Raw genomic sequence first — 56271 nt, forward strand, 5'->3', positions numbered from 1 at the left:
GCAGCCGCCGCCGTCGGTCACGAACGCCAGGTTGTAGTTCTTCACCCCGGTCGCGTCGGCCGCGGCGACCAGGTCGAAGGCCGGGTAGAGGGACGTGTCGACGTACGGGGAGAAGCCGGCGCTCGTGGTGGATCCGGTGCCGGTGCCGCCTCCGGTGGGCTGCGTGGCGGTGGGCGACGGAGCGGCGGTCGAAGGCGGGGTCGGCACCGGGGTGGGGGACTGGGTCGGACGGCCGCTCGGCTGCGGGGTCGCGCCGTCGTCGGCGGAACACTTCGCGCCGTCGACGAGACAGCCCGTCGGGTCGCCGGAGCCGCTCACGACGAAGCCGACGGTCACCGACTCGCCCGCCGCGAGGCCGTCCTTGTCCCAGGACGGCGGCTTGACGGTGACGTGCCGTCCGCTCACCGTCGGCGTGCCGTCCCACAGCGAGCTGAGCTGCGCACCCGAGGGCAGGTCGAACTGCAGCGTCCAGTCGGCCTTGGCCTGACCGCTGTCGTTCGTGATCACGTACTGCGCGGTGTAGCCCGACGACCAGGTGCTGGTCTTCGTGTACGCCGCGCCGACACCGGCGGCGTGCGCCGTGCCGGTGACCACCAGGGCGCCACCGCCGACCACGACGGCGGCGACCGTGCCGCCGATCGCCTTGCTTCTGCCGCTGATCCCGCGCCGGTGCGCCTTGCTCATCGCGTGCCTGCCTTCGCTGGTACGGGGGGTGGATGCGGCAGCACGCTAGCGAGCCGGCAGGGGGCAAAACGCCTGATCCGGGCGGGCGTTGAGGATCTTAGGGTGCGCTTAAGGAAGGGATCGGGGGCGGTTAAAGGTAGAGACCAATATGCGGCGGCGTCCACGGCGTACGCGGTGCCCCCGCCGGATCGGGGCGAGTCCGTCCAGCTGGAACCAGATCCGCACCTCCGTGCCGCCCAGCACCGAGGAGCCGATCCGTACGTCGCCGCCGGTCGACTCGGCGAGCCGGCGCACGATGTCCAGGCCGAGGCCCGTCGAGCCGTCGCTGCCCGAGCCGCGGCCGCGGGCCATCGCCGCCTGCGGGTCCGGTATGCCGGGCCCGGCGTCGGACACCAGCACGATCACCGCGCCCTCGGCGTTGTGCACGTCGACCGCGAACGCCGTGCCCTCCGGGGTGTGCCGGAAGACGTTGCCGAGCAGGGCGTCCAGCGCGGCGGCGAGGTCGGAGCGGGCGACGGGTACGCGGACCGGACGGTCGGCCCCGGCCACCCGCCACTTGCGGCCCTCGTCCTCGGCGAGCGCCGACCAGAACTCCATGCGCTCGCGCACCACCTCCGCCGCGTCGCACCCGGCGCCCGGTCCGGCCGCCGCGGTCTGCGGCTTGGCCTCGCGGGCCGTACGGATGATCGCGTCCACCTCGCGCTCCAGCTGCGCCACCGCCTGACGGGTCTGCTCGGCGGCCGGCCCGTCACCGAGCGAGGCCGCGTTCAGCCGCAGCACGGTCAGCGGTGTCCGCAGGCGGTGGGACAGGTCGGCCGCCAGCTCCCGCTCGTTCGTGAGGAGTTGTACGACCTGGTCGGCCATCGAGTTGAACGCAACCGCCGCCGCGCGCAGTTCGGCCGGCCCGTCCTCGGGGACACGCGCCCCGAGCTTCCCCTCCCCCAGATCGTGCGCGCCCTCGGCCAGGCGCCGCGCGGGCCGCACCATCCGCACGCCGAGCCGGTCGGCGACCGCCACCGAGCCGATGATCAGCGCGACGCCGACCGCCGCGAGTACCGCCCAGGCCGTGCCGACGCCGTGCGTCACCTCGGACTCGGGCACGTAGACCTCGATGACGGCGATCGCCCCGGAGCTGAGCGCGGTGGGCTGGAGCAGCGTGGAGCCGCCCGGGACCTCGGCGGTGGAGGCACGTCCGAGCCGGCGGGTGGCCGCGATGTCCTTGGCGGCGGCGCGCCGGCGGCCGATGTCGACCGCCTTCGTGCCCTCCCCCGCGGGGATGTGCACCGCCATCCCGTCGTCCGAGCCCGCCGAGGCGACGACCCGCTCCAGCTGGTCCCGGTCGGTGGTGATGGACAGCGCGGGCGCGATCGCGGCGGCCTGCCGCTCGGCGCTGGAGAAGGCTCGGTCGCGTGCCATCTCCTTGACGACCAGCCCGAGCGGGACCGCGAAGGCGACCACCACCATCGTGGTCACCGCCAGACACACCTTGACCAGTGCCCACCTCATGGCAGCGGCTCCGTCCGAGGCGGCTCCAGCTTCACGCCGACTCCGCGCAGGGTGTGCAGATAGCGCGGCCTGGCCGCAGTCTCACCCAACTTCCGCCTGAGCCAGGAGAGATGGACGTCAATGGTCTGGTCGTCACCGTACGACTGCCGCCAGACCTCGGCGAGCAGTTCCCTGCGCGGTACGACGACGCCGGGCCGGCCGGCAAGGAAGGCGAGCAGGTCGAACTCACGGCGGGTCAGGTCCAGTGGCACGCCGTCCAGTTCGACGTGGCGGCGCAACGGGTCGATGGCGAGGCCACCGACCCGGATGACGGTCGGGGACCCGGCGTCGGTGGCGGCCGTGCGGACTCGGCGCAGCACCGCCGCGATCCGGGCCGAGAGGTGCTCGACCGAGAACGGCTTGGTCAGATAGTCGTCCGCGCCCGCGTTGAGCAGGCGGACGATCTCCGTCTCGTCGTCGCGTGCCGTGGCGATGATGACCGGGACGTCCGTGATGCCGCGCAGCATCTTCAGCGCCTCGGAGCCGTCCAGGTCGGGCAGCCCGAGGTCGAGGATGACGACGTCGAAGGGGACGTGCGCGACCTCGCGCAGCGCCTCCAGCGCGGTGCCGACGCTGCGCACGGTGTGTCCGGCCTCCGTCAGATGCCTGATGAGCGCCGAGCGTACGAACTGGTCGTCCTCGACCACGAGCACACTTGCCATGGGCGGCACCGTACGCCATGCGGGCCGGGCCGTTCGGGGGCTGTGGACAACTCCCCACGCCGCAAGGGAAGAAACGGAACTGTGTGCGACCCGTGAGACACCCGTGGGGCTGGTGAGGCAGTATGGCCGGGATGTTGAGAGGTCTCCTGCACGTACTGGCGTGGACTCTGGCCACCGGAGCGGCGGCCACGTTGTCGTGGTGGGGTGTCCACACGGTGCTGGCGGGCACCGCGTACGACCCGCCGCGCGCCCTGCCCGTCACCGCGGGCGGCGCGACCACGCAGGAGTCGAGGCCGCCGGCTCCCTCGACGCGGCGGCCGGCCCCGTCGAAGAGCCCGGCGCCGACGCCGAGCACGACGGGCCCGCGACCGACGCCCTCCAAGTCCCGGGCCACGAAGCCCGGCCCGTCCACCACCACCTCAGGTCAGGTCAAGAGCTACGACACCGCCGGCGGTCGGGCGGTCTTCGACCTCGGCACCACCTCGGCGACGCTCGTGTCGGCCACCCCCGGCACCGGCTGGTCGATGCAGGTCTGGAAGACGGAGACCTGGATCCGCGTGGAGTTCGCGTCCGGTGCCGACCGGGTGTCGGTGTTCTGCACCTGGCACGACGGTCCGCCCCATGTGGAGATCGGGAACTACTAGGGCCGGTCTTTCGCCGGGCGGCGGGCTCGGTGTGTCTCAGTGGAGGAGCTCGGTCGGTTTCAGCGGAAGACCGACGGCGGGGGCGCCGGGGACGCCACGGCCGCCGCGTCCGTGACCGCCGCCGCACCGCCCGTGAAGTCGGTCAGCGCCTTGCCGTGCTCCACGCGCGCGGGATGCGGGTCCGAGGCGGCGCGCCGGGTCAGTTCGGCGACCGGGAGCGGGTGGGCACAGGCAGCCAGGACCGCGTTGCCGAAGCGCTTGCCGCGCAGGACGGCCGGATCCGCGATCAGTGCGAGCTCGGGGAAGACGGCCGCCGCCGTCGAGATCTGGCCGCGCAGATGGGCGAGCGGAGGTCCGTCGGCGAGATTGGCCGCGTACACACCGCCGTCCTTCAGCGCCCGGCGGACCTCGGTGAGGAACTCGACCGACGTCAGGTGCGCCGGGGTGCGCGCCCCGCTGAACACGTCCACGATGATCAGGTCCGCCCAGCCGTCCGGCACCTTGGCGAGCCCTTCCCGGGCGTCCGTGGAGCGCACCCGGATCCGGGCGTTCGGGTCCAACGGCAGGGCCCGGCGCACGAGTTGGACGAGCGCCGCGTCACGCTCCACGATCTGCTGGGTGGAGCGGGGGCGGGTGGCGGCGGTGTAGCGGGCGAGGGTGAACGCGCCGCCGCCGAGGTGCACGGCGTGCGCGGGACGGCCGGGCGGGGCGGCCAGGTCGATGACGTGGCCGAGCCGGCGCTGGTACTCGAAGGACAGGTGCCGCGGGTCGTCGAGGTCGACATGCGACTGCGGGGCGCCGTCGATGAGAAGGGTCCAGGCGCGCGCCCGGTCCGGGTCGGGTATCAGCTGGGCGAGTCCGCCGTCGACCGTCTCGACGACGGCCTCGGCTCCCTGCCCGCGCCGCGCGTTCCGTGACCTGCCCATCCCGCCATTATCGGGGGCGGCGCGGAGGGCGGCTCACCGAGGGCGGGGCCCTGCTCGGCAACCCGGGCACGCCCCTCGCCCGATCGGACGGGGTTCGACTCGAGGTGTGGACGAAGGCTCACCGACGGTTGCCGGGGCGGTCCGGCCAGGCGGGCGGTCATCGACAGTTGTCGGCGGCCTCGATCATGCGGGCCGCCTCCCCGAGGGCCGCACGCAGGACCGCCGGGTCCGTGGCCGGCTCCGCCTCGCCGGGCGGCAGGAGCCAGCCCGTGCCCTCCACCGGGGGCAGCGGGGCGACCAGGCTCATGCCGCGCCCGTCGGTCTTCGTGCACGTGCTGCCGGGGACGTCCCACCCGTCCGCCGTGCCGGGCGGTACCAGGAAGCCGAGGGTGTCGCAGTCGTCGTCGTGCAGGACGGGCCCGACGCAGTCGCCGACGCCGCGGCGGAGGATGTCGACCGCCTCCAGCCCCTGCCGCGTGGGCACGGTCACGAGGTCGGGGGCCCGGTGCGGCGGTGCGGCGCACTCGGGGGCCGGCAGGGTCTGGGCGGCCTGCGGCCGTGTACGGAACTCGGTGTTGTGCGGGGTCTGCGTCCCGGCATCCACAACGGAACCCTCCTCGACGGTGAGTTGGGTCGGGAGTTCGGGCGGCTCCCGGTCCACAGGGTTCAACGCTCGGGAGCGTCAACGGCAACGGCGCAACACTGCCGCCAAGGATGGCAGTTCATGGCAGATCTCGCATGAGATATCCGGTTTGTAGCTAAACCTCGCATGACCACACCTGCGAGGAAGGTACGTTCTTGCACCGCCGGACGCAGGGAACCAACTGGCACCACGCGGACAAGCCACCCCAATCCGGCATGGTTCGACGGTTCGCACGAGAGGGCCCGGCCATGACCTCGTCCCAGACCCCCCGGCCACCACGGCCGAATCTCGCCTTCCGGCAGTTGCGCGGATCACGCTCGCCGGGTGAGTTCGCCGCGGCGGTACGGCGTGCCGCACGCGAGATCGGCGAGCGGGTCAGCTGTGACGCGCGGTACATCGGACGCGTCGAGGCGGGCGAGATCCGTTGTCCCAACTACGCCTACGAACGAGTGTTCCTGCACATGTTCCCCGGGCGCACGCTCGCGGACCTGGGGTTCGCGCCCCGCTCGGCGGTGCGCGGCCGAGGGGCGCGCACCGTCGGCGAGGCGCCCCCCGCACACACCAACCGCCGTCCGTATGCCTCCGATGAGCACCGGAAGGCGTACGAGACGTATGACCGATCAGACACCTACGAGTCGCACGAGTCGTACGGCACACACGCGTACGACGCACAGAACCACGAGGAGAGCGACGTGCAGCGTCGCGCATTCATGACCGGCGGCACCGTGACGGTGGCCGCCGCCTCCCTGGGCCCCATCGGGCTCACCCTCGGCGGCCCCGCAGCGGCCGCCGAACGCCCCGTCCACCGTGCGGGCTCGTCCGAGGCGAGCGCGCTCGAGGAGGCCGTACGCAAGATCCGCCTGCTCGACGACCGGCACGGCGCGGACGGCCTGTACCGGCGCGCGGCGGCCCCGCTGCGCGCCGCGTACGCGCTGCTCGACGCGGGTACGACCCGGCAGACGGTCGCCGACCGGCTGTACTCGGGCGCGGGTGAACTGGCCATCTCGGTGGGATGGTTGGCGCACGACTCCGGGCGTTACGACGACGCCCGCTCGCACTACGCGGAGGCGCTGGCGACGGCCCGGATGTCCGGGGACCCGGGCCTGGAGGCACACGCGTTCTGCAACACGGCGTTCCTCGCGCGCGACGCGGGCCGGCCGCGGGAGGCCGTACGGGCGGCGCAGGCGGCCCAGCGCGTCGCGCGCCCGCTCGGCTCCCACCGGCTGATGTCGCTGCTCGCCCTCAGGGAGGCGGGCGGCTGGGCGGGACTCGCGGACCGGGCCGGCTGCGAACAGGCGCTCGCACGGGCGCAGGCGCTCTTCGAACGGGGGCCGTCGGACTCGGACCCCGAGTGGATGACCTTCTACGGCGAGGCCGAACTGGAGGGCCTGGAGGCACAGTGCTGGTCGACGCTGGGCGACTGGGCGCGGGCGGCCCGGCACGCACACCGCGCGGCGCAGCTCCAGGATCCGCACTTCACCCGGAACATCGCCCTGTACACGGCCGAACTGGCCGACGACCTGGCCCGCGGCGGCCGTCCCGACGAGGCGGCGCAGGCCGGTCACCGCGTACTGGACCTCCTGGACCAGGTCCAGTCCTCGCGCGTCCTGACGATGCTGGCGGGCACGGCGAGGGTATTGCTGCCGCACCGGCGGGCGTCGGGGGTGTCGGCGTTCCTGGAGCGGCACGCTTCGCTGCCGCGCAGTGCGTGAGCGGCCGTGGCCACGGGCGCCCGGGGGGGGTCGCGCAACCCGGCGCTACGGGCACGCCCCCCCAAGTTCTTCGAGCAGGGGGACCCCCAACGTCCACCCGTGCCGCCCTGGGTCCCCCCGGGCCGTCAAGGCTCTGGGGGAGGCACGACTGCCCGCAGCTACGCCAAGTGCCCCAAGTCGTTCCACGACTCGATCGCCGGCTCCCCGTAAGCCCACCCCAGCACCGAAAGCGACGTCGGGTTCAGCCGTATCCGCGCCGCGAACTCCAGCGGCAAGCCCAGCCACCGTGCCCCGATGGACCGCAGGATGTGCCCGTGTGCGAACACCAGCACGTCCCGGTCCTCCGACCGTGCCCAGGCCACGACCTCGTCCGCGCGCGCGGAGACCTCCGCCAGGGCCTCCCCGCCGGGCACGCCGTCGCGCCAGATGAACCAGCCCGGCCGGATCTGCTGGATCTCGGCCGGCGTCATCCCCTCGTACGCCCCGTAGTCCCACTCCATGAGCGTGTCCCAGACGCTCGCCCGCTCGCCGAAGCCGGCGAGTTCGCAGGTCTCACGCGCGCGTGCCAGCGGACTGGTGCGCACCTCGGCCCCGGGCAGCCCGCCGAACGGCGCCCGGTGCAGCCGCTCCCCGAGCAGCTTGGCGCCCCGCCGACCCTCCTCCAGCAGCGGCACATCGGTCCTGCCGGTGTGCTTGCCGGACAGCGACCATTCCGTCTGTCCGTGCCGGGCCAGCAGGATGCGCGGTGCCATGAGAGACCTTTCCGGGAGAAATGAGCGACGACGTCACTCCATCATCGCCCACCCCGTCCCGGGGCAACCCGGCGGGCGATCTCTGCGTCTTTGAGGTCCGGGGCGCCCCACGAAGGCGGACGCCCGCACCGTAAGGTGGCACGACCGGACCGCCGGGAGCCGCGACCAGGAGCAGAAGGGGGAGGGCGAATCGGATGCCGCAGGCCGAGACACCAGGCATCGGGGTGGGCCCGCTGACCCGGCTGCGCTGGTGGACCGAACTGCCCCTGATCCTGGTGGTGTACGCCTCCTACTCCGCGGGCCGACTGCTCGCGCGGGGCGATGTCGGGGGCGCCGTCGACCACGGTCTGGCGATACTGCGTCTGGAGAAGCTGCTCCACATCAACGCCGAGCATCCGCTGAACCGTCTCTTCACCCGCGAGGCATGGCTCGGCGTGCCCGCGGACTTCTGGTACGCGTCGCTGCACTACCTGGTCACCCCCGTGATCCTGGTGTGGATCTTCAGGCGCCGTGCGGAGCACTACCGGGCGGCCCGCACCTGGCTGCTGACGTCCACGTTCTTCGGTCTGATCGGCTTCTCCCTGATGCCGACCTGCCCGCCGCGCCTGCTCTCCGCGGGCCATGGGTTCGTCGACACGATGGCGCAGTACAGCTCCTACGGCTGGTGGGGCGCCGAGGCGAGCGCGCCACGGGGCCTGGGCGGCATGACGAACCAGTACGCGGCGATGCCGAGCCTGCACGTCGGCTGGGCGCTGTGGTGCGGGGTGCTGCTGTGGCGGCACGGCCGCTCGCGCTGGGCCAGGGCGGCGGCGGTCGTGTACCCGCTCGGGACCACGTTCGTCGTGATGGGCACCGCGAACCACTACCTCCTCGACGCGGTCGCCGGGGTCGCCGTCATGGGCGTCGGCTTCCTGCTGAGCCGGCCGGTGATGCGGGCGGCGGACGCGGTCAGGGCCCGGCTGCGGGCGCGGTTTGCGCCGGTCGCGGAGCCCTCGTCAGCCGCAGGTTCCCCAATTGTCAGTGCCGGATGCCAGACTTCGGCGGGTGAGCGAATTCCCCGACAGCCCCTCTCCCGCCCCGGGCCGGGAGCCGGGCCGGGTGCCGCTCCCGCGGACGCGGGGGACGGCGCTGCGGCAGCGGCTCGCTGAGCTGCGCGGGCCGTCCGTACAGCCCAGGGCGCTGGACGCACGCGCCCTCGCCGCGCTCGCGGCGAACCCCGGGTGCCGGCGGCGCGCGCTCCTGGACGGCGCCGGGGTGGACAAGGCGGCGCTGGCGGGCGCGCTGGGCGCGCCGTCGGCGTTCGGCCAGTCGCAGTTCGCCTTCATGCGGGGCAACGCGTTCGAGGCCCGGGTGAAGGCGGACGGCGGTGCGGAGTTGCTGCGTCTGGTGCACGAGAAGCTGGACCCGACCGCCGACGCCCCGGAGGGGGCCCTCGTTCCGGACCTGGCCGCGGTCGGCCCGGAGGGGCGCGCGGCGCGTACGGCTCTGGCGTTGCGCGAGGCCACCGAGGCGCGCCGCTGGGCGCTGCTCGACCACCCCATGCTCGCCCTGGACGTGGCGGGATCGCCCGCGTTCCTGGAGCCGGACGCGGTGGTGGTGCACCCGGACGGCAGCTGGACGGTCGTGGAGATCAAGTCCTTCCCGCTGCTCGACGGTTCGGCGGACCCGGCGAAGGTGGGGGCGGCCGCGCGGCAGTCCGCGGTGTACGTGCTGGCGCTGGAGGAGGTCGCCGAGCGCCTCACCCCCGCACCCGTCGTACGCCACCGGATCCTGCTGGTGTGCCCGAAGGACTTCTCGAACCTGCCCACCGCGTCGCCCGTCGACGTCCGCAAGCAGCGCGCGGTCACCCGGCGCCAGCTGGCCCGTCTCACCCGCATCGAGGAGATCGCCGACGCCCTCCCGGAGGGCACCTGCTTCGCGCCGGACCTTCCGCAGGAAGAGCTTCAGGCCGCGGTGGAGTCGGTCCCGGCGACGTACGCGCCGGAGTGCCTGGCCGCCTGCGAGTTGGCCTTCCACTGCCGTGACCGCGCCCGGGCGCAGGGTGCGGTGGCGGCCCTGGGCCGGTCGCTGCGTGCCGAGCTGGGCGGCCTGAGCACGGTGGACGACATCCTGGCCGCCGCCCACGGCACGGCCGGGGACCCGGACGACCCGGCGGTGGCGGCCCTGCGCCGGGCGGCGCGGCTACGGGCGGAGGCGCTCGCCGGACGGGAGGGCGCCGTATGTCCCTGATCACCGCCCTCGCCCGCCTGGAGGCCGTGCGGACCGGCCGCGCCCAGCCCGCCGCCACCGTCCGGCACCGTCATCTGTCCGAGCGGCCCCTCGTCTTCGTCCCGCTCATCACCGCCGGCGAGGCCGGGGCACCGCTCGGCGCGCTCGTCGGCACCGACCGGGACGCCCCCCGGCTGCTCGTGGTGCCGCAGCCCCGCGACCGCGACCTCAGGTTCGCGTTCCTCGCCGAACTCGCCGACATCGTCCTGCCCTACATCGACGCCCACGCGGACACCGTGGAGCCCGCCGAGCGCACCGAGACCGACCCGGAGACCGGTAAGCGGGTCAAGATGGAGGTCGAGCTGTGCGCCGACGCCCCGCAGCTGATCGTGCCGAGCCGGGCGGGCATCGACTTCGTACGGCTGCTGGGCCGCTCCATGCGGTTCCGCCGCACCGCCGAGCAGGACCCGGAGACCCCGCACCCGGCGCCCCCGCGCGTGCCGCTGCTCGGCCGCTGGCTCACGCACTTCGGCGAGCGTGCCCGCGTCCCCGGCTCCTCCCTGCTGCTCGCGCTGACCGATCTGCTCGGGCGGCACTGGGCGACCGGGCAGTCGACCCTGGAGGACCAGCAGCTGGGCGCGCTGCTCGCCTGGATCGCCCCGCCCGAGGGCACCTCGGGCGCGGACGCCGCGCTCCACGCCGAGCTGGCCCGGGACGCGGACGGCCAGCTGCTGTGCCCGCCGGCCGGACCGGCCACCGACCCGGCGTTCGACAACAAACTGCTCGCCCCCGCGATCGAGCGCTACGACCGCGCCCGCACCCGGCTCGCCGCCGCCGAGGACGGCGTGGAGGCGGACGACCGCTTCGGTGAACTCACCGCCGCCGAGCGGGAGATCCGCGCCCTGGTGGAGAGCCGTACGCGGCCGACCTGGGAGGCGGTGTGGCAGGGTCTGGATCTGCTGCGTGCGCTGCCGGAGGGCGCGCATGTCGCGGACCGGTGGACGCGCGACCGCTGGTCGTTCACCGGGCACCGGGACCGGGTGGCCGCCGGGGAGCCGCCGCAACCGCGCCACGACGACGCGGTCACCGCGGCGAACAAGCTCGCCACGCGCGAGCGTGAACAGGCCCGCCTGGACGCCCAGGAGGCACTCGACGACCCGCTCGTGATGGCCGGGCGGCGGCTCGCCGGGGAGGCGTTCGCGGGCGAGGTCACGGAGGTCGTGATGGCGTACAGCGAGGGCAAGCGCCCCAGCCCGCGCCCGCTGGTGACCGTACGGACCGAGGACCGGCCGCACCTGGGTGAGCGCACGAAGGTGTACCGGTCGCTGGGCGGGAAGCCACAGGCGGCGGAGTTCGTGGGCCACGAGGGGGACGGCCTGCTGGTGCTGCGCATCGTCGACAAGATGGGCCGCGGCAAGGAGCCGGAGGCCGGGTCGGTCCCCGAGAAGGGGGACCACGTGTGCTTCACGCTCTTCGAACACGAGCAGCGCGGCGGGGCCAAGCTGCCCGACCCGGAGGACACCCCGTGGACACACGGCGGGCCGCCGGGTGAGGGCGAGGCGCTGCCGCAGCCGGATCCGGTGACCGAGGAGGACGTGCTGTGACCGTGTTCGCCCCGCCGGGCAGGGACTTCGATCCGGGGGCCGCGGCCGCCCGGGCCACCGAGGCCATCCTGCGCGACACGCTGCACGGCGCGCACAGAGGAGTCGTGGTGGACTCGCCGCCCGGCGCGGGGAAATCGACGCTGGTCGTCCGGGCCGCACTCGAACTCGCCTCCGCCGGGCGTCCGTTGATGGTGATCGCGCAGACGAACGCGCAGGTCGACGACCTGGTGCTGCGGCTGGCCGAGAAGGAACCGGGCCTCCCCGTCGGGCGGCTGCACAGCAGCGACCCGGACCCGTACGACAAGGCGCTCGACGACCTGCCCAACGTGCGCAAGTCGGCCAAGGCGGGCGACCTTGCGGGCCTGGACGTGGTGATCTCCACCGCCGCCAAGTGGGCGCACGTCAAGGACGTCGAGCCGTGGCGGCACGCGATCGTGGACGAGGCCTACCAGATGCGCTCGGACGCGCTGCTGGCGGTGGCGGGCCTGTTCGAGCGGGCGCTGTTCGTCGGCGACCCGGGGCAGCTGGATCCGTTCGCGATCGTCGGCGCGGAGCAGTGGGCGGGGCTGTCGTACGACCCGTCGGCGTCCGCGGTGACGACGCTGCTGGCCCACAACCCGGAGCTGCCGCAGCACCGGCTGCCGGTGTCGTGGCGGCTGCCGGCGTCGGCGGCGCCCCTGGTGTCGCAGGCGTTCTACCCGTACACGCCGTTCCGCAGCGGTACCGACCACGGGGACCGGCGGCTGACCTTCGCGGTCGGGTCGGACGGCTCGGGTCCCGACCGGGTGATCGACGAGGCGGCCGAGACCGGCTGGGGGCTGCTGGAGCTGCCCGCCCGGCACACCCCGCGGACGGACCCGGAGGCGGTGCGGGCGGTCGCCTCGGTCGTGCGGCGACTCCTCGACCGGGGCGGGGCGGCGGTGTCGGAGCGGGCGGAGGAGCCGGTGCCGCTGACCGCGGACCGGATCGCCGTCGGCACCGCGCACCGGGATCAGGCGGCGGCGGTGCGCTCCGCGCTGGCGGACCTCGGGGTGCCGGACGTCACGGTGGACACGGCCAACCGGCTGCAGGGCCGGGAGTTCGATGTGACGGTGGTGCTGCATCCGCTGTCGGGCCGCCCGGACGCGACGGCGTTCCACCTGGAGACCGGCCGCCTGTGCGTGCTGGCGTCCCGGCACCGGCACGCGTGCATCGTGGTGTGCCGCGCGGGGGTGACGGAACTGCTGGACGACCATCCGTCGACGGAGCCGGTGCAGCTGGGGGTGACGGTGAAGTTCCCGGACGGGTGGGAGGCAATGATGTCCACATGGGACCAGTGGTCCGAGCACCGGGTGGTCTGGCGCGCCTGACCAATGGCCCCGGTGCCTGCCCGGCGGACGTGCGCTGCCGCGTCCCACTCGCCGGACGGAGTCCGGCTCGCCGCGGGAGGCGGCCGATGGTTACAGCCCCGGACGGCTGGGAGGCGAATCATGCGGTGCTCGCGCATCTGGCGGAGCACCGCGTGGTCTTGCGGCCGTGACCTGCGAGAACGTCGCGGGGGCGGCGGGCGCTGGGCCGCGGGGAACATCGCGGGCGGCGGTGGCCTTGAGACTCCGGGGGCGCGCGGTGAGGGGAGCGCGCTCAGGCGTGCCCCGCTCACGTCCCGGCGCCCTTGCGTCGGCGCGCGACAATGGACGGTGGCCCACCCGAAAAGGGCGGCACCCGAACCGTACGAGGAGGACAAGACATGGCGGAGCCCACGCCGCGTCGGAACGAGCCGCGGCTACGCCCCGCGCCCTTGCTCTTCGAGCCCGCGGAGGCGGCCTCCGACCCGGAACACTTCTTCGACCTGGAGTCGATCGACGACCCGCGGGCGCTGCTGGCGCGGGCCACGGAGCTGACGCAGGCGTTTCGCGCGGCCGCGGACCGGGCGGTGGAGTACCAGGCGATCGCCGCGGCCCAGCTCGCCGATCCGCGCCGCTTCGACCGGCTGACGCCGGCGGCGATCGCCGAGCGGGCGGAGTGGACCGAGGACTACGCGAAGAAGATGGTGGAGTTCGGGCGGGATCTGCTCCGCGGGGTCGACTCGAACGGACCGGAAAGCCTGGGCTGACCAGCCCGGCGCCTCACAGCGCCGACGACATCGAATGATCATGCGGCATATGCCCGGCCGCACCTTACCCCCTCTCACACCTTTCTGTCCCCGTTTTCCGCAACCCTCGGAGACCGACTGCTCACGATCGGTAGATCTGTCTCCCATGAGCAGTCGAACGCCGTCCATCGAAGCCTGTCGCGACGCCTGCGGTGTCACCTCCGAGGGCGCCGCCTGGCTCGCCTCGGCGGGAACGAATCCGCGCAGCACCCTCGCCCTCTGGGCGGATCGCCCGACCGCCCCGGTGGTCCTGCCGTGCGGCACCGCGTTCGACGTCGTCAACACCCCCGCGATCTTCGGGCGGCGGATGCTCGACCGACTCTGGGACGAGGGTCCCGGCTCGGGGCCCGTCGCCGTCCACAGGGGCCGCACCCTGCTGTTCGCGGCGCCCGGCACGGCCCGGCGGCTGCCGGCGCTGCTCGACTGGGAGGAGTGGGGCGGCCGTACGCCCAAGATCCCGCCACTGTTGTGCCACGGGGTCGGCGACGCGGTGACGGTGGCCGCCGTTCACCCGGCCGACCCCGCCGCCACCAGGCTCGATTCCCGCTGGTTGGTCGCGCCTGACACCCGTCGGCCGTGGCTGCCCGGGTCGGAGGTCGTGCTCTGGGCGGCCGTCCGAGCCGCCCGCGCGGCGGCCTCCGACCCCGTACGGATATCGATTTTTCCTCCCGCCGACCAGGGTGCTAAGGTCTACGACGTCAGCAGGCGCCGCTAGCTCAGTTGGTTAGAGCAGCTGACTCTTAATCAGCGGGTCCGGGGTTCGAGTCCCTGGCGGCGCACGATGGCGATGGCGAGGCGCGTTCGCGGAAAGAGCGAACCGTTCTCGCCATCTCTGTTTTTGCGCGGCTTCGCCGCGCGTTGTGGGAGCTTCGCCACCCACCCCCCTCAGGTCGGCCGCAGGCGCCGCCTGGCGTGCGCGGCACCGTGTTCCCCATCCGCACTCTCCGAGCCCGAAGCGCGGTCGCGCCCCGCCTGTGCGGCGAGTGCAGCACATCTGCGCTTTCTGTCGCACTCCGGGAGAGACACGTCCCCCGTGACCGCGACGACTCCGCGCCCCCCACCGGCCGCACGCCGCTGCCCCCTACCGGCCGCACGCCGCTGAACCCACCCGGCGTTCGCTTCTCACCCGTGCTGGAGCGGGCCCGCGGAAGCACGACCCCGGCAAAGAAGCGAGCGGCCCAACAGCCACTTCACCCCTCACCCCTTCGTGATCCGCACCGTCCACCCCCCAGAAGCCGTCCTCCCCTCCACCTCCACCCGCACCCCCTGCCCCGGCACCGTGAAGGTCTCGCCCTCCCGGATCGGGGCGTCCGCCAGGGGCGGGTACACCGACGTGCCGGCGCAGGCCGAGCTGTGCGGGTGGGCGTCCAGGACCTCCACCGGCCCGCGACCGGACTCCGTCTCGCCGCGCACCCGGTAGACGAGGACCCCCTGGGTGCAGGCCGCGCTGTCGTTGCCCACCGCCCCGCGCGCCTCGATGGCCAGCACACTGTCGGGTCCCGTCCGCACCACCGCCAGCTTGGTACCGTGCCCGGATCCGAACGCCTCCACCCCTCGCGCCAGCGCCCCCGCCGCCCCCGCGCTCACCGGCACCTGCGGCACCCCGGTCGGCCCCGCAGCCACCGGCTCGAGCGTCAGCCGTGTGCTGCCCGGAGCCCGTACGCACACCACCTGGCTCTCGTCCAGCCACCCCAGCTTCCACTTGTGCCAGGCGAAGAGATCCGGGGCCAGTCCGAACTGGCTCCCCATGAGGTCCCAGTCGCCGACGTAGGTGTCCCAGTCCCCCTTGCCGTCGGTCGGACGGTGGTAGAGGTCGGGCAGGTCGAACACATGGCCTGTCTCATGGGCGAGGACGAGTCGGTCCGGCGGGTGCTTCTCGAAGACCGTGACCACCCGGCGGATGTCCCTGCCGTCGGCCCGCAGCGGGGTGTCCAGGTTCACCACCTTCGTGGCGTCCGAGTCGACGCCGGGCGCGTCGGGGTCGGCCACGAGATACACGACGTCGTACCGGGAGAAGTCGACGTCCTTGTCCGCCGCCGCGAGCGCGTCGCGCAGATAGGCGGCCCGGCTCTCGATGCTCCAGTCGCGCCGTATGGCGTAGGAGGTGGACGGGTGCGGCATCCGGATCCAGTGGTCCACCGGATGGGGGCGCAGCGCGAACCGGCCATAGGACGCGCGTTCGAAGAACCGGCTGGTGTCCGGGAAGTAGTCACCGGTCAGCTCGGCCGGTGTGGTCGTCGGCGTCGAGTCCGGGAAGGACAGGAAGACCAGGACCGCGTCCAGCGCGCGGGTGGGGCGCGCGTAGGCGGCGTTCCAGGTGTCGACGCCCTCGGAGTGGTGCGCCCGGCTACGAGTGATCTGGCAGGCCGCGGCCAGGGGTTCGGCCAGGGCGGGGCCCGTCACGAGCGAGGTCGCGACCAGCGCGGTCATCGACGTGGCGAGAGCCACACCGCTGCGCAGGACGGGCGACGCGCCCCAGGCGAGCCCCTTCAGGGTCTCGCGGGTGAGCCCCGTGAGGGGGAGCGGACGCGGCACGTCGACCTCCGGGTGCGGTTCTCGGAACTCCACTCCCAGCCTGGTCCTACTTGTATGACTACGTCCTGTTTGTCTGCCCCGGAAGGGTGAGAGCCATCAGCCAGGGGATGGCCCAGAAGGGAAGCGCGACGGCCGCGGGAGGGGCAGTGCGGAGCGGGAGCGCGCAACGGCGCACGAGCGCCAAGGGGGCGGCCGACGTGCGCCGACGCCCCCGATACTCACGGAACGTCACAGCCATGGGCGGCCTGTTGGATCGGGGTCCGGCACGGGCAGAAACGATCTGTCAGAACACGTGCTCGCCGCGGGACACTGGACATCGGCTGGAAGGCCTTTGGGCCAGCCTCTATGATCGGCACACTTTCCTGCACGAACACGGCTTGTACGGCCGCCCACCTTGCGGCCGTCGACCCCGACGAGACCCAAGAGATCCGTACGAAGAACGAGTGCACTGCGGGAGCGAGCGGTGAGCGGAACGTCCGATGGGCCGGCGCCCGCGGCAGACCTCGTCGGCCCGGCCATCACAGAGAGTTACGACACCACGTCATCCGGTACGTCCCAGCCATCACCCCTTTCCGACGACCCACCCGTCACCTCCGAAGACCGACTCCTGACCCCGGCCGTCGACGCACCGCCCCTCACCCCTGCCGTCGACACGCCACCCTTCAGCCCGTCCGCCGGGCCCCAACCGGTCTCGTTCGGCGCCGCGTTCACCGCCGCGCCGCTCGCCATGGCCGTCGTCGACCGGGAGGGCCTGGTCGTCACCGCCAACGAGACGATGGGCTCACTGCTCGGCACCGGTGCGGAAGCACTGGTCGGCAAGGTCGCCGCCGACCTGCTGGACCTGTCCTCGGACGCCCGCACCTGGCACGCCTACCGCGAGGTGCTGGGCGGACGCCAGGCCAAGCTCCGCTGCACGCGCCGCGTCAAACACCCCGACGGGCACTCGCTGTGGGTCCAGGTGACCGTGACGCCCCTGCCCGAGGCCGAGAAGGCGGTCCTCCTCTCCGTCGCCGACATCAGCGCCCGCCGTGAACTCCAGGCTCGGGTGCGGCACTTGCAGATGCACGACCCGGTGACCAGGCTGCCCAACCGGACGCTGTTCTTCGAACGCCTGTCGGCCGCGCTGGAGGCGGATGCGTACGAGGAGAGCGGCACCGGCCGGATCGGCCTGTGCTACCTGGACCTCGACGGCTTCAAGGCGGTCAACGACACCCTCGGCCACCGCGCCGGCGACCGGCTGCTCGCCGCCGTCGCGGAGCGCCTGACCCGCTGCGCGGACGAGGCGGGCCACGGGCGGCCCACCACTCCCCTGGTGGCCCGACTGGGTGGCGACGAGTTCGCGGTCCTGGTCGAGGACTCCACGGGCACCGAGCAACTGGCCGAACTGGCCGAGTCGGTGCTCAAGGCGATCCAGGAGCCGCTCGACCTGTCCGGGCAGCGGCTGTCGGTGTCGGCGTCCATCGGCGTCGTGGAGCGGCATGCGGCCGGCACGAGTGCGACCGGTCTGATGCAGGCGGCCGATACGACGCTGTACTGGGCGAAGGCCGACGGCAAGGCCCGTTGGACGCTGTTCGACCCGGAGCGCAACGCCCACCGGATGACCCGCCAGGCACTGTCCTCGCGGCTGCGACCGGCCATCGAACGGGGCGAATTCGCCCTGGAGTACCAGCCGTTGGTCGGCATGGAGGACGGACGGGTGCGCGGGGTGGAGGCGCTGGTGCGCTGGCATCACCCCCAGTTCGGCACCTTGACGCCGAATCGGTTCATCGGACTGGCGGAGGAGGACGGCTCCATCGTCCAGCTCGGGCGCTGGGCGCTGAAGACGGCCTGCCGGCAGGCGCGCCGCTGGCAGCTGGAACGCCCGGAGGAGCCGCCGCTCTTCGTCAGCGTGAACGTGGCGGTGCGTCAGGTCTGGGACTCGGACCTGGTGGCGGACGTGGCGGAGACCCTGACGGAGACCGGACTCGCCCCGCATCTGCTGCAGTTGGAGCTGACCGAGTCCGCGGTCATGGGTTCGGCCGGCCGTCCGCTCCAGGCGCTCCAGGCGCTCAGCGAGATGGGGGTGCGCATCGCGATCGACGACTTCGGCACCGGGTATTCCAACCTCGCCTATCTCAGCCGGCTGCCGGTGTCCGTGCTGAAGCTGGACGGGTCGTTCGTCCGGGGTTTCCAGTACGAGGGCACGGACGCGCATCCGAACCCGGCCGACGAGGTCATCGTGGAGGCCATGATCCAGCTCGCCCACCGGCTGGGCCTGACGGTCACCGCGGAGTGCGTGGAGACCTCGGCCCAGGCCACCCGCCTGCGCCGCATCGGCTGCGACACCGGACAGGGGTGGCTGTACTCACGCCCGGTGCCGCCGGACCGGATCTCGGAGCTGGTGGAGGGAGAGGGCTGCCGGAAATAAGCCCGTCCGGCGTTGGAGGACGCTGCCGTTCAGGCCGATGGGGGGTTCGGGGGCGCAGCCCCCGGGGACGGCGCGGCCGACCTCGGGTGCCGCGAGAACGCCGGGTACCTCAAGCCGCCGCGGGCAACCCGTACGCGTCCGCGATGAGTTCGTACGACCGCAGCCGTACGTCGCCGCTGTGGGCGTTGGACGTGAGCATCAGCTCGTCGGCGCCGGTGCGCTTCTGGAGGTCGTCCAGGCCGGAGCGGACCTCGTCCGCAGTCCCGTGCACGACGTTGGAGTTCCAGGACCCGATGAACTCCTCCTCCATGGGGCTGAACTCGTGCGCCTCCGCCTCCTCCGGTGTGGGGACGAGGCCGGGGCGGCCCATCCGCAGCCGGAGCATGTTCAGTGCGGCGGCCCGGACCTGGCGCCGGGCCTCCTTCGCGTCGTCGGTGGCGAGCGCGGAGACGCCGATGAGGGCGTACGGCGCGTCGAGGACCCCGGACGGGCGGAAGGAGTCGCGGTACAGGTCGAGCGCCGGGATGGTGTTCTGCGCCGAGAAGTGGTGGGCGAAGGCGAACGGCAGGCCGAGCATGCCGGCCAGGCGGGCGCTGAACCCGGAGGAGCCGAGCAGCCAGACCGGCGGCCGGTGCGGGGACTGGACGCCGCCCGGCGAGGTGGCCTGGACGGGGCCCGGGACCGCGTGGATACGGGCGTAGGGGTGGCCGTCCGGGAAGTCGTCGTCGAGGAAGCGGGTCAGCTCGGCGAGCTGCTGCGGGAAGTCGTCGGCGCCCGAGTGGACGGGGGTACCTCCCAAGCCGTCAGGGCTTGGGGGACGCTCGGTGCGGCGCAGCGCGGCGGCCGTGGCGCCGTCCGTGCCGGGGGCGCGGCCGAGGCCCAGGTCGATACGGCCGGGGGCCATGGCCTCCAGCGTGCCGAACTGCTCGGCGATGACCAGCGGGGCGTGATTGGGCAGCATGACGCCGCCCGAGCCGAGGCGGATGCGGTCGGTGTGGGCGGCGAGGTGGGCGAGGATCACCGCGGGCGAGGAGGAGGCCACGCCCGGCATGGAGTGGTGCTCGGCGACCCAGTACCGGTGGAAGCCGCGGGACTCCGCGAGCCGGGAGAGGGCGACGCTGGTGCGCAGGGCGTCGGTGGCGGTGGTGCCCGCTCCGACGGTGACCAGGTCCAGTACGGACAGGGGGACGGGGGCGGTGCCCTGTGCCGTGCCTCGGATCTCGTCCACTGCTGTGCCTCCTGCGTGAGCGTCGCGTCTCTCGCACGGCTAACAGGAGACGGTCTCCGGTTATTCCCGCCACGCCCCGGGAGATCTCGGCCCTGGAGATCCCGACCCCGCAGATCCGGGGCCCCGAGGCCCCGGACCGGGAGATCCCCGCTCCCGAGGCCCCGGCCCCGAAGACCCCCGTTCCCGAGAGCCGAGATCCCCCCTACACCTGCACCACCGGCTCCCTGGTGAACAGCGTCCCCAGGCTCGGCGCGTTCACCCGGCGGTCCACCAGGCGCAGCGCCTCCCACACCGTGACCTGGTTCGCGGTGAGGACCGGTTTGGCCAGGTCCTTCTCCAGGGCCGTCAGGTGCGCGGCCGTGTGGAGGGCGGTGTCCGGGATCAGGATCGCGTCCGCGTCGGCGTGGTCGCCCGCGCGGGCCAGCGCCAGGACCTCGTCGGCGCCCCATGTGGCCACCTGCGCCGCCGCTCCGGCGTCCGCGGCGTGGACCGCGACCACCTCCGCGCCGGCCGCCCGCAGGAAGGAGGCGAACTCCTGCGCCACGTCGTCCGGGTACGTCGCGGCGACGGCCAGCCGCCGCGCACCGAGCTCCCGCACCGCGTGCACGAAGCCGAACGCGGTGGAGGAGGCCGGCATCCCTGCGGTGCGCGCGAGGGTGCGCACCTGCTCGTGGGCCCCCTCCCAGCCCAGCAGGAAGCTGCCGCTGGTGGACGCCCACACCACCGCCTCGGCGCCCGTGAGCCGCAGCTCCTGGGCGCTGGTGGCGAGCCGCTGCGGCGAGCCCATCTCCCGGAGCAGGTCGGGGCGGTGCGCATCCTCGCCGACGTCGGTGTGCGCGAGATCCACCCGGATGTCGCCGGCCAGCAACTGCTCGATGCGCGGATAGTCGTCCTCGGCGAAGTGGCCCGGGTAGAGGAATCCGAGTGCGGTCATGCCCAACCTTCCTGTTCGTCCGGCGGTACGGGTCCCCGGTGTGCCGCCGCGTCGAGCAGAGCCTGCCGGTGACCCATGGCGCGGGTACCCAGGTGAGGCGGAGCCGTCCCCCTCATCACCTGGTCGGTCGTGTTGACGGCACCGTGCCGGGGTGCGACCGTGGTCGATCCGCGCACGTCGGACGCCCCGCCGGCCGCTGTCGACCGCCGCCGAACTCGAGGAACGGTTCCGCATGACGGCTCCCACGCCCGGCCCGACCGTGCTCGTCCTGGACGGGGACCCGCTCCTTCGGGTCGGCCGGCTCACCGGCCGGGCGCGGATCGAACACGTGGGCGCCTCGACGCTCGCCGCGCGGCTGCCGTACGCCGATGTGCTGCTGGTGTGGGACCTCGCCTCCCGCGCGGTGCGCGACGCCTGGCCGGGTGAGGGGCCGCGCCCGCGCTGGGTGCACATCGCGAGTGCGGGAGTCGATCATGTGCTGTGTCCCGAACTCGCCGCGTCAGACACGGTGGTGACGAACGCGCGCGGCGTCTTCGAGCAGCCGGTCGCCGAGTACGTGGCGGCGCTCGTCCTCGCCCTGGCCAAGGACCTGCCCCGCACCTGGGACCTGCAACGGGAGCGGGAGTGGCGGCACCGGGAGGCGCTGCGGGTGGCGGGCACGCGCGCGTGCGTGGTCGGTTCCGGACCGATCGGGCGGACGATCGCCCGCATGCTCAAGGCGCTCGAGGTGACCACGTCGATCGTGGGCCGGGTCCCGCACACCGGCATCCACGGCCCGGCCGACCTGGACCGGCTGATGGCCCGCGCCGACTGGGTGATCGCGGCGGCGCCGCTGACCGAGCAGACGTACGGCATGTTCGACGCCCGCCGCTTCGGCGTCATGCAGCCGTCCGCACGGTTCATCAACGTGGGGCGCGGGCAGCTCGTCGTGGAGGAGGCTCTGGCCGAGGCGCTGACGAAGCGGTGGATCGCGGGCGCGGCCCTCGATGTCTTCCGGCAGGAACCGCTCGGCCGGGACAGCCCCTTGTGGCAGGTGCCGGACCTGTTGGTGTCCCCGCACATGAGCGGTGACACGGTCGGTTGTCAGGACGAGCTCGGCGCCCAGTTCCTGGCGCTGTACGAACGCTGGTCCGCGGGTGAACCGCTGCTGAACGTGGTGGACAAGAGACGGGGATACGTTCCGGGCCACTGAGCCGCCGTCCGGTCACCGTCGCCGCTGGTCAGCGCCCCGGTCAAGCGAAACGGCGGGCTCCGGTCCGGACCGCCGAGGACGATCGGGGCCGGAACTGGCCTGAATACATCGCATGGTCCCGGGTAGCTGCGCGCCCATGGCTCCCCCACGGACGAATGCACGGACGTACGACCCGGGGCGACCCGGGACCACCCGCCGGTCGCTGCTCGCCGGTGTCGCCGCGTTCGGCGCACTGGGCGCGGCCGGCTGCAGCCGCGTCGCGGCGGCGTCGAGCACGCCCGGCGGCGACCTGCTCAGCCGGCTCAGGGCCCAGGGCGTCGTCCGCCTCGGCATCGCCGGCGAGATCCCCTTCGGCTACATCGACAAGAACGGCCGTCTCACCGGTGAGGCCCCCGAGCTGGCGAGGGTCGTCTTCAAACGGCTCGACATCGACCGGGTGCAGCCTGTGCCGACGGAGTTCGGCTCACTGATCCCCGGTCTGAACTCCCAGCAGTTCGACGTGGTCTCCGCCGGGATGTACATCACGCCGGAACGCTGTCAGCAGGTCATCTTCGCCGACCCCGACTACCAGATGCTCGACGCGTTCATCGTGCGCAAGGGCAATCCGATGGGCCTGCACGACTACAAGGACGTCGTCGCCAAGAAGGCGAAACTGGCCACCGGCACCGGGTACGCGGAGATCCAGTACGCCACCGAGGCCGGTTACAAGCAGAGCGACATGCTGATCGTGACGGACCAGGTGGCCGGCCTGAACGCCGTGGAGGCCGGCCGCGTCGACGTGTTCGCCGGGACCGCGCTGACAGTCCGTGAGGTCGTCAAGAAGTCGAGCAAGGCGGAGGCGACCAAGCCCTTCGCCCCCCTGGTGAAGGGCAAACCCCACGTCGACGGCGGCGGCTTCGCGTTCCGGCCCACCGAGACCCGGCTGCGGGACGCCTTCAACACCGAGCTGAGGAAGATGAAGGCCAGCGGCGAACTTTTCCGGATCCTGAGCCCGTTCGGCTTCACCAAGGCCGAGATGACCGACATGACCGCGAAGGAGCTCTGCCGCGGATGACCTCGGGACTGTGGGAACTCGTACTGAAAGGCGTCTGGACCACCATCCAGCTCCTGGTGCTCGGCGCCCTGCTCGCGACGGCCGTCTCCTTCGCCGTCGGCATGGCGCGCACCCATCGCAGATGGATCGTCCGCTTCCTCGCCGGCTTCTACACCGAGGTGTTCCGCGGCACCTCCGCCCTGATCATGATCTTCTGGGTGTTCTTCGTGCTGCCGCTCGCCTTCGGCTGGCAGCTGGTGCCGCTGTGGGCGGGCACCCTCGCGCTGGGTCTGACGTACGGGGCGTACGGTGCGGAGATCGTGCGCGGCGCCCTGAACTCCGTGGATCCCGCGCAGCGTGAGGGCGGGATCGCGCTGAGCTTCACCCCGTGGCAGCGGATGCGGAAGATCCTGCTGCCGCAGGCGGTGCCCGAGATGATCCCGCCGTTCTCGAACCTGCTGGTCGAACTGCTCAAGGGCACCGCACTGGTGTCGATCATGGGCATGGGCGACCTGGCGTTCAGCGGCAACCTGGTGCGGCTCGCACTGCAGGAGAGCGCAGAGATCTACACCTACGTCCTGCTCATCTACTTCGTGATCGCCTTCCTGCTCACCCGGCTGATGCGGGGCCTGGAGCGCCGCCTGAAGGCCGGCGTCGGCAAGGCGCCACGGCCCCGGCCCCGGGCCGCCGTGCGGCAGCCGGTCGGAGGTGGTGTCCGATGACCTGGGACTGGGGCGCCGTCCGCGCCTTCATGCCGCACTTCTTCGACGGCCTGCTCGTCACCCTGGAAGCGCTGGCCCTCGGCTCGCTGATCTCGTTCGCGGTCGGTCTGGTGTGGGCGCTGCTGATGCGCACACCGACCCGGTGGGTGCGCTGGCCGGTGGGTGTCGTGACGGAGTTCATCCGGGACACCCCGCTGCTGGTGCAGCTGTTCTTCCTCTTCTACGTGCTGCCCGAGTGGGGCTTGACCTTCTCCGCGCTGACCACGGGTGTCGTGGCGATCGGTCTGCACTACTCCACGTACACCATGCAGGTCTACCGGGCCGGTATCGACGCCGTGCCCGCCGGCCAGTGGGAGGCGGCCACCGCGCTGAGCCTGCCGACGCGACGCACCTGGACGGCGGTGATCCTGCCGCAGGCGATCCGCCGGGTCGTGCCGGCGCTCGGCAACTACGTGATCGCGATGCTGAAAGACACGCCGATGCTGATGGCGATCACCGTCCTCGACATGCTCGGCCAGGCGCGGCTCTTCTCCCAGCAGCACTTCCAGTTCACCGAGCCGCTCACCGTGATCGGTGCGGCCTTCGTCCTGATCTCCTACCCCGCCTCCCTCCTCCTGCGAGCACTGGAGCGACGCCTTGTCCGCTGACACCCCCCTGATGAAGCAACCCGACGCCCCTACCGGCTCGCAGGCGGCCTCCGGCGAGCTGATCCGACTCGAGAAGGTCACCAAACGGTTCGGCGACCACACGGTCCTCGACCGGCTCGACTTCTCCGTCGACGCGGGCCGGCACGTGACGCTGATCGGCCCCTCCGGCTCCGGTAAGACCACGATCCTGCGGCTGCTGATGACCCTGACCAAGCCCGACGAGGGCACGATCACGGTCGGCGGGCAGCACCTGTACCCGGCGCCCGAGAAGCAGGTACGGGAGATCCGCAAGAACATAGGGATGGTCTTCCAGCAGTTCAATCTGTTCCCGAACATGAAGGTGCTGCGGAACATCACCGAGGCCCCGGTGACTGTGCTCGGCCTGTCGAAGGACGAGGCGGAGGAGCGGGCGCGCGAGCTGCTCGACCTGGTCGGGCTCAGCGACCACCTCGACAAGTACCCGAGCCAGCTCTCCGGCGGCCAGCAGCAGCGCGTGGCGATCGCCCGCGCCCTCGCGATGCGCCCGCAGGTGCTGCTGCTGGACGAGGTGACGTCCGCGCTCGACCCGGAGCTGGTGGCCGGTGTCCTCGACGTGCTCCGTGACGTCGCCCACAGCACGGACATCACGATGCTCTGCGTGACCCACGAGATGAACTTCGCGCGCGACATCTCCGACCGGGTCCTGATGTTTGATTCCGGCCACGTCATCGAGGCCGCTCCCCCGGACAAGATCTTCAGCGAGCCCGAGCACACACGCACGCGGGAGTTCCTCAGCGCAGTGCTGTGACTACAGGAAGTGAAGGCGACGGCCCTCTCCAGGTCCCGGCACGCGGGAGATGACCTCGGCATATGCCGGAGTGGCGCGTTCCTGCTGAGCGGGCCGAAGCCGCCGCAAAGTTGCACAACACCTGCTCCCGGACGCGCGTTTGAGCCGTATCGTGGAGGCAGCCCAGCTGTCCCGAGGATGGCCCAAAAAGCGCAGGGGGAGACCGTGGCGCTGACCCATGAGCCGACCGCCCCGAACCACTCGGCCCAGGACGCCCTGCGCGTCCTCGAAACCGTGGCGCGGCACTCCACCGGTGTCACGGACGCCGAGCTGGCCCGCCACACCGGTCTCGGCGGCCGGCGGCTGACCCCACTCCTGCGGATGCTGCGCCGGGAGGGGTACGTCGAGCAGACGATCGACGGCGCGTACGTCACCGGCGCCGCCCTCAGCCGGCTCGGCTCCGCCCAGGGCCATGAGCAGGCGCTGCGCGAGCAGCTCCAGCGCACCCTGGACCGGCTGCGCGACTCGGTGGGTGCCGCCGTCTACATCAGCCGCTACATCGACGGCGAGGTGCGGGTCACCCAGTGCGCCGCGAGCGCGCTGGCGCCCGCGGTGCACGAGTGGGTGGACTTCCGCTCCTCGGCGCACGCCAGCGCGGTCGGCAAGAGCCTTCTCGGTCAGCTCGACGTGAACGGCCGCCGGGATCACCTCGCCCGGTACAAGATGGCCCGGCTGACCTCGCGGACGATCACCAGCGAGAAGGTCCTGCTCTCCCGCCTGGACTCCCACCCGCCGACGGTGCCGGTGCTCGACCTGCAGGAATACGCGGTGGGCACGGTCTGCGCGGCCGTCCCGATCACCGCGGGCTCCTCGGTCGGCTGCCTGGCCCTGTCCCTGCCGGTCCAGCACGCCCACCGGCTTCGGCAGGCGGCGGAGCGGCTGAACAGGGGCGCGGCCCCGGTGGTCCTGTCCCTCACGATCTGAGCGGTCCCGGGGGTCCTCGGGGGTGGTCACGAGCACCCCCGAGGACCAGGTAGTATTTCTTTTGTCGCCGGGAGCGAAAGCCGAAAGCGACAGAGTCTGCGCCGCTAGCTCAGTTGGTTAGAGCAGCTGACTCTTAATCAGCGGGTCCGGGGTTCGAGTCCCTGGCGGCGCACCATGAGGGGTTCCTCGCGAAAGCGAGGAGCCCCTTTTGCTGTGCTGGTCCGTTGTGGTGGAGGCCACAGGGGCCTCGAAGGCCCCGGGCGGCGGCGTCCAGCGCGCCGGCCCGACCGTCAGCTGTGGAGGTCCACGGCGATCGTGGCCATGAAGCCGACGCAGAAGACGACGATCCCGCAGAGGAAACCCACGATGCCGGCGGTGGCCACCGCCTGCCTGCCCCGCCTCGGGGGGCGTGCGGTCGCCACGACCCCCGTGCGGCCCTCGGCGTAGTGGACGGTGACGATGTCGCCCTCGACCGTCGTCCCCGGGCCGCCCTCCTCCTCGAACCGGATGCCGGCGCCGTCCCGCGTCGTGAACTCGTAGACGTGGTGCAGCGTGGTGCGCACGGAGGTGTCGTTCCGGCCGCCGTGGACGGTCGTGTACGCCTTGAGGCAGCGCCCCTCGGCCGTCAGCCCGCTGTTCCACGCGCTTCTGATCTGCAGCCAGCGGTACACCACCCGGTACCCCAGGAAGCCGACCGCGGCCATGATCAGTACGGGTACGACGTAGAGCATCGCGTCCATGGGTTCCCCCCGAGGTCACAGGTCTGGTTCCGCACACCGGCGCATCGCCGCCGGTGTGCGGAACCTACCCGTGGGGGGTGGCGGATCGGCTCAAGAAAGCCTCAGAGCTCGGGAGGCAGAGGATCCGGGCTCAGAACGTGACGTCCGCGCAGGAGTAGAACGCGTTGCCCGTGTCCGCGATCGTCCACACGCCGAGGATCACGTGGTGGCCGCTCAGCCCCGTCGGCAGGGTGCCGGTGTGGGTGAGCGTGGACGGCGGGCGCTGACCGTTGTACGGGACGGTGAGGAAGGGGGTGAGGTCGAGGTCCGCGCGGGTCAGGGCGTGGTTCTGGTTCCAGCCCGGTTTGGTGACGTAGTACCGGAAGTCGGTCGTGGCGTGCGAGGCGGTGAACTGCCAGCGGAAGGTGTAACTCTGCCCGCCGATCACCTTCGTCGTGGGCCAGGGCGCGCCCGAGGGCGTCCTCGGCTGGTCGAGCGCGCCGAAGTTGGTGTGGTTCGCCGAGCAGATCCGGCCGTCGCCGGGGCCGGCGGCCGGGAAGCCCTTGGGGCCCTCGACGCTCTGCGGTTCCCACTGGATGTCACCGCAGCCGGTGACGATGCCGCCGTTCGCGGCGCACATCTTCTGCCTGCTGAGGGGCTGGTCGGTGTAGCCGTGGGCGCTGGCGCCGCCGGTGGAGAGCACGAAGGCTCCCGCGGTCGCGAGGCCCAGCACGGCGGCGTACAACCTGGTCCTGGTGCGCATGCTGCCGCTCCTAGTGAACGTGGGGGAGTTCAGTGAGCCGTGCAGGTCTAGACCAAGCCTCAGATTATTGCCGCCTGTTGAACATGTCCATACCAATTGCACCACATCGATCGCGGGCCTTGTTCGCGCCGCCCGCGGTCGCGTGGTCGGCGCCCGCCGTGGTCGGCAGGCGCCGCCTCCCCGGGGCGGCGCACACCTCAGACCGTCGCCCGCCTCACCTCCCGTCGCCCGCCCGTCCCGTGCAGAACGCCACCGTCAGGTCCCGCACCAGCGCCTTGCGTTCGTAGTCGTCGAGGTCCGCCAGGCCGCGCGCGGTCAGCCGGGTCACCGTCTCCTCCACCGAGTCCAGGACCGATCCGATCACCGCGTCACGGTGGTCCGCGTCGAACGCGTCGATACGGCGTCGCTGCATGCGGGCGGCGACCTCGGGGGCGTACTCGATCCGGGTCGGCCGGGCCGAGAACACCTCCAGGCCGACCGACGCCACGTCCGCCGCGACCAGCCGGGTCAGCGTGTCGCCGACCGCCTCGACATTGCGCAGACTCACCACGTCCGCCACCGCCGGCAGGTCGGCCGGCACCTGCGGCAGCACCCGCGCGAGTGCCGACTCGACGCACTCCCGCAGATAGGTCTCGTGGTCGTCGATGCCGAACACGGCGCGCGCCGTGTCCCGGACCTGCCAGGTCACCAGCACCACCACGCGCAGCGCGACCCCGTTGGCGTCGACCGCGGGGATCGGCTCGCTGCGCCAGTGGCGCAGCCGTACGTCGACCCGGCGGCACAGCACCAGCGGATTGACCCACATCAGGCCGGTGCGGCGCACCGTGCCCCGGTAGCGCCCGAACAGCGACAGGGCCCAGGCGCGCCCGGTGTCCCCGCGGCTGAGCCCGCCGAAGCCGAACATGAGAAGCGTGCCCGCGACGGCGTACGCGGCCCACTGTGCGAGCCCGAGCCTCGTGCCCGAGACCGGCGGAAGGTCCAGCGCGCGCACCATGCCCCGCGGCAGCACGCCCGCCCACCACGAGGCGGCCACGCAACCGGCCGCACCGGCGATCCCGGCCAGCAGGCCCGCCGCCCAGGGCAGCACCCGCGCGGGCCGTTCGATCAGTTCGGGGTCCACCATCGGCACCTGCCGCCTGGGGGCGGCGGGCACCTGGACCCGCGGTTGCTCACCGGTGCCGAGCCGCCGTCGTACGACGGTCGTGGCGAGTGGCAGCGGCTCGGTGTCCGGGCCTTTCCGGAACAGCAGGTGCACCGGGATCTCGGTGGTCGACTCGCTGTGGATGACCCGGCCGGACCGCGCGTCGGCGCCCTCCGGCTCCTCCGCTTGCTCCGGGGGCGGTGATGTCGTCGTAGTCATTCGTGCCTCCACACACGTCAGGAGAAAAGCCGTCGCCAGGTCTCTGGCCCCGGGAAGCCGTCGGCCTCACGGCCGTTCCAGCCCTGGGCGCGCTGGAAGGCCGCCACGTTCCGCCGGTCGGCCTCGCCCCAGCGCGCGTCGGGACCGCCGGTGTAGTGCGCGCCGAACCCTTTTTCGACCAGCTTCCGGCCCAGCAGGGCGACGTGCGGGTTGTCCGCGCCCGGCCGGAACACCTCCCGGCCCGGGTAGTCGGGTGCCTGCGGCGCGGAGGCGCTCCGCAGTTCCGGGGCGCCGGCGCCGACTCCGTCGAGGGACCGGCCGGGAGCCGTCACCACCGGGCGTTTGCCGCCCGTCCCCGACACCGGGTGCCTCGAGTCGTCGAGGCCCGGCACTCCAGGGACGCCGGGAAGGCCGGGGACACCGGGGACACCGGGGACACCCGGAACACCGGAGGCGCCGGGCACCCCGGGAACGGTCAGCCCGGGTACCGGCGCTTCCTTGCCCTGGGTGCTCTCCTTGGTCTCGGTGATGTTCTTGTAGCGGTAGGGCACATAGCGACTGGAGTTCGACCAGTACGCGTACGGGGTGACCTTCCGGCGAGCGCCCGGCGGGGTCTCCTCGTAGGCGATGTAAGCCGTGTGCGTGTAGTCCGACCAGCCGCCGAAGATGACGACGTGCGAGCCCTTCTCCGGATTGTCGGGATTGTGGAAGAGGAGAATGTCACCCGGCTGCAGCTGCTCCTTGGTGATGCGCACACCGAACTTGTCGAGGCTGCCCGTCCATTCGTTGGAGCCGAGGTTCCAGGCCATCGAGACGAAGCCGGAGCAGTCCTGCCGGTAACCGTCGGACCAGTAGTCGTCCATGCTGTACGGGACCCGGGCGTCGATCCACTTCTTGGCCCGGTTGATGATGTCGGCGCGGGTCGCCGTGGCCGCAGCGGTCAGGTTCGGACCGCCGGCCGGGCCGTGCAGCGGCGCGGCCTTTCCCTGGGGGGTGTCCTGAGGCTGGTCACTCGCGGGCACGGACGGCGAGGGCGGCGAGGGCGGGGCGAGCGGCGCGTGGGTGGCCGCGATGGTGGGCGTCGCCTGGACCATGCCCAGCGCCGCGCCCGCGGCGGCGACCAGCGCGAGGGCCGTGCGAGCCGTCGGGCGGCGGATTCCCCCGACGACGGTGGAAGGGGGGATGACGCGGCGCCGGCGCACACAGCCGGGGCAGTCGCAGTCAGTCATGGGTTCGAATTCCTCGAATACCGGTGTCTCCATGCGACGTCCCTCACACTCCCTGTCACCATTCGGGGGAATTTGCGCCGTTAGTCGTCTTAGTCCGCTTTTCTGCACATCCGTCAGTTACCCATGCACACAGGGAAAGCGCAGGGTGACGGGCCGAATGATGTAAGCGAAGTCATTCGCACGGGTACCGGTCCCTCCGGACGGAGGCCCCCTCGAACCCGGGGTGGTCACCAGCACCATCCGGCGTCGGGTAGAGTTCTCAAGGTCAGCAGGCGCCGCTAGCTCAGTTGGTTAGAGCAGCTGACTCTTAATCAGCGGGTCCGGGGTTCGAGTCCCTGGCGGCGCACGATGGCGATGGCGAGGCGCGTTCGCGGAAAGAGCGAACCGTTCTCGCCATCTCTGTTTTTGCGCGGCTTCGCCGCGCGTTGTGGGGGCTTCGCCACCCACACCCCCTTCAGGTCGGCCGCAGACGCCGCCTGACGTGCACGGCACCCCTCTGCAGGTCCTGCCCGCCTCGCCGCCCAGCGAGTACGGCACCCCTCCCGGCCCCTCCCGGCCGCCGTCCCACGCGTACCGCCCTCCCGTCACGTCCGCCCGCGGTCGCACGGTCCGACACAGAGGCAGCCACTCCCGCACCCGCCGTGGCGGCACCCTCCGCCGCACACGGCACCCCCGCCGCAGCTCCACCGTTCCGCGCCGTCCGGCCAGGGCGGAGCCGGTGGCGCCGTAAGGAACCACTTCCTCAACATCCGTGCACGAGTGGTCGCAACCGCACCACAAGACACCAAGAAACGACTCATTGAGTGGGTATGACCGGTAAACACCGTGTTTCGCATCTTGCGATCAAGCCGGACGCCGTAGAACCCTGGGCGCCAAGGGACTGCCGTTGCACGGCAGTTGGGGGTAGGGACCGGTTGCCAGGCGCGGGGATGGGGGCCGCGTAGAAACGGACGCCGAGGGGGGCGTCGTGCAACCGGAAGGTCGCTCTTCGTGTCGATATCGTGTAGATGACACGGTGATGCCGACCTGTCACTGATTCGTCCGCCAAGGTCGAGGGGGACCAAAGCGGGCGAAAGCCAGCAAAAACACACACGCACCTGTGCGTGCGGGGGGATGACTCATGACGTCGACGCCGACGGGCGCCCGGCAGGACTTCGACCCGTCAGAGACGACCCGGCTCAGGGTGGTGCCGCACCGGACGGGCCACACCGGCACCATCCACCGGATCAAACGGACACTGCCCAGATACGACTACGAGCACTACAGCCGGCTGGCGGGTCCCCTCACCGAACCGGACCCGACCAAGCCGTACAAGGTCCAGTACCGCTCACTGCTCTCCCAGGAGCCGCACCGCATCCGCGCCGCCCTTGTGCTGGGCGCGGCGCCGCTGCTGTCGCTGATCCTGCTCGCCTGGCTGCTGCAGCCCGAACACTGGACCGAACGCGACTATCCCGCCCACGACTTCCTGCCGGCCCTCGACATCGTGATGCTCGTCTCGATCGGCCTGATCGAGTTCTTCCGGTGCATGAACGTACTGTCGAACGCGCACGCCACCCTGGTCGCCCGCGACCCGGTCCCGGTGGTGCCCGAGACCGGCAGCAGAGTCGCGTTCATCACCACCTACGTGCCCGGCAAGGAACCGCTGTCGATGGTGACGAAGACCCTGGAGGCCGCCGTCCGGCTGCGCCACCGGGGCCTTCTGCATGTCTGGCTCCTCGACGAGGGCGACGACCCCGAGGTGAAGCGGGTCTGCGAGCGCCTGGGCGTGCACCACTTCACCCGTAAAGGTGTCGAGAAGTGGAACCGGCCGACGGGTCCGCACCGCGCGAAGACCAAGCACGGCAACTACAACGCCTGGCTGGAGGCGCACGGCGACGACTACGACTACTTCGCCTCCGTCGACACCGACCATGTGCCGCTGCCCAACTACCTCGAGCGGATGCTCGGTTACTTCCGTGACCCGGACGTGGGCTTCGTCATCGGCCCGCAGGTCTACGGCAACTACGACACCTTCGTCACCAAGGCCGCCGAGTCGCAGCAGTTCCTCTTCCACGCGCTGATCCAGCGCGCCGGCAACCGCTACGGCGCACCCATGTTCGTCGGCACGTCCAACGCCGTGCGGATCAGCGCCCTGAAGCAGATCGGCGGTCTGTACGACTCGATCACCGAGGACATGGCGACCGGGTTCGAGATGCACCGCCACCGGAACCCGGCCACCGGAAGGAAGTGGAAGTCGGTCTACACCCCGGACGTGCTCGCGGTCGGCGAGGGCCCGGCCGCCTGGACGGACTTCTTCACCCAGCAGCTGCGCTGGTCGCGGGGCACGTACGAGACGATCCTCAAGCAGTACTGGAAGGGCTTCTTCTCACTGCCGCCCGGCAAGCTCTTCAACTACACCATGATGATCGTCTTCTACCCGATGTCGGCCCTCAACTGGATCCTCGCAGCGCTCAGTTGTGCCCTGTTCCTGGGCCTGGGCGCCTCGGGTGTGAACATCGACCCCACGGTGTGGCTGATGCTGTACGGCAACGCGTCGGCCCTCCAGATCGGCCTGTACATCTGGAACCGCCGGCACAACGTCTCCCCGCACGAGCCGGAGGGCTCCGGCGGTGTGGCGGGCATGGTGATGTCGGCGCTGTCCGCGCCGGTCTACGCCCGCTCGCTCATGGACGCGGTGCTGCGCCGCAAGAGCAGGTTCGTGGTGACCCCCAAGGGCGATTCGGCCAGTCCCGACACGTTGTTCGGGACGTTCCGGATCCACCTGTTCTTCATCCTGGTCTTCGGCGGCTCGATCGCCGCCGGCCTCCTCCTCGACCACTCCCACCCCGCGATGATCACCTGGGCCTCGCTCGCCCTGCTGATCACGGCCTCCCCGATCGTCGCCTGGCGCTGGACCCTGCGGCAGGCGAAGAAGAAGCCGGCCGCGGCGGACGAGCCGCAGGACACCGCGGCGACACCGCACCAGCCCACCGGGACGCACACACCGGGGCAGCAGCCCGCCCTGGCCGGACACGACGACCAGACCGTGCAGATCGCTCTTGGGGGACGCAAGAAATGAATGACCAGGCCGGCCGCCGTCGCGCTCGACGGCTGGCGATCGGCACGGCGGTGGTCCTCGCGCTGGGCGGAATGAACGGCCCGTGGCTGTACCGCTTCGGGACGGCGCAGTACCACGACTACGTCATCAACAAGCCCGAGTACAAGGCGGAGAACGGGCACTGGCAGATCGTCGAGTTCCCCAAGGAGTACCGCCAGGACACCATTCACGCGGTGCTGCTGCACACCGGCAAGGTGCTGATGATCGCCGGGTCGGGCAACAACCAGGAGAACTTCGACAGGAAGCAGTTCGACACCCGGATCTGGGACCCGGTCAAGGGCACCATCAAGAAGGTGCCCACACCGAACGACCTGTTCTGCACGGGCCACACCCAGCTCGCGGACGGCAAGATCCTGATCGCGGGCGGCACCAAGCGGTACGAGAAGCTGAAGGGTGACGTCACCAAGGCCGGCGGCCTGATGATCGTCCACAACGAGAACCCGGACGAGCCGATCACCCTGCCCGCGGGCACCGCATTCAAGGGCAGGGAGAACGGCAAGACCTTCGTGTCCAAGGACCCGGTGCTCGTACCGCGCGCGACGAAGGTGTTCGACGAGAAGACCGGGAAGTTCCTGCGCAACGACCCCGGTCTCGGCCGTATCTACGTCGAGGCGGTCAGAAGCGGGGCGAAGTACGAGACCGGCACCCAGGACAACTACCGCATCCAGGGCCTGACCGGCGCGGACGCGCGCAACACCTACGGCATCGCGCAGAAGCTCGCCCTCGACAAGAAGGACTTCCAGGGCATCCGGGACGCCTACGAGTTCGACCCGGTCGCGGAGAAGTACATCAAGGTCGACCCGATGAACGAGGCCCGCTGGTACCCGACGCTCACCACCCTGAGCGACGGGAAGATCCTCAGCGTCTCCGGGCTCGACGACATCGGGCAGCTCGTCCCCGGCAAGAACGAGGTCTTCGACCCGAAGACGAAGAAGTGGGCGTACACCCCGAAGATCCGTCAGTTCCCGACCTACCCCGCGCTGTTCCTGATGCAGAACGGCAAGATCTTCTACTCGGGTTCGAACGCGGGCTACGGACCGGACAACGTGGGCCGCGACCCCGGCATCTGGGACGTCGACACCAACAAGTTCACCAAGCTGCCCGGCCTCAGCGACCCGAACATGTTGGAGACGTCCGGCACGGTGCTGCTGCCGCCGGCGCAGGACGAGAAGTACATGGTGATCGGCGGCGGCGGGGTCGGCGAGTCCAAGCTGTCCAGCAGGAAGACCCGGCTGATCGGCCTGAAGGACGAGAACCCGAGATTCGTCGACGGCCCCTCCCTGGAGAAGGGCACGCGCTACCCGCAGTCCTCCGTCCTGCCCGACGACACGGTGCTCGTCTCGGGCGGCTCGGAGGACTACCGCGGCCGCGGCGATTCCAACATCCTCCAGGCGCGGATCTACCACCCGGACAGCAACACCTTCCAGCGGGTCGCCGACCCGCTGGTGGGCCGCAACTACCACTCGGGCTCGATCCTGCTGCCCGACGGGCGGGTGTTGTTCTTCGGTTCGGACTCGCTGTACGGCGACAGGGCGAACACCAAGCCGGGCAGGTTCGAGCAGCGGGTCGAGATCTACACGCCGCCGTACCTGTACCGGGACGGTCGGCCGTCGCTGTCGGGCGGGCCGCAGACCATCGCACCGGGCGCCTCGGGGACGTTCACCTCGCAGCACGCGGCGGCGATCCGGAAGATGCGGCTGATCCGGCCGAGTGCGTCGACGCACGTCACGGACGTGGACCAGCGGTCGATCGCCCTCGACTTCAAGGCGTCCGGGGACAAGCTCACGGTGACCGTCCCGAAGAACCGGAACCTTGTCCTTCCGGGCTGGTACATGCTGTTCGCCGACGATGACCAGGGGACGCCGTCGGTGGCGCAGTGGGTCAAGGTGCCGTAGCTCGTACGCACATGGGGGCGCCCTCCGCCATGGAGGGCGCCCCCACTGTCGTGGCGGACACTCCTGGCCGGCCGCCACCAGTCGGCGCTATCGGCGCTGCTTGCCGGCAGTGGCGAGCTTCAGTGCGTAGTCGGCCCACCACTGACCGGCCTTCGGACCGCCCTTGCAGGTGCCGTCCGACTCTCCCGGGCGTTTCACCCACAGATAGGCGTCCACCAGTGGGTCCGCCGTCCTCGTCGTCGGGGGCTCGCCCAGGGCCCGGTCCGGCGGGTTGCACCAGCTCTGCTGCGGGTCGCCGTCCGTATAGGGGCCGTTGCCGTTGCGGCTGGTGTCGACCACGAAGTGCTTGCCGCCGACCTTCGCCGACAGCTGCTTGCCGTAGGCGATCGAGTCCTTTGTCGAGTAGAAGTTGGAGACGTTCACCGCGAAGCCGTCCGCCTGGTCGACGCCGGCCTGCTGCAGCGGCTGGAAGATCTCGTCCGGGTGCTGCCAGCCCGCGTTGCCGGCGTCCAGGTAGACCTGCGTGTTCCTCAGCGCCTTCAGCTTGGTGATCGCGCCCTTGAGCAGGTCGTAGCGCTCCTCGTGGAACTGGCCCGGTGTGCACCCGTCCACCATGTGCAGGACGGCGTCCGGCTCGAGGACCACCGTCGTGTGCCGGTCCCCGATGCCCCGGGCCACGCCGTCGATCCACGCCCGGTAGGCGTTGCCGTCGGCCGCGCCGCCCTGCGAGAACTGGCCGCAGTCGCGGTGCGGGATGTTGTAGAGGACCAGGATCGCCGTACGGTCCGCCTTCTCGGCGGCCTCGGTGAATCCCCGCGCCTCCGCCTCCGCCTCCGGGTTCTCCGGGCCGATCCACTCCCCCGTCGGCTGCTCGGCGATCTTCCTGATCTGGTCCGCCTCGGCCGACCTCCCGGCCTTCTCGTACGCGGTGACCTGCCGTGCCGCGTTCCCGTCCGGGTTGACCCAGAACGGGTCCGACGCCTTCGGCTGCTGGGTGATCCCGCCACCTGAGCCGCCCTTCCTGTGCTCGCCCCCGCTCCCGCCCCCGGAAGAGGAACACCCGGCCAGCAGTAACGCGGCTCCCACCGCGGCCGACGTGACCACGCGTGCCCCCGCACCCCTCGTCCCGTACATCCAACTCCCCCTTGGCTGCACCGCGTTCCGCACCAATCGTGACATACCCGCCGCGTCACGGTGTGCCACTCGTGAGGTACGCCGACACGATCACATTGGCCGAGTACGAGTCGCTCGCCTTGTCGTAGGTGCCGCCGCAGGTGATCAGCCGCAGCTCGGCCCGGCCGGGTTCGCGCTGCCCGTACGCCTGCCGGGCGTCGAAGTGGTCACGGGAGAGCACCTCGACGCTCTCGACGGTGAACTCGGCGACTTTGCCGTCGTCGCGGACCACCCGCACCGAGGCACCCGGCCGCAGGGTGCCGATCCGGTAGAAGACGGCGGGCTTGCTCCGGGTGTCGACGTGTCCCACGAACAGCGCGGTCCCGGCGGCCCCCGGGGTCACCCCGCCCTGGTACCACGCGACCACCCCGGGCTCGTCGAACGGCGGCGGGTCGACGGCACCCTGCGCGTCCAGGCCGCGCGCCACCACGGGTGCCTGCACGCCCAGGTCGGGGATGTCCACGCGCAGCGGCAGGGACTGCTTCAAGGGCGTCGCGGCAGGCGGAAGTTGCGCCGTCGGGGGACGCCCGACGGCGGCCATGTCGCCGGTCGTCGGCGCTGAGATCCCCGGGCGTACGTCGGTGACCTCACGGCCCCACATCCACAGCCCGAGCAGCAGGATCACCCAGGCGACGCCCATCAGCAGGCGCCCGGTACCGCAGGAACGTTCATGCCTGGACATGGCTCACTCCGTGCCACGGCCCCGGCGGGCACCGCGCGCGACGACCACGACGCCGGCGACGCCCGCGAGGACGAGCCCGATCACCGCGTGCCGCAGACCGGGCACGGCGACCCGGGGGTCGTCGGAGGAGGCGCTCGCCGTACCGCCGCCACCCGCGTGCACCGGCGCGACCGGGGATGAGGGGAAGGAGGGGGAGGAGGGGCGGGAGAGCGGTGAGGGGGCGGACGGCGAGGTCGTGGGGGCGGGGGACGTCGTACCGGCGGCTGCGTACGGCCCGGGAGTGGAGGGCGCGGACGCCGCGAGGCTGTCCGGCGCGACGGCGGTGGAGGGCCCGGACGCCGCCAGGCTGTCCGGCGCGACGGCGGTGGACGGCACAGGGCTGAACGGCGCGACGGCGGTCGACGGCGTCGCGCTGCCCGGTGCGGGCGCCGTCGGGCCGGCCACGGTGAGCGCGTCCCTGATCTCCCGGCCGTCGCAGCCGACCGTCACCTGGTACCGGCCCGGCGACAGGGCCGAGCGGACCCGGGTCTCGCCGGACAGTGTGCCGTCGCCCCCGACCAGCCGCGCCTGAGCCACGAACGCGTCCGACTCCGCGGTGCCGGTCGTGCTCGTGCCGGGGCAGCCCCGTACGGCCAACCGGACATCGCTGCCGGGCGCGGGGAACGCGGGGGTCAGGACGACGCCCTGCGCGTCCGCCGCGTACGCCACGGGCATGAGGGCGCCCGCGGCGACGGCACCCGCACAGAGGGTGAGCCGTAGTGAACCCATCGTGAACCTCCCGATACCAGGAGACTCCCCCGCCTGACACTCCGGCGCATCCGGACGGGACCCTCGACTACTCCGTACGAGGGGCGGGTCCTGCGCCGTCCGGGCCGATGGGCACGGGCTGCCCGGCGCGTCAGACCCGGTCGACGAGGTCCGCGATCGAGTTCACGACATGGGACGGGCGGAACGGGTAGCGGTCGATGTCCTCCACCGCGGTCAGTCCGGTGAGCACCAGGAACGTCTGCATGCCGGCCTCGATGCCGGCCAGTACGTCGGTGTCCATCCGGTCGCCGATCATCGCGCTGGTCTCGGAGTGCGCGCCGATCGTGTTCAGACCCGTCCGCATCATCAGCGGGTTCGGCTTGCCCGCGAAGTACGGCTTCTTGCCGCTCGCCTTGGTGATCAGTGCGGCGACCGCTCCGGTGGCGGGCAGCGGGCCCTCGGCGGACGGGCCGGTCTCGTCGGGGTTGGTGCAGATGAACCGGGCGCCGTCCTTGATCAGCCGGACCGCCCTGGTCATCGCCTCGAAGGAGTAGGTGCGGGTCTCGCCGAGGACGACGTAGTCGGGCTCGTGGTCGGTCAGGATGTAGCCGATGTCGTGCAGCGCCGTGGTCAGGCCGGCCTCGCCGATCACGTACGCGGTCCCGCCGGGCCGCTGGTCGTCCAGGAACTTCGCGGTGGCCAGGGCCGAGGTCCAGATGTTGTCCACCGGCACGTCCAGACCCATGCGACGCAGCCGGGCGTGCAGGTCGCGCGGGGTGTAGATCGAGTTGTTGGTGAGCACGAGGAAGGGCTTGCCGGACTCGCGCAGCTTCTTCAGAAAGGCGTCGGCGCCGGGGATCGGAACACCTTCGTGGATGAGCACGCCGTCCATGTCGGTGAGCCATGACTCGATGGGCTTGCGCTCTGCCATGTGCGATCTCCTGCCGTACGCAAGGGGAACCGGGGACTCCGGGGACGCCGGAAGACGGTGCGCCCGGGGCCCCAGCGTAATCAGGGCCGGTCGGCCTCCTTCCCGCCGGGCACGGCGTACCGTGTGCGGGCCCGGCGGTGCCACCGGTACAGCAGCAGGGGCAGGCCCGCGGCGAGGAGGCCGCCCGCCGTCAGGAGCAGCCCGCCGGCCATCGTGCCGAGGCCGCGCGGCGCCCGGGGGCCGGTGTCGGCGAGCGCCTCGGCGGCCGGACTGCGGCGGGAGCCGGGCGAGGAGGAAAAGGGTTCCGGTTTCTTCCGGGCGCCGGCCTCGACCGTGAACCGGTAGTCGTCCGACTGGCCGACCCAGTCGCCGTTGTCGCCCTGGCGCCGCACGATCGCGGCGGTCGCGACGACCTCGTCGTGCGGGGTTCCGGAGGCGAACGCGAGCCGCACCTTCACGCTGAGGGTCCGGCCCGGGGCCACGGTGAAGCCGGGGAAGCCGTCGCCGAAGGGGCCCACCAGTTCTTGCTCGTCGGTGCGTTCGAAGGTGACGGGGTGTGGGTGGTCGCCCTCGAAGAACTCCAGTTCGGCCTGGGCGGCCGTCAGCGCGCGGCGGGTGTCGACGAGGACGAGCACCGGGTGGATGTTGCCGCAGGTCTGCGCGGAGGTGTTCTTCAGGTCGATGTACCAGGTGTGGGCGGCGCCACCGGCCGCGTAGCTCCTGGGCCCGCCACGGATGCGGGCGGTGAGGGGGAAGGTGTGCTGGTCCCGCCCGGAGCATGTGGGATGCGGGTCGGCGGGGAGCGCGGCGGCGGGCGCCTGGAGAAGAAGCATGGCGGCGGCCAGGGCGCAGGGCAGGAGCAGGGCCAGGGGGACACGGAGGGCCAGGGGGACACGGAGGGCCAGTCGGGCGAGTCCGGCCCGCCAGGGCGCGCGGGGCCCGTGAGGCAAGCGGAATCCCTGGGGCAAGCGGGTCCCGAGGGGCAAGCGGGAGAGCGGGCGGGAGTGCTCTCCGGAGCGCCGAAGCGGTCGAGAGTGTCGCATGAAGATATGACCGGACAGGCGAGGTGCCCCCCGGGCGCGCCACGCCCTCCGAGCCGGAGCAGGCGGCCCAAGTCCCCCCGATCAGCGCAGTCACCGGACCTGCCGGGGGGAGCCCGGGGTCAACATTCCGCCGACCCGACCACCCCCGCTCACCACAACACCCCCGGCTCACCCCTCCGTCCGCCCCAGCACCCCGGCTCACCCCTCCGTCCGCCCCAACTCCCGTAGTCACCCTCCGCCCCCCAGAACACCCCGGCCTACCCCTCCGCCCGCCCGAACACCCCGGCCTACCCCTCCGCCCGCCCGAACAAGGGCGCGAGCAGCAACTGGGCCGCGCCCTCCGCCACGCCGCGCGCCCCTCCGGGAGCGATGGTCACCGGTACGCCCGCGGTCGCGCCCTCACGCAGGGCGCGTGCGTCGAGGACGGTTCCCACCCCTCGGACGAAGGATTCCGGGTGCGCGGCGACGGTACGGCCGCCGAGCAGGATCAGGTCGATGTCGAGCAGTCCGGCCAGGTTCGCGGCGCCCACGCCGAGGACGCGTGCCGCCTCGGGCACGTCGCCGCGCGCGACGGCGGTGAGGCAGAGCGCCTCCAGGCAGCCCCGGTTCCCGCACCCGCACGGCGGCCCGTCGAGCTGGATCACCTGGTGCCCGAACTCTCCGGCCCCGGTCCGCGCGCCCCGGTGCACGGCGCCGCCGATCACCAGCCCGGCGCCGAGTCCGGTCCCGAGGTGCAGATAGGCGAACGACGCGTCCGTCGTCTCGGCCGCCCCGCCGAGGGCGAGCCCGAGCGCGGCGGCGTTGGTGTCCTTGTCCACGACCACGGGCATCGCCAGCCGCCGGGCCAGCGCCTCCCGCAACGGGAACCCGTCCCACTCGGGGAACCCGGTGACCCGGTGCAGCACACCGTGCCGGTGGTCGAGCGGGCCGGGGAGAGCGACTCCGAGGCCGAGCACGGCCACGTCACCCACCAGTCCCTCGGCCTCGCGGGCCGCCTCCTCGACCACGGCCTCCGTTCCCGCGCCCAGGTCCAGCGGTACCCGCCGCTCCGCGACCACCGCTCCGGTGAGGTCGCACAGCACCGCCCGCAGCTCGTCCCGGTCCAGGTGCAGCCCCACGGCGTGCCCGGCGTCCGGCACGAGTCGCAGCACCGTGCGCGGCTTGCCGCCCGTCGAGGCACGGCGGCCCGCCTCCGCCACGAGTCCGTCCGTCCGCAGCCGGGCGATGATCTTGCTGACGGCCTGCGGGGTCAGCCCGGTCCGCTCCGCGAGCTCGAGCCTGCTGATCCCGGACTTCCCGGCCGCCCGTAGCAGATCCAGCACCAGGGCCGCGTTGTGGCTGCGGAGGGCGAGCAGGTTCACCCCGCTCGCCGCAGTCCCTCCGCCCTGCCTGCCGTCTCCACCCGGTCTCGCGTACGTCCTGTTCACGCCCCCATTCTCCCCGGCGCTTGCACTTTGGCAACAGTGTTGCGAAAGTGGGGCGCATGACTGGCACAGCCCCTGGTACTGACACCCCCCTCCGCGTGGGCCTGGTCGGCTACGGCCTCGCGGGCTCCGTCTTCCATGCCCCGCTGATCGCCGCCACCGAGGGCCTGGTCCTCGACACGGTCGTCACCTCGAACCCGGAGCGGCAGCAGCAGGCCCGCGCCGAGTTCCCGGACGTGCGCCTCGCCGCCACCACCGACGAGCTGTGGCCGCGCGCCGGCGAACTGGACCTGATCGTCGTCGCCTCGCCGAACAAGACGCACGTCCCGATCGCCACCGCCGCCCTCGAGGCGGGCCTGCCGGTCGTGGTCGACAAGCCGGTCGCGGGCACGGCGGCCGAGGCGCGCGGGCTGGCGGCGCTGGCCGAGGAGCGGGGCCTGCTGCTCTCGGTCTTCCAGAACCGCCGCTGGGACAACGACTTCCTGACGCTGCGCAAGCTGCTGGCCGAGGGCGAGCTGGGCGACGTCTGGCGCTTCGAGTCCCGCTTCGAGCGCTGGCGCCCGAAGCCCAAGGGTGGCTGGCGGGAGTCCGGCGACCCCACAGAGATCGGAGGTCTGCTGTACGACCTGGGCAGCCATGTCGTCGACCAGGCGCTGGTCCTCTTCGGTCCCGCCGTCGCGGTGTACGCCGAGTCGGACGTCCGCCGCCCGGGCGCGGAGGCGGACGACGACACGTTCATCGCGCTCACGCACACCAGCGGCGTCCGCTCCCACCTGTACGTCTCCGCGACGGCGGCCCAGCTCGGCCCCCGCTTCCGGGTCCTGGGCTCGCGGGCGGGATACGTCAAGTACGGCCTGGACCCGCAGGAGGCGGCGCTGCGCGAGGGCCTGCGCCCCGGTCCGGAGTGGGGACAGGAGCCCGTGTCCCTCTGGGGCCGCGTCGGTTCCGGCGAGTCCCCACTGACCGGCGGCGGCCGCCTGGAGCCGACCCTGCCCGGCGACTACCCGGCGTACTACGCGGCGATCGCGAAGGCCCTGCGCGAGGGCGGCCCGAACCCGGTGACGGCCCTGGAGGCGGCCGAGGCCCTGGACGTCCTTCAGGCCGCGCGACGCTCGGCCCGCGAGGGCGTGGAGGTGAAGCTGTGACCGCCGTGACCCCCGGGATTCCGGAACTCGAGGAGCAGGAGCGCCGCCTGACGCTCCCCCAGTTCACGTACGACGACGCCTGGCGGCTGGGCACGCTGCTGGTGGAGCTGGCGCGGGCCCGCCAGGCCCCGGTGGCCGTCGACATCCGCCGCGGCGGCCAGCAGCTCTTCCACGCGGCACTGCCCGGCTCGGCGCCGGACAACGACGCCTGGATCGACCGCAAGCGCCGCGTGGTCGAACGCTACGGCTGCTCGTCGCTGCTGGTCGGCTCCCGCTTCCGCGCCAAGGGCACGACGTTCGAGGAGTCGTCCCGCCTGGACCCCGATGTGTACGCGGCCCACGGCGGCTCCTTCCCGATCAGGGTGGAAGGAGCCGGGGTGATCGGCACGGTGACGGTGTCGGGATTGCCGCAGGTGGAGGACCACCGGTTGGTGGTGGAGGCGTTGGAGAGGCTCAAAGCCTAGGGGCGGGAAACCGAGCCAGGGGCACGGGGAACTGCGCGACCAGTCACGAGGCACCCGCAGCCGCCGTGCACGCGCAGTCCCCCGCGCATGAGGCGCTCCTCAGGCGTCCTTCAGTTCCTGCCGCTGCCGCCCCAGCCCCTCGATCTCCAGCTCCACCACATCCCCGGCCCGAAGGAACGGCTTCGGCTCGGGCCGCCCCAGCGCCACCCCCGCCGGCGTACCGGTGTTGATGACGTCACCGGGATACAGGGTCATGAACTGGCTGACGTACCGCACGACTTCGGCGACCGGGAAGATCTGCTCCGCCGTGGTCCCGTCCTGCTTCAGCTCCCCGTTGACCCAGAGCTTCAGGGAAAGGGTCTGCGGATCCGGCACCTCGTCCGCCGTCACGAGCCAGGGCCCGAGCGGATTGAACGTCTCGCAGTTCTTCCCCTTGTCCCACGTCCCCCCGCGCTCGATCTGGAACTCGCGCTCGGAGACGTCGTGCGCGACGGCGTACCCGGCGACATGCGCCAGCGCCTCCTCATGGGACTCCAGATAGCGGGCGGTCCGTCCGATGACGACCGCCAGCTCGACCTCCCAGTCGGTCTTGGTGGACCCGCGCGGCACGAGCACCGTGTCGTTGGGCCCGACCACCGTGTCCGCCGCCTTGAAGAAGATCACCGGCTCGGCGGGCGGCTCGGCACCGGTCTCACGGGCGTGGTCGTGGTAGTTCAGCCCGATGCAGACGATCTTGCCGATCCGGGCGAGCGGCGGCCCGATGCGCAGCCCGGTGGGGTCCAGCGCGGGCAGCTCACCACTCCCCGCCGCGGCGCGGATCCGGCCGAGCGCCACGTCGTCGGCGAGCAGCGGCCCGTCGATGTCCGGGACGACACCGGACAGGTCCCGCAGGGTTCCCTCGGCGTCGAGCAGCGCGGGCCGCTCCGCCCCCGCCGTACCGACTCGCAGCAGCTTCATGGTCACAGTCTCCCTAGATCGCGGGCAGCCGCCGAAGGGTGCGGCCAGGTCCAGCCGGCGTACAGCCATCGGAGGACTGGTCGATCCTCCAAGGTCGGCGGTCAGTCCGCAATACCCCGTTCACGGACTGGACCGCCGACGACCGCCCGGCGTGCTCAGCGGTGGAGCACCGCCCGCTCCACCGCACTCCACGTCGTACTGGTGACCACGTACAGTGCGGCGGCCAGCGGCACCACCGCCACGGTGACGAGGGTGAAGAAGGACAGGAACGGCATGGCCTTGGTGACCGTGCCGAGCCCGGGCACCTGCTCCTCGCCGCTCGCCTGGACCGGGCTCTCGGCCATCGTCCGCTTCGTACGCCGGTAGTTGAAGGTGGCGACGGCCGCCACGAGCGCGAACAGCCCGAGGTAGACGAGCCCGGCCGGCCCGAGCAGCCCACCGTGGGCGAGGGCGTCGGCCCACCGGTCGCCGAGCGGGGCGGCGAACAGCGCGTGGGCGAGAAGGTCGCCCGCCTCGCCGCCGATCGTCGTGGTCGAGAACAGGTGGTACAGCAGGAAGAAGGCGGGCAGCTGGAGGAGGCTCGGCAGCAGGCCGGACAGCGGGGAGACCTTCTCCTCCGCGTGCAGGGCGAGCACCGCCTTCTGGAACTTCTCGGGGTCCTTCGCGTGCTTCTTCTTCACCTCGGCGATCCTCGGCTGCAGCCGGGCGCGCGCCTTCTGTCCGCGCGCGGCGGCGCGGGAGAGGGGATGGACGAGGAGTCGTACGAGCGCGGTGAACAGGACGATCGCGGCGGCCGCGGCGGAGGCGTGGAAGAGCGGCTGGAGCAGGTCGGCGAGATGCTCGACCAGGCGGGCGAAAACGGACATGAACGCGGACAAGGGTGAGCCCTCCGGGGTCTCGTCGTGCCGGGTGGGGTGGGGATGGTGTCGGCATGACGACCCGCGCGGGGTCACGGACGTACGGGAGAGACGTACGGGAAGCCGTACGAGAGAGACGTACGGAAGGGCCGTACGGGAGGCGTACGAGGAGGACGTGCCCTACGCGGCGGTCGCCGACAGGGTGCGCCCCGGTGCCCGCGGTCGCGTACGGCCCGGGGCGTCGGGGTCCCGTTGCGGCAGGAACGCCGTACGGTGCTCCCGGTCCCGTATCGCCGTACGCACCCGGGTCGGCGGTACGGGGGGAACGCTGCGGGCGGCGATCAGCGCGCAGACGGCGAGGGCGGAACCGGCGGCGGCGGTCGCGGCGAAGGCGACGGCGGCGTAGAGGCCGCCGGCGTCGAGGAGCGCGACCTCGAGCAGCAGGAGCAGCAGCACGGCGGCGGGGCGCAGCTGCGCCCGGCTCCGGATCATGCGCACCCCTCCCCCAACTCGCTTGCCCGTCATTGCTTTCATACAGGCTCGCTGCCTTTATACAGACTCGGTGTCGAGCGGCTGCAGCATCCTCTTCGGCTTCAACAGCGCCCGGCTGACCGGATCGGCCGGGTCGGGGTCGAGCCCCGGCCCCGGCAGCATCTCAACGTCCTCGGCGGGCACGATGGTTCCGCAGGCGGGGCATTCACCGTACGACCCGAGTTCCTTGTCCGTGCCGCAGGTCGCGTGCCGAAAGACGCGCAGTTGCGTTTCGGAGCAGTGCTCGCGCCCCCACCTGCCCAGCGCCCGCAGGGCGGGCCACAGGGCGATGCCCCGGTCGGTGGGGACGTACTCGTCGCGCGGTGGCGAGTCCTGGTAGCGGCGCTTCTCGAGGATGCCCTCGGCGGTCAGGGTCTGGAGGCGGGCCGCGAGGACGGCGCGCGGGATGCCGAGGTGGACGAGGAAGTCGTTGTAGCGCCGTACGCCGTAGAGCGCGTCGCGCACGACGAGCAGCGTCCAGCGCTCGCCGACGATCTCCAGCGCGCGGGCGAGGGAGCACTCCTGCGTCGCGTAGTCCTTGCCTAGAGCCATGAGCTCACTGTAGCGAGTTTCCGACGCATAAGTTCAGTCACCGAACCGACTTTCCCAAAACTTGGTTCAATGACCGAACTGACACTGCTAGCGTCAGCTCACGCACCCAAGGTTCAGTGACTGAACCTTACGACCCGACCCCGCCCCGGAAGGGCAGGCCATGCCACAGCTGCAACGCACCGGACCGACCGCGGCGCCCCGCACCTCCCCCGCCGCGCACCAGACCCCGCGAGCGACCGCCACCCTCACCCTGACCAGCGCTGCCACGGCCGTGGCGCTGATGACGTACACCGCGCCGGCGGTCACGCTCCCCGCCACCGTCGCCGCCCTGCACACCCCGCTGTCCGCGCAGGCCTGGCTGCTCAACGGCACCCCGCTCGGCCTCGCCGCGCTGCTCCTGGTGGCCGGCAGCCTCGCCGACGACTACGGCCGCCGGCGGATCTTCGTGGCCGGCACGGTCGCCCTCGGCATCACCACCGTGCTCGGCGCCTTCGCGACCTCGACGTGGCTTTTCACACTGGCCCGTATCGCGCAGGGCGCGGCGAGCGCGGCGCTCCTCGCCAGCAGCCTCGGCCTGATCGTGCAGGCCTTCCCGACCGCGCGCGGCCGACTGCACGCGACCGGGGTGTGGGGCGCGTTCGTCAGCGGCGGCATCGCGATGGGACCGCTGGTCGCGGGAGCGCTGCCCGGCTGGCGCCTCGCGTACGGGGTGCTGGGCGCCGCGGCGCTGATCGTCGCGGCCCTGTCCACCCGGGTACTGACGGAGTCCCGCGCGCCCCGGGGCGGCCGGCCGGACCTGGCGGGCGCCCTGGTCTTCAGCCTGGCCCTCGTCTCCCTGGTGGCGGCGCTCACGCTGGGCCGGGACGGCTGGCTGCGCACACCGGTGGCGCTGCTGCTGGCGGCGACCGTGATCCTGATCGCGGCCTTCGCCCTGATCGAACACCGCACCCGCACCCCGATGATCGACCTGTCCCTGCTGCGCCGCCCGCGCTTCCTCGGTTCCGCGGCGGGCGGTCTGTTCACGGGCCTGGCGGTGATCGGCCTGTTCACCTTCCTGCCGACGCTCCTCCAGCGGACGCTGGGCCTGAGCCCGATCGCCACGGCGTGGCTGTTCCTGCTGTGGTCCGGGCTGTCCTTCGTGGTCGCGCTCCAGGTGAAGCGGCTGCCGGGTCGCGTGGCGCCCCGCCACCAGCTGGCCCTCGGTTTCGCGCTGCACGCCGTCGCCGTCCTGACGCTGCTCGGCGCGGTGGGCTCCGGCTCCTGGACGCGCGTGCTGCCGGGCCTGGTGATCGGCGGCGTGGGCAGCGGCCTGCTGAACGCCGCGCTCCCCCTGGTCGCCGTGGAGTCGGTCCCCGCCGAGCGCGCGGCGATGGGCTCGGGCGCCCAGCAGACGTTCCGCTACATCGGCTCCTGCGCGGGCGTGGCCCTCACCATCGCCCTGGCCACATCGGGCGGCCCCGGCTCACTGGCGCACGGGGCGAACGTCGCCGCGGTCGTCTCGGCGGGCCTGGCGCTCGTGGGCGCGGTCACCGTCCTGGTGCTGCGGGAGCGGGCGTGAGGGCTCCATGGATCACCGGGCCGACGTGAGGGCTTCCTGAATCACGGGGGCCGGCCTGAGGACCTCCTGAATCACCGGGGCCGGCGTGAGGACTTCCTGACTCACCGGGGCCGTATGGACAGGTGCTTGCCCCACACCACCAGCCGGTACCGGGAGGTGTACTCGGGGGTTGGCGACTGTCCGCCCTCGACCCCGGGGCAGCGCCCCTCCGTGGCCCCTCGGTCCGCCTTCATCTACTGGTTTTAGAAAGGGCCGTCACAACCCTCGACAACCGCATCCGCCACCCCCGATCCTTCGTGTTGCATCCAGCGGAACCAGTCGAACGCCGGGGGGACGACCCGGCGTTCGAGCGGCACGGAGAGGCGGAGAAGGCCATGATCCGACGCAGAACTCTGCTGGCCGCCGCGGGCGGCACGTTCCTCGGAAGCGCCCTGGCGACCGGCACCGCGCACGCGGACGCGACCATCGCGGTCAACCCGGGCACCACATACGGAAGCTGGGAGGGCTGGGGCACCTCCCTCGCCTGGTGGGCGAACGTGTTCGGCGCGCGGGACGACTTCGCCGACATCTTCTTCACCACCAAGTCGGTGTCGTACAACGGCAGGACGCTCCCGGGCCTCGGCCTGAACATCGCCCGCTACAACCTCGGCGCGTGCAGCTGGAACAGCGTGGGCGGCGCATCGATGGTCGCCTCTGCCAACATTCCGGCCTTCAAGCAGATCGAGGGCTACTGGCAGGACTGGAACAACGAGGACCCGACCTCCTCGGCCTGGAAGTGGACGGCCGACGCCACCCAGCGCGCGATGCTGGTCAAGGCGACCCAACGCGGCGCGATCAGCGAGCTGTTCGCCAACTCCCCGATGTGGTGGATGTGCCTGAACCACAACCCGTCGGGCGCCTCCGACGGCGGCAACAACCTCCAGTCCTGGAACTACCGCCAGCACGCCTCCCACCTGGCCTCCGTGGCCCTCTACGCCAAGAACAACTGGGGCGTGAACTTCACGACGGTCGAGGCCTTCAACGAGCCGTCGTCGGGCTGGTGGAAGGCCGACGGCACCCAGGAGGGCTGCCACATGGACGCCTCCGTGCAGTCGGCCGTCCTGCCGTACCTGCGCAGTGAGCTGGACAAGCGGGGCCTGACGGGCATGAAGATCTCGGCGTCGGACGAGACGAGCTACGACCTCGCGCGCACGACGTGGGGTTCCTTCAGCTCGACGACGAAGGGCTACGTCAACCGCGTCAACGTCCACGGCTACCAGGGCTCCGGCGGCCGCAGGGACCTCCTCTACACGGACGTGGTGAAGACGTCGGGCAAGGCCCTGTGGAACTCGGAGACGGGCGACGGCGACGCCACCGGCCTCACCCTGGCGAGCAACCTGCTCCTCGACTTCCGCTGGCTGCACCCGACGGCGTGGGTGTACTGGCAGGTGATGGACCCGACGGCGAGCTGGGCGATGATCGCCTACGACGCGAGCACGCTCCAGCCGGGCGCGGTGCAGACGAAGTACTACGTGATGGCGCAGTTCAGCCGCCACATCCGCCCCGGCATGACGATCCTCGACACAGGCGTCGACTACGCGGTCGCGGCCCTGGACAAATCGGCGAAACGCCTGGTGATCGTGGCGGCGAACAAGTCCTCCTCCGCCCAGACCCTGACCTTCGACCTCTCCCGCTTCACGACGGTGACGGGCGGCACGGGCGGTGTGGTCCCGCGCTGGAACACGGTCACGGGCGGTGGGGGCGACCTGTACACGGCACACTCGGACACCTACCTGAGCGGCAAGACGCTGAGCGTGCCGTTCGCGGCGGGTGCGGTGCAGACGTTGCAGGTGGACGGGGTGGTGGCGTGACCCCCGTGAGGTGACCGCCCGGGGTGCCGCCCGAGGCGGACCAGCGCCACCCCTGGCCTGCGAATCTCTCCTGTTTGTCAGCCGCCAGCAGTACCGTGTCCCCCATGCGCCCCGACACGCCTGCCGAGAACGTCGACCACAACGCCGAAGCAGCACGCCTGGAGCGGACTGTCGGCCTGTATCCCGAGGACGCGGAACACCTGCTGTTGCAGGCCGCGGCCCACCGGGAACTGGCCGGCGACCGCCCCGGCGCGACCGCGCTGTACGACCGCCTGCTGTCCTCCGGCGAGCCGCTGGAGAACCCCCACCTGGTGCGCGCCCTGAAGGCGTCGAACCTGTGGGAGTACGACCACGAGGCGGAAGCCCGGGCGATCATCGACGGGATCCGCACGGCCGCCCCACGGCACCCGGCCCCCTGGGTGATCGTCGCGGAGTCCCTGGAGTCGCACGACGAGCTCCAGGCGGCGGAGGAGACGTTCACGCAGGGCCTGCGCCTCCTCGTCGGCGACGCCACGGAACCCCCGCAGTCCACGCACCCCCTCCTCTACGGCCGCCACCGCGTCCGCCGCATGCTGGGCGCACCCCACGACGAGTGGGACGCCCTCGCGGACACCGTCCACTCCTCCTCCATCACCCTGGACGAGCTGCACGACCCCAACCGCATCTGGACCCTGGGCTCGAACAACCCGGCGGAGCTGAAGGCGGAGATCACCCGCCTGCGAGCGGAACTCGGCGCGTACCGGGAGGCCCTGTCCCGCCCGTTCCCGGTGGCGGTCCTGCACTGGCCGGCGGGGGAACTGGCGGAGCTGGTGGCGATGTACCCGTCACTGACCGTTGAGTACCCCTCCCATGAGGAGCACCTGGCGACGATAGAGGCATCACTGAGGGAACTCTCCGCCTCGGGGACGGGGAACCTGGGGATCGTGTCCGGGACGGTGCCGTCGTACGAGGCGTTCGCGGCCTCGGAGGGCGCGTCACCGGGGGATGCGGCACTGCTGCCGCAGTACGCGACGATCTTGGCCGCACGGGGGCGGGCTGCGGCTTGGCCGCCGGAGCGGGGGGATGGGTGTTGGTGTGGGTCGGGGCGGGTGTACGAGGGGTGCCACGGGGTCTAGGGGCTGGGTCTCGGGGCTTGGGTCCATACGTTCCGGATCACCATGTGAACCGGCTATCTCTGAGCCACCCAGTAGTCCAAGGGGGAGTGCGATGACATTGGCGAAGAAGGGCACGCGGCTCATCACGGTGGACGGGTGCCGCTACCGATGGGTGGCGTGGCCCGACGACGAACCGGCCTCGCGATCGTGGTGGAGGACGCGGACGCTCGTGGACAGCGAACGGTGACGTGGGTGCAGGACGGCACAGTGATCAGCCCGAGGCTGGTGGTCAGGGCGATCCGCCGAGCCCTTGGCTTGGGCCGGAGACACCTCGGCAGCGCAGCCCAGTTCACGTGCCGTTGAGTCGGCCCTCAGGGCTCGCTGCAAGACAAACCCCCGCCTGCTGGCTACTGACTGAGCCACGCTGACGGCGGAACGACCGGCAGGTGGGGCGCCGGCGCCGGCACAATGCTTGTGTGCCTGGTGCTGTCCCGTCCTCTCCCGGCGTCTCCGCCCGCATGAGCCGCCAGAACTCCCGCGACACCACGCCCGAGGTCGCGGTCCGACGCCTCTTGCACTCCGCTGGCCTGCGGTATCGCGTGAACGTACCTGTGCCTGGCATGCCTCGCCGCACGATCGACATCGTTTTCGGCAAGGCCAAGATCGCCATCTTCCTGGACGGCTGCTTCTGGCACGGCTGTCCGGAGCACGCGACGCAGCCGAAGGCGAACGCACAGTGGTGGCGAGCCAAGCTCGACAAGAACATGGCGCGCGACCTGGAGACCACAGAGCATCTGGCCGCTGCCGGCTGGACAGTGCTTCGATTCTGGGAGCACGAAGCCGCAGACGACGTAGCGCGCCGGATCGCTGCGACTGTGGCCCCTTCCCTGTCACGCACGCGAACGCCCCACTCGGACCGGAAATCTCAGGACGGCGAGTATCAATCCTGACACGCTTGTTGGTACCGGCAACTATCTCGACCAATAATGTGCGGAAGTTGTGAAGGCGAGCACTGGGCTGCATCCAAGTCCCCCTGGCTGACGGAGCGATCCGACGGAACCATGGGTCCCTGAATGCCAGCACAGTTGACGAACGAGAGCGGGGGCGGTCTGCTTCCATGACCGGCGAGTTCCATGACATGTACGAGACGTTCAAGGCTCTCTTGGACGCCTTTCCCCCGTCCGAAGCAGTCAAGCGGCTGGAGTTGCTGGGCGTCAGCTCGGAGATCGTCCAGGAGATACGCGAGCACCATGAGCAGCAGACCATACGCATCAAGGAACTCGAGGAACCCCACGCCGTCGTCCTCGGCAACCGCGATACCTGGTACACCGGCCCGCAGGACAGGGACAAGTGTTGGCCGGCAATCGTAGACCTGCTGCGCAAGGACGGCTGGCCCGACGAGCCCGCCATCCGGAAGCTCGACGAGTCCTCCACCCGAGTGGTCTCACTGCTGAACCACCCCAAGGAGAGAGCCTTCTCCACGCGAGGCCTCGTCGTCGGATACGTACAGTCCGGCAAGACGACCAACTTCACGTCGGTCATGGCGAAGGCGGCTGATCGCGGCTACAAGCTCTTCATCGTCCTGGCCGGCATCCACAACGGTCTCCGGCGCCAGACTCAAGCCCGCCTGGTCCAGCAGCTCGTGGAACCCAACCCCTCGCTGTGGTCCCAACTCACCGGATTGGACAAGGATTTCACCCCCCTGCAGAACCCGGCTTCGTACTTCGGCAAGAACAACAAGACGCGCGTACTGTGCGTGGTCAAGAAGAACGCAACGGTGCTGCGCAAGCTCGCCCTGTGGCTGGAGAAGGCAGCAGACCATCTGCAGGACTGCCCGGCACTGATCATCGACGACGAGGCCGACCAGGCCACGGTTGCAACGAAGTCCATCAATCCACTGATCCTGCGCATCATGGGCAGCCTCCCGCGGTCCGCCTATGTGGGGTACACGGCGTCACCCTTTGCCAACCTGCTCATCGATCCGAGCGCGCAAGACCTCTATCCTCGCGACTTCGTGGTGAACCTCCCCAAGCCCGACGGGCATTTCGGCACCGAGGTTCTGTTCGGCCGCTACGCGCTCGACGGGGAGGACCCCGAGCAGGTCGATGACGGCCACGACATGATCCGCTCGGTTCCCGAGGACGACGTCCCATGCGTACGCCCGGAGACCAGAGCCGACGTCGACGGTTTCGAACCGGTCATCACCGACACCCTCCGCCAGGCGATCGAGTACTTCTGGCTGGTCACCGCAGCTCGCCGAGTACGTCGGACCGGCAACCCGCACAGCACGATGCTGATCCACACCAGCGTCAACACGGCCGTGCACAATAGCTTCAAGCGTCCGTTGCGGCACATGTTGGACCGAGCTGCGCAGTCTCTCGCCGACGGGACATCCCTCTCTCGGTTGCGTGACCTTTGGGACCGGGAGACCGCACGCGTCCCAGCCGAGGAGTTCGGCGAGAAGAAGGTGCCGTTCGAGGAACTGGTACCCGAACTGCCCGGCGTACTCAGCAGTTGCCGCGTCATCATGGACAACTCCAGCAGCGAGGACCGCTTGGACTACGAGAACGGTCCTGTCGTGGCGATCGCTGTAGGCGGTAACACCCTGTCGCGCGGTCTGACCCTCGAAGGCCTGTCGGTCAGCTACTTCGTCCGTGCCGTCTCGGCCTACGACACGCTGTTGCAAATGGGGCGTTGGTTCGGCTTCAGGAACGGCTATGCGGACCTGCCCCGCATCTGGATGACCGACGAACTGGCCGAGTGGTTCCGGCACCTCGCGACCGTCGAGACCGAGATGCGTCGTGATATCGACATTTATATGACGGAGGACGAGACTCCACTCACGTTCGCCGTGCGTCTGCGTACACACCCGGCTCTGCGGGTCACCGCAGCAGCCAAGATGCGGGACGCCGTCACCGCGGCCTCCGCCTATGGCGGCAAGCGCGTGCAGACCCACTATTTCCACACGAACAAGGACTGGCTCAGCGGAAACATCTCCGCCGCGCGGGACCTGGTACAGGCCTCCCTCACGAACGCTGTTCGAGTGGAGGAGCGATCGGCTGAGGGCCGGTACATCTTCCGTGACGTGCCGCACGACGTGGTAATCGACTTCTTGGGCGCCTACAAGTTCCACGAGAAGTCGACCGAGAACGATGCCGACCTGATCAAGGACTACATCCGGAAACGAGTCAGCACTGCGGGTTCGCTGCGCCGATGGAACGTCGCCATCGTCGGCAACCCCGCAGGTGAGCTCTTCACCTTCGTCCCAGGCGTGACGGTGGGACGTAGCGTCCGTGCCCGTCTCGACCTGGAGAACCCCGATCCGGACTTCGCGGACATCAAGACCCTGATGAGCCGTCGCGACGCAGCGGTCGATCTGGTGGGGGACACCGAGAAGTTGACCGAGAAGGGAATCATCGACGCACGCAGTGCTCAGCTCCCCGACACGGGGCTGTTGGTTCTGTATCCAATCGACAAGACGTCCGAGCCCAATCCGGCGCAGAAGCGGCGTACGCTCGCGTCGAAGGCGCGCAAGGCCCTGAACGCCGAGGAGCACGTGATAGGCGTCGGTCTCGTCTTCCCCAGGCCACCGCACGACGACAGCGCTGTCAAGAAGTACATTTCCGCCGATCTGGCCGGCGTGCGTATCGAGGACGAGGACCTTAGCCCGCTGGAAGGCGACGACGTATGAACGACGACGCCTTGCGAAAGCTCGTCGAACAGCGTTGGACCGCGCTCGAAGCCGAACAGACCACTGGTGAGCATCGCCTGCGGGTCTCACAGCTTCCGGTGAAGACAGACCAGGGTCTCTTGTCCGCGGCTGTCGACCACGACGGTCACCGCCACATCCTGGTGCCGATTCCCACACACGGCAAAATCCGTTCCGGTCTCGATGGGCCCGTCCTTCAACTGCGCAAACGCCCATTGGAGGATGCAGAGACCTATCAAACGTACGCGGATCTGGCGTGCCTGCGTCCCGACCTCAACGACCTGTTCACCGAGTTGTGCGTGGACGTGCTGTCTGCCGCGGCAAAGCTGCCCGAAAACCCGGTGAAGGCGCTCTACCGCGTTTTGGACCGCTGGAAAGCGCTCTTCCGAACCAAGGGAGCGCCTCTGGGTCCCGAACAGCTCGCGGGCCTGTTCGGTGAGCTGCTCGTGTTGGACCGACTTCTGCACCGCGACTCGAGCGCGCACCGCCTGTGGCGAGGGCCGGAGGGCCATCACCATGACTTCTCGGCCGGTGCGGTGGCCATCGAAGTGAAGTCGAGCGCCAAGAGCGAAGGCCGTCGACCTCGTATTCATGGACTCGATCAACTCGACGCACCGGAGGGAGGGGTGCTCTGTCTGGCTTGGTTCCGGCTGCGGCGAATCCATTCAGGCGATTCCGGCATCGGGTTCGCACAATTGCTCGACCGAATATTTCGGTCGTGTGACGACGAAAGCACCCTCCTGGACCTACTGGCGGAAGCCGGCTATCGGGCCGCCGATGCCGAGCACTATCGCGACGTGCGATACGCAGTCGACGAGGAGGCTTGGTACGAGGTGACCCATGGCTTCCCCAGGCTGACGACACGCGCACTGGCGGCGGCAGGCATACCAGTTGCTGTTGTGGACGTCGAGTACACCATCGACCTGACGGGTGACGCTCCTGCCTCCATGGGGACCGACGAGGTGTCGCGCACGATCGACCGCATGATCCAGGAGTCCGAATGACGGGACCCCGCTGGTTCTCCCAGCCCTATCCGCCGGAAGGCGCGAGCGCCGCCGAAGGTATCCGCAATCAGCTCGGGCGCCCCGAACTCGATCTGCTCACCATTCTGGTGCGAGAGTCGGCCCAGAACAGTTGGGACGCGCGTCTACCGCAATCCACCGTTCCGGTCGACTACCGAATCGACATGTGGACAGTCGGACCGGCCCACGCCGCTGCTTGGCGGGAGCTACTGCTCGCCGGCGCCCCGAGCGGCGGCGACTTCCCGCTGCGTGACACTCTCAAGCGCGGCTCGGTGCGTGTCCTGGCCGTGTCCGATCGCGGAACTCGCGGACTCGGCGGCCCCACTCGGGCGGACAACGCGGTCGGTCCGGAACGCGATTTCGTCTCCTTCATTCGCAACATCGGCGAACCACGTGACACGGAGCTGGGCGGTGGAACCTACGGTTTCGGAAAAGGGATCTTCTACCTACTCTCCAAGTCGGGGACCGTCCTCGTCCACTCCCGCTGCCGGGACTCCAGAGGTCTGTACGAAACCCGCCTCATCGGCTGCACGCTCTGGAAGAGCTATGTGGCTGCCGAACCCCACGGCGACCGTCGCTACACAGGTAGGCACTGGTGGGGTGACACCTCAGGTGACGTCGTAGAGCCACTGATCGGTCAGGATGCGGAAGCGGTAGCGCAACGTCTGGGTCTGAGCACTTTCGGTCCGCAGGAGACTGGAACCACCGTCGTTGTCATAGATCCGAATCTCGACGAGCTCGAGCCATCGGCCGCAGCCGACTACCTGGGCGACACCATCGCCTGGCACCTCTGGCCCAAAATGATCTCCATCGCCGGAAAGTCGCCTGCCATGCGCTTTTCGGTCACCTGCGACGGAGTGCAGCATCATGTCCCCGATCCACGGGAGACCCGGCCGCTCAACATGTTCGTCGCCGCATACGAAAAGATGGCGGGCCCGGACGGAAGCGACCTCGAATGCCTGAAGCCGAAGCGCTACCTGGGAAGGCTGGGCTTGGTGAAGCGGATTCTGCCTCCACTGGAACCCACGCGTGCGTCACGCATGCTGGACATCGAGGACCTGATCCATCATGTCTGCCTGATGCGCCCCGCTGAACTCGTCGTCACCTACCACCCCGGACCGAAGTCTCCCAGCACCAACCAGGGCTACGCAGGCGTTTTTCGAGGCGACGAATCCATGGATGAGATCTACGCCAAGGCCGAACCCCCCACGCATGACGCCTGGAATCCTCAGTCTCTGGACAGGCCGGACAGCACGTACGTGCACACGACATTTCGGCGCATCCACGAGGCCTTGGACCGCCTGCTCTCACTCAGCGGCGTGGCACGCGCAGGGGCGAGCAACGTCGCGCTGGGCGCAGCCAGCTCGCTCTTCTCCGGTCTGGTGGGCGGGGCTTGGGGAATTGGCGGAGCCACTGCCTATTCCAAGCCCGGCAGTACCGCTACGCCACGCCGCAAGTCGAACGATGAAACGCCCGATCGTCGTAGTACGGGACGTCCCATCCGGACCTC

The 56271-nt window shown here is 71.1% G+C and carries 49 protein-coding genes and 3 tRNA genes (2 of these 52 cut by a window edge); 29 read left to right on the forward strand and 23 right to left on the reverse strand.

The features are described 5' to 3' along the window. The 3 genes from ACZ7L1_RS09530 to ACZ7L1_RS09540 form a co-directional block, all read right to left on the reverse strand. Window positions 1-684, reverse strand: partial view of a glycoside hydrolase family 18 protein gene (locus ACZ7L1_RS09530; RefSeq protein ID WP_471435648.1) — the beginning only. 768 nt of this gene lie to the left of the window's left edge; 684 of the gene's 1452 nt are visible here — the first part of the coding sequence; the start codon lies at window positions 682-684; its stop codon lies off the left edge, out of view. A gap of 108 nt (window positions 685-792) precedes the next feature. Then, the gene (locus ACZ7L1_RS09535) at window positions 793-2190 is read right to left on the reverse strand and encodes a sensor histidine kinase (RefSeq protein ID WP_471435649.1); all 1398 of its coding nucleotides are present in this window, start codon (window positions 2188-2190) and stop codon (window positions 793-795) included. Then, window positions 2187-2891, reverse strand: a complete 705-nt coding sequence (locus tag ACZ7L1_RS09540; protein WP_471435650.1) for a response regulator transcription factor — start codon at window positions 2889-2891, stop codon at window positions 2187-2189. The genes ACZ7L1_RS09535 and ACZ7L1_RS09540 overlap by 4 nt, the downstream gene beginning before the upstream one ends. 131 nt (window positions 2892-3022) lie before the next feature. Between ACZ7L1_RS09540 and ACZ7L1_RS09545 the strand changes: the two genes are divergently transcribed. Next, window positions 3023-3535, forward strand: a complete 513-nt coding sequence (locus ACZ7L1_RS09545; RefSeq protein WP_471435652.1) for a hypothetical protein — start codon at window positions 3023-3025, stop codon at window positions 3533-3535. Between the two features lie 59 nt (window positions 3536-3594). Here ACZ7L1_RS09545 and ACZ7L1_RS09550 read toward each other — a convergent pair whose 3' ends face one another. Both ACZ7L1_RS09550 and ACZ7L1_RS09555 read right to left on the reverse strand, forming a co-directional pair. Beyond that, entirely contained in the window at window positions 3595-4461 is an 867-nt protein-coding gene (locus tag ACZ7L1_RS09550; RefSeq protein WP_471435653.1) for a spermidine synthase, read from the reverse strand. 157 nt (window positions 4462-4618) lie between these two features. Beyond that, a complete protein-coding gene (locus ACZ7L1_RS09555; RefSeq protein ID WP_471435910.1) occupies window positions 4619-4999 on the reverse strand; it encodes a hypothetical protein in 381 nt (126 codons plus the stop codon). Window positions 5000-5352: 353 nt separating this feature from the next. Here ACZ7L1_RS09555 and ACZ7L1_RS09560 point away from each other — a divergent pair, with 353 nt between their 5' ends. Continuing rightward, window positions 5353-6816 carry a hypothetical protein gene (locus ACZ7L1_RS09560; RefSeq protein ID WP_471435654.1) on the forward strand — a complete coding sequence of 488 codons (1464 nt, stop codon included), beginning with the start codon at window positions 5353-5355 and terminating at the stop codon, window positions 6814-6816. 158 nt (window positions 6817-6974) lie between these two features. On the opposite strand, the gene ACZ7L1_RS09565 is transcribed toward ACZ7L1_RS09560, so the two are convergent. Continuing rightward, a complete protein-coding gene (locus ACZ7L1_RS09565) occupies window positions 6975-7568 on the reverse strand; it encodes a histidine phosphatase family protein (protein ID WP_471435656.1) in 594 nt (197 codons plus the stop codon). 194 nt (window positions 7569-7762) lie between these two features. Between ACZ7L1_RS09565 and ACZ7L1_RS09570 the strand changes: the two genes are divergently transcribed. The 7 genes from ACZ7L1_RS09570 to ACZ7L1_RS09600 all read left to right on the forward strand — a co-directional run bounded on the left by ACZ7L1_RS09570 (window position 7763) and on the right by ACZ7L1_RS09600 (window position 14290). Next, window positions 7763-8716, forward strand: coding sequence for a phosphatase PAP2 family protein (locus ACZ7L1_RS09570; RefSeq protein WP_471435657.1), 954 nt, complete (start codon window positions 7763-7765; stop codon window positions 8714-8716). Continuing rightward, window positions 8667-9797 carry a hypothetical protein gene (locus ACZ7L1_RS09575; RefSeq protein WP_471435912.1) on the forward strand — a complete coding sequence of 377 codons (1131 nt, stop codon included), beginning with the start codon at window positions 8667-8669 and terminating at the stop codon, window positions 9795-9797. Before ACZ7L1_RS09570 ends, ACZ7L1_RS09575 begins: the two co-directional genes overlap by 50 nt. Continuing rightward, window positions 9788-11380, forward strand: a complete 1593-nt coding sequence (locus ACZ7L1_RS09580) for a hypothetical protein (protein ID WP_471435659.1) — start codon at window positions 9788-9790, stop codon at window positions 11378-11380. Before ACZ7L1_RS09575 ends, ACZ7L1_RS09580 begins: the two co-directional genes overlap by 10 nt. Continuing rightward, complete coding sequence (locus tag ACZ7L1_RS09585; protein WP_471435660.1) at window positions 11377-12729, forward strand: AAA domain-containing protein; 1353 nt, start codon at window positions 11377-11379, stop codon at window positions 12727-12729. The genes ACZ7L1_RS09580 and ACZ7L1_RS09585 overlap by 4 nt, the downstream gene beginning before the upstream one ends. A gap of 377 nt (window positions 12730-13106) precedes the next feature. Next, a complete protein-coding gene (locus ACZ7L1_RS09590; protein ID WP_471435662.1) occupies window positions 13107-13472 on the forward strand; it encodes a hypothetical protein in 366 nt (121 codons plus the stop codon). Between the two features lie 145 nt (window positions 13473-13617). Continuing rightward, entirely contained in the window at window positions 13618-14226 is a 609-nt protein-coding gene (locus ACZ7L1_RS09595; protein WP_471435663.1) for a bifunctional DNA primase/polymerase, read from the forward strand. After that, window positions 14217-14290: transfer RNA gene (locus tag ACZ7L1_RS09600), tRNA-Lys, on the forward strand. Before ACZ7L1_RS09595 ends, ACZ7L1_RS09600 begins: the two co-directional genes overlap by 10 nt. A 418-nt stretch (window positions 14291-14708) precedes the next feature. On the opposite strand, the gene ACZ7L1_RS09605 is transcribed toward ACZ7L1_RS09600, so the two are convergent. Next, a complete protein-coding gene (locus tag ACZ7L1_RS09605) occupies window positions 14709-16046 on the reverse strand; it encodes a M6 family metalloprotease domain-containing protein (RefSeq protein ID WP_471435913.1) in 1338 nt (445 codons plus the stop codon). Between the two features lie 463 nt (window positions 16047-16509). Between ACZ7L1_RS09605 and ACZ7L1_RS09610 the strand changes: the two genes are divergently transcribed. After that, complete coding sequence (locus tag ACZ7L1_RS09610) at window positions 16510-18453, forward strand: putative bifunctional diguanylate cyclase/phosphodiesterase (RefSeq protein ID WP_471435664.1); 1944 nt, start codon at window positions 16510-16512, stop codon at window positions 18451-18453. Between the two features lie 109 nt (window positions 18454-18562). Here ACZ7L1_RS09610 and ACZ7L1_RS09615 read toward each other — a convergent pair whose 3' ends face one another. Together ACZ7L1_RS09615 and ACZ7L1_RS09620 are read right to left on the reverse strand one after the other, a co-directional pair. Next, complete coding sequence (locus tag ACZ7L1_RS09615) at window positions 18563-19681, reverse strand: LLM class flavin-dependent oxidoreductase (protein ID WP_471435666.1); 1119 nt, start codon at window positions 19679-19681, stop codon at window positions 18563-18565. A gap of 202 nt (window positions 19682-19883) precedes the next feature. Then, the gene (locus ACZ7L1_RS09620; RefSeq protein ID WP_471435668.1) at window positions 19884-20615 is read right to left on the reverse strand and encodes a maleate cis-trans isomerase family protein; all 732 of its coding nucleotides are present in this window, start codon (window positions 20613-20615) and stop codon (window positions 19884-19886) included. A 232-nt stretch (window positions 20616-20847) separates the two neighbouring features. Here ACZ7L1_RS09620 and ACZ7L1_RS09625 point away from each other — a divergent pair, with 232 nt between their 5' ends. The 7 genes from ACZ7L1_RS09625 to ACZ7L1_RS09655 all read left to right on the forward strand — a co-directional run bounded on the left by ACZ7L1_RS09625 (window position 20848) and on the right by ACZ7L1_RS09655 (window position 26134). Further along, entirely contained in the window at window positions 20848-21807 is a 960-nt protein-coding gene (locus ACZ7L1_RS09625; protein ID WP_471435669.1) for a D-2-hydroxyacid dehydrogenase, read from the forward strand. A gap of 136 nt (window positions 21808-21943) precedes the next feature. Further along, the gene (ehuB, locus tag ACZ7L1_RS09630) at window positions 21944-22861 is read left to right on the forward strand and encodes an ectoine/hydroxyectoine ABC transporter substrate-binding protein EhuB (RefSeq protein WP_471435670.1); all 918 of its coding nucleotides are present in this window, start codon (window positions 21944-21946) and stop codon (window positions 22859-22861) included. Next, window positions 22858-23562: an ectoine/hydroxyectoine ABC transporter permease subunit EhuC gene (gene ehuC, locus ACZ7L1_RS09635; RefSeq protein ID WP_471435671.1), complete on the forward strand. Its 705-nt coding sequence runs from the start codon at window positions 22858-22860 to the stop codon at window positions 23560-23562. The genes ehuB and ehuC overlap by 4 nt, the downstream gene beginning before the upstream one ends. Then, the gene (gene ehuD, locus ACZ7L1_RS09640; protein WP_471435672.1) at window positions 23559-24209 is read left to right on the forward strand and encodes an ectoine/hydroxyectoine ABC transporter permease subunit EhuD; all 651 of its coding nucleotides are present in this window, start codon (window positions 23559-23561) and stop codon (window positions 24207-24209) included. The genes ehuC and ehuD overlap by 4 nt, the downstream gene beginning before the upstream one ends. 10 nt (window positions 24210-24219) lie before the next feature. Next, window positions 24220-24996, forward strand: a complete 777-nt coding sequence (gene ehuA, locus ACZ7L1_RS09645; protein ID WP_471435673.1) for an ectoine/hydroxyectoine ABC transporter ATP-binding protein EhuA — start codon at window positions 24220-24222, stop codon at window positions 24994-24996. A gap of 204 nt (window positions 24997-25200) precedes the next feature. Continuing rightward, window positions 25201-25959, forward strand: a complete 759-nt coding sequence (locus tag ACZ7L1_RS09650; protein WP_471435675.1) for an IclR family transcriptional regulator — start codon at window positions 25201-25203, stop codon at window positions 25957-25959. A gap of 98 nt (window positions 25960-26057) precedes the next feature. Continuing rightward, window positions 26058-26134, forward strand: a tRNA-Lys gene (locus ACZ7L1_RS09655). Window positions 26135-26249: 115 nt separating this feature from the next. Here ACZ7L1_RS09655 and ACZ7L1_RS09660 read toward each other — a convergent pair. The 4 genes from ACZ7L1_RS09660 to ACZ7L1_RS09675 form a co-directional block, all read right to left on the reverse strand. Continuing rightward, on the reverse strand, window positions 26250-26699 hold the full coding sequence (locus ACZ7L1_RS09660; RefSeq protein WP_471435677.1) for a hypothetical protein: 450 nt from the start codon (window positions 26697-26699) through the stop codon (window positions 26250-26252). Between the two features lie 130 nt (window positions 26700-26829). Then, window positions 26830-27441, reverse strand: a complete 612-nt coding sequence (locus ACZ7L1_RS09665) for a lytic polysaccharide monooxygenase auxiliary activity family 9 protein (protein WP_471435679.1) — start codon at window positions 27439-27441, stop codon at window positions 26830-26832. Between the two features lie 214 nt (window positions 27442-27655). Beyond that, complete coding sequence (locus ACZ7L1_RS09670) at window positions 27656-28801, reverse strand: SPFH domain-containing protein (RefSeq protein WP_471435680.1); 1146 nt, start codon at window positions 28799-28801, stop codon at window positions 27656-27658. Between the two features lie 17 nt (window positions 28802-28818). Continuing rightward, window positions 28819-30030: a peptidoglycan-binding protein gene (locus ACZ7L1_RS09675; RefSeq protein ID WP_471435682.1), complete on the reverse strand. Its 1212-nt coding sequence runs from the start codon at window positions 30028-30030 to the stop codon at window positions 28819-28821. Window positions 30031-30302: 272 nt separating this feature from the next. Between ACZ7L1_RS09675 and ACZ7L1_RS09680 the strand changes: the two genes are divergently transcribed. From ACZ7L1_RS09680 to glxA, 3 genes are all read left to right on the forward strand, one after another. Beyond that, a tRNA-Lys gene (locus tag ACZ7L1_RS09680) sits at window positions 30303-30376 on the forward strand. A 774-nt stretch (window positions 30377-31150) separates the two neighbouring features. Next, window positions 31151-33088: a glycosyltransferase family 2 protein gene (locus ACZ7L1_RS09685; protein WP_471435684.1), complete on the forward strand. Its 1938-nt coding sequence runs from the start codon at window positions 31151-31153 to the stop codon at window positions 33086-33088. After that, entirely contained in the window at window positions 33085-35022 is a 1938-nt protein-coding gene (glxA, locus tag ACZ7L1_RS09690) for a radical copper oxidase GlxA (protein WP_471435685.1), read from the forward strand. The genes ACZ7L1_RS09685 and glxA overlap by 4 nt, the downstream gene beginning before the upstream one ends. Window positions 35023-35109: 87 nt before the next feature. Here glxA and ACZ7L1_RS09695 read toward each other — a convergent pair whose 3' ends face one another. From ACZ7L1_RS09695 to ACZ7L1_RS09720, 6 genes are all read right to left on the reverse strand, one after another. Further along, window positions 35110-36156, reverse strand: a complete 1047-nt coding sequence (locus tag ACZ7L1_RS09695) for a glycoside hydrolase family 6 protein (protein WP_471435687.1) — start codon at window positions 36154-36156, stop codon at window positions 35110-35112. A 55-nt stretch (window positions 36157-36211) separates the two neighbouring features. Beyond that, a complete protein-coding gene (locus ACZ7L1_RS09700; protein WP_471435689.1) occupies window positions 36212-36877 on the reverse strand; it encodes a class F sortase in 666 nt (221 codons plus the stop codon). A gap of 3 nt (window positions 36878-36880) precedes the next feature. Next, complete coding sequence (locus tag ACZ7L1_RS09705; RefSeq protein ID WP_471435691.1) at window positions 36881-37645, reverse strand: hypothetical protein; 765 nt, start codon at window positions 37643-37645, stop codon at window positions 36881-36883. Window positions 37646-37775: 130 nt separating this feature from the next. Then, window positions 37776-38555 carry an HAD-IIA family hydrolase gene (locus ACZ7L1_RS09710; protein ID WP_471435693.1) on the reverse strand — a complete coding sequence of 260 codons (780 nt, stop codon included), beginning with the start codon at window positions 38553-38555 and terminating at the stop codon, window positions 37776-37778. 80 nt (window positions 38556-38635) lie between these two features. Beyond that, window positions 38636-39505: a hypothetical protein gene (locus ACZ7L1_RS09715; protein ID WP_471435695.1), complete on the reverse strand. Its 870-nt coding sequence runs from the start codon at window positions 39503-39505 to the stop codon at window positions 38636-38638. 380 nt (window positions 39506-39885) lie between these two features. Further along, a complete protein-coding gene (locus ACZ7L1_RS09720) occupies window positions 39886-41025 on the reverse strand; it encodes an ROK family transcriptional regulator (RefSeq protein ID WP_471435697.1) in 1140 nt (379 codons plus the stop codon). Between the two features lie 56 nt (window positions 41026-41081). On the opposite strand from ACZ7L1_RS09720, the gene ACZ7L1_RS09725 reads away from it, so the two are divergent. Together ACZ7L1_RS09725 and ACZ7L1_RS09730 are read left to right on the forward strand one after the other, a co-directional pair. Next, entirely contained in the window at window positions 41082-42167 is a 1086-nt protein-coding gene (locus ACZ7L1_RS09725) for a Gfo/Idh/MocA family oxidoreductase (protein ID WP_471435698.1), read from the forward strand. Further along, a complete protein-coding gene (locus ACZ7L1_RS09730) occupies window positions 42164-42631 on the forward strand; it encodes a heme-degrading domain-containing protein (protein WP_471435700.1) in 468 nt (155 codons plus the stop codon). The genes ACZ7L1_RS09725 and ACZ7L1_RS09730 overlap by 4 nt, the downstream gene beginning before the upstream one ends. Before the next feature lie 99 nt (window positions 42632-42730). Here the strand turns inward: ACZ7L1_RS09730 and ACZ7L1_RS09735 are convergent, their stop codons facing one another. The 4 genes from ACZ7L1_RS09735 to ACZ7L1_RS09750 all read right to left on the reverse strand — a co-directional run bounded on the left by ACZ7L1_RS09735 (window position 42731) and on the right by ACZ7L1_RS09750 (window position 45528). Further along, window positions 42731-43588, reverse strand: a complete 858-nt coding sequence (locus ACZ7L1_RS09735; RefSeq protein WP_471435702.1) for a fumarylacetoacetate hydrolase family protein — start codon at window positions 43586-43588, stop codon at window positions 42731-42733. A 155-nt stretch (window positions 43589-43743) separates the two neighbouring features. Further along, window positions 43744-44454, reverse strand: a complete 711-nt coding sequence (gene yidC / locus ACZ7L1_RS09740; RefSeq protein ID WP_471435703.1) for a membrane protein insertase YidC — start codon at window positions 44452-44454, stop codon at window positions 43744-43746. 171 nt (window positions 44455-44625) lie between these two features. After that, on the reverse strand, window positions 44626-44937 hold the full coding sequence (locus ACZ7L1_RS09745; protein ID WP_471435705.1) for a DUF6412 domain-containing protein: 312 nt from the start codon (window positions 44935-44937) through the stop codon (window positions 44626-44628). A 57-nt stretch (window positions 44938-44994) separates the two neighbouring features. Next, complete coding sequence (locus ACZ7L1_RS09750) at window positions 44995-45528, reverse strand: winged helix-turn-helix transcriptional regulator (protein WP_471435707.1); 534 nt, start codon at window positions 45526-45528, stop codon at window positions 44995-44997. 160 nt (window positions 45529-45688) lie between these two features. On the opposite strand from ACZ7L1_RS09750, the gene ACZ7L1_RS09755 reads away from it, so the two are divergent. From ACZ7L1_RS09755 to ACZ7L1_RS09785, 7 genes are all read left to right on the forward strand, one after another. Next, window positions 45689-47086 (forward strand): MFS transporter, encoded by a 1398-nt coding sequence (locus tag ACZ7L1_RS09755; RefSeq protein WP_471435708.1) that lies wholly within the window; start codon window positions 45689-45691, stop codon window positions 47084-47086. 374 nt (window positions 47087-47460) lie between these two features. Beyond that, the gene (locus ACZ7L1_RS09760; RefSeq protein WP_471435711.1) at window positions 47461-48936 is read left to right on the forward strand and encodes a glycoside hydrolase; all 1476 of its coding nucleotides are present in this window, start codon (window positions 47461-47463) and stop codon (window positions 48934-48936) included. Between the two features lie 104 nt (window positions 48937-49040). After that, complete coding sequence (locus ACZ7L1_RS09765; RefSeq protein WP_471435713.1) at window positions 49041-50051, forward strand: YecA family protein; 1011 nt, start codon at window positions 49041-49043, stop codon at window positions 50049-50051. A gap of 497 nt (window positions 50052-50548) precedes the next feature. Then, window positions 50549-50980: a very short patch repair endonuclease gene (locus ACZ7L1_RS09770; RefSeq protein WP_471435714.1), complete on the forward strand. Its 432-nt coding sequence runs from the start codon at window positions 50549-50551 to the stop codon at window positions 50978-50980. A gap of 167 nt (window positions 50981-51147) precedes the next feature. Continuing rightward, a complete protein-coding gene (locus ACZ7L1_RS09775) occupies window positions 51148-53721 on the forward strand; it encodes a Z1 domain-containing protein (protein ID WP_471435715.1) in 2574 nt (857 codons plus the stop codon). Further along, on the forward strand, window positions 53718-54743 hold the full coding sequence (locus ACZ7L1_RS09780) for a PD-(D/E)XK motif protein (protein ID WP_471435717.1): 1026 nt from the start codon (window positions 53718-53720) through the stop codon (window positions 54741-54743). The genes ACZ7L1_RS09775 and ACZ7L1_RS09780 overlap by 4 nt, the downstream gene beginning before the upstream one ends. Further along, window positions 54740-56271, forward strand: the 5' portion of a protein-coding gene (locus ACZ7L1_RS09785) for a hypothetical protein (RefSeq protein WP_471435719.1). The gene runs 451 nt beyond the window's last position; only the first 1532 of its 1983 coding nucleotides appear in the window; its start codon is at window positions 54740-54742; its stop codon lies off the right edge, out of view. Before ACZ7L1_RS09780 ends, ACZ7L1_RS09785 begins: the two co-directional genes overlap by 4 nt.

It is taken from the genome of Streptomyces sp. NPDC107546, assembly GCF_055639175.1.

Excerpts from the sequence above, each read along its gene's own strand:
- ACZ7L1_RS09535 (WP_471435649.1), bottom strand. The coding sequence starts at position 2,190 with ATGAGGTGGGCACTGGTCAAGGTGTGTCTGGCGGTGACCACGATGGTG.
- ACZ7L1_RS09540 (WP_471435650.1), bottom strand. The coding sequence starts at position 2,891 with ATGGCAAGTGTGCTCGTGGTCGAGGACGACCAGTTCGTACGCTCGGCG.
- ACZ7L1_RS09545 (WP_471435652.1), top strand. The coding sequence starts at position 3,023 with ATGTTGAGAGGTCTCCTGCACGTACTGGCGTGGACTCTGGCCACCGGA.
- ACZ7L1_RS09550 (WP_471435653.1), bottom strand. The coding sequence starts at position 4,461 with ATGGGCAGGTCACGGAACGCGCGGCGCGGGCAGGGAGCCGAGGCCGTC.
- ACZ7L1_RS09560 (WP_471435654.1), top strand. The coding sequence starts at position 5,353 with ATGACCTCGTCCCAGACCCCCCGGCCACCACGGCCGAATCTCGCCTTC.
- ACZ7L1_RS09565 (WP_471435656.1), bottom strand. The coding sequence starts at position 7,568 with ATGGCACCGCGCATCCTGCTGGCCCGGCACGGACAGACGGAATGGTCG.
- ACZ7L1_RS09570 (WP_471435657.1), top strand. The coding sequence starts at position 7,763 with ATGCCGCAGGCCGAGACACCAGGCATCGGGGTGGGCCCGCTGACCCGG.
- ACZ7L1_RS09580 (WP_471435659.1), top strand. The coding sequence starts at position 9,788 with ATGTCCCTGATCACCGCCCTCGCCCGCCTGGAGGCCGTGCGGACCGGC.
- ACZ7L1_RS09590 (WP_471435662.1), top strand. The coding sequence starts at position 13,107 with ATGGCGGAGCCCACGCCGCGTCGGAACGAGCCGCGGCTACGCCCCGCG.
- ACZ7L1_RS09595 (WP_471435663.1), top strand. The coding sequence starts at position 13,618 with ATGAGCAGTCGAACGCCGTCCATCGAAGCCTGTCGCGACGCCTGCGGT.
- ACZ7L1_RS09620 (WP_471435668.1), bottom strand. The coding sequence starts at position 20,615 with ATGACCGCACTCGGATTCCTCTACCCGGGCCACTTCGCCGAGGACGAC.
- ACZ7L1_RS09625 (WP_471435669.1), top strand. The coding sequence starts at position 20,848 with ATGACGGCTCCCACGCCCGGCCCGACCGTGCTCGTCCTGGACGGGGAC.
- ehuB (WP_471435670.1), top strand. The coding sequence starts at position 21,944 with ATGGCTCCCCCACGGACGAATGCACGGACGTACGACCCGGGGCGACCC.
- ehuC (WP_471435671.1), top strand. The coding sequence starts at position 22,858 with ATGACCTCGGGACTGTGGGAACTCGTACTGAAAGGCGTCTGGACCACC.
- ehuD (WP_471435672.1), top strand. The coding sequence starts at position 23,559 with ATGACCTGGGACTGGGGCGCCGTCCGCGCCTTCATGCCGCACTTCTTC.
- ehuA (WP_471435673.1), top strand. The coding sequence starts at position 24,220 with ATGAAGCAACCCGACGCCCCTACCGGCTCGCAGGCGGCCTCCGGCGAG.
- ACZ7L1_RS09660 (WP_471435677.1), bottom strand. The coding sequence starts at position 26,699 with ATGGACGCGATGCTCTACGTCGTACCCGTACTGATCATGGCCGCGGTC.
- ACZ7L1_RS09665 (WP_471435679.1), bottom strand. The coding sequence starts at position 27,441 with ATGCGCACCAGGACCAGGTTGTACGCCGCCGTGCTGGGCCTCGCGACC.
- ACZ7L1_RS09670 (WP_471435680.1), bottom strand. The coding sequence starts at position 28,801 with ATGACTACGACGACATCACCGCCCCCGGAGCAAGCGGAGGAGCCGGAG.
- ACZ7L1_RS09675 (WP_471435682.1), bottom strand. The coding sequence starts at position 30,030 with ATGACTGACTGCGACTGCCCCGGCTGTGTGCGCCGGCGCCGCGTCATC.
- ACZ7L1_RS09685 (WP_471435684.1), top strand. The coding sequence starts at position 31,151 with ATGACGTCGACGCCGACGGGCGCCCGGCAGGACTTCGACCCGTCAGAG.
- glxA (WP_471435685.1), top strand. The coding sequence starts at position 33,085 with ATGAATGACCAGGCCGGCCGCCGTCGCGCTCGACGGCTGGCGATCGGC.
- ACZ7L1_RS09695 (WP_471435687.1), bottom strand. The coding sequence starts at position 36,156 with ATGTACGGGACGAGGGGTGCGGGGGCACGCGTGGTCACGTCGGCCGCG.
- ACZ7L1_RS09700 (WP_471435689.1), bottom strand. The coding sequence starts at position 36,877 with ATGTCCAGGCATGAACGTTCCTGCGGTACCGGGCGCCTGCTGATGGGC.
- ACZ7L1_RS09705 (WP_471435691.1), bottom strand. The coding sequence starts at position 37,645 with ATGGGTTCACTACGGCTCACCCTCTGTGCGGGTGCCGTCGCCGCGGGC.
- ACZ7L1_RS09710 (WP_471435693.1), bottom strand. The coding sequence starts at position 38,555 with ATGGCAGAGCGCAAGCCCATCGAGTCATGGCTCACCGACATGGACGGC.
- ACZ7L1_RS09725 (WP_471435698.1), top strand. The coding sequence starts at position 41,082 with ATGACTGGCACAGCCCCTGGTACTGACACCCCCCTCCGCGTGGGCCTG.
- ACZ7L1_RS09735 (WP_471435702.1), bottom strand. The coding sequence starts at position 43,588 with ATGAAGCTGCTGCGAGTCGGTACGGCGGGGGCGGAGCGGCCCGCGCTG.
- yidC (WP_471435703.1), bottom strand. The coding sequence starts at position 44,454 with ATGTCCGTTTTCGCCCGCCTGGTCGAGCATCTCGCCGACCTGCTCCAG.
- ACZ7L1_RS09745 (WP_471435705.1), bottom strand. The coding sequence starts at position 44,937 with ATGATCCGGAGCCGGGCGCAGCTGCGCCCCGCCGCCGTGCTGCTGCTC.
- ACZ7L1_RS09750 (WP_471435707.1), bottom strand. The coding sequence starts at position 45,528 with ATGGCTCTAGGCAAGGACTACGCGACGCAGGAGTGCTCCCTCGCCCGC.
- ACZ7L1_RS09755 (WP_471435708.1), top strand. The coding sequence starts at position 45,689 with ATGCCACAGCTGCAACGCACCGGACCGACCGCGGCGCCCCGCACCTCC.
- ACZ7L1_RS09760 (WP_471435711.1), top strand. The coding sequence starts at position 47,461 with ATGATCCGACGCAGAACTCTGCTGGCCGCCGCGGGCGGCACGTTCCTC.
- ACZ7L1_RS09765 (WP_471435713.1), top strand. The coding sequence starts at position 49,041 with ATGCGCCCCGACACGCCTGCCGAGAACGTCGACCACAACGCCGAAGCA.
- ACZ7L1_RS09770 (WP_471435714.1), top strand. The coding sequence starts at position 50,549 with ATGAGCCGCCAGAACTCCCGCGACACCACGCCCGAGGTCGCGGTCCGA.
- ACZ7L1_RS09775 (WP_471435715.1), top strand. The coding sequence starts at position 51,148 with ATGACCGGCGAGTTCCATGACATGTACGAGACGTTCAAGGCTCTCTTG.
- ACZ7L1_RS09780 (WP_471435717.1), top strand. The coding sequence starts at position 53,718 with ATGAACGACGACGCCTTGCGAAAGCTCGTCGAACAGCGTTGGACCGCG.